This is a genomic window from Halomonas sp. ISL-56 (genome assembly GCF_018612805.1).
Classification (GTDB): domain Bacteria; phylum Pseudomonadota; class Gammaproteobacteria; order Pseudomonadales; family Halomonadaceae; genus Vreelandella.
The window spans coordinates 57,672-105,871 of record NZ_JAGGRO010000021.1 but is presented as its reverse complement, the minus strand read 5'-3'; the positions used below and the strand labels follow the sequence as shown (position 1 = coordinate 105,871).

The following is a 48,200-nucleotide window of genomic DNA, read 5'->3' as shown; positions in this document are numbered from 1 at the left end:
ACTGAGAACGGGGTGACGTCGGTTGTACACAGTAATAGGCTCGAGGCTTGGCGTTGATGTCGAGGGGGCTTAGACCGTGATTATAACCTTAAATGGTTGTGTTGAGCTTACTCGGTAGTTAGAGGATGGCGAGAGGAACTCCCTGAGCATATGGTAAACCCAGAGATACCAGATGAAGCAAGGCAGGCACAGTCAGTCGTTGAGAATGTGCTTGGTGAGGCGGTCGTCGGCATTTATCTCTTCGGCTCTTCTGTCGTTGGTGGTTTAAAGCGCGACAGCGATGTAGATATTTTGGTCGCAGTTGACGATCTGCTTACTTCCTGCCAAAAGAAAGAGCTTGTCGTGCAGCTGATGAACGTATCAGGCGCGATCGGAAATCAACAATCCATCAGGCCGCTAGAGCTGACTGTTGTAACCGTTTCTGATGTTGTTCCCTGGCAGTTCCCGCCACGGGCCGAATTTGTGTACGGGGAGTGGTTGAGAGAGGAGTTCGAGGCCGGAAAAGTCCCAGAATCAGGCCGTGACCCTGATCTTGCCATTGTACTGAAAAAGGTAATTGATAGCAGTCTGCCTCTGTATGGAACTGATGCTGCTAGCCTTTTCCAGCCTGTGCCACTGACTGATATCCGAATGGCAATCCGTGACTCATTGCCCAATCTTCTTGCGGAAACAGCTGGTGACGAACGTAACGTGGTTCTGACCTTGTCTCGGATGTGGCTGACCGCGGCTACTGGTGATATCGCCCCAAAGGATATAGCCGCGCACTGGGCGGAAAAGCAAGTGTCTTCTAATCATGCGGTGTTTTTACAGTACGCTCGTGAAGGCTATCTCGGGAAGGTGGAAGACCGGTGGGAAGAGAACAGGGAGGGCTTCGAAGCGCTTATCTCGTACATGAAAAAAACAATTGAGGCATGCCTCGATGAATAGCAGCAAAAAAAGCCCTAATAATCACAGGCACAATTTTCTCGCTGTGCTAAAAATTTGTCCGTGTTGTGGGCGCTAGCACCTTAGGTTCGACGGCTGTCGTATTAACAAGGCGCTTATAGTACGCGGCCAATGGATGCCAGCCGCTCTTTGACTGTGGCTTCGCCTCCATTACAAGGGCGCTAAACTCAGCGTTATGTGTATCAATTGGAACGGAGGCATCAATGAAGTCCATTACGACCTCGCTAATGTTTGTCGGCGAGCAAGCAGGGAAGGCCGAAGAGGCAATCAGGTTCTATACCTCACTCTTTCCTGGTTCAGATATCCTCGATATTCAGCGCTACCAAGTGGGTGAGAACGAGCCAGAGGGTTCCACCAAGATGGCTCGCTTTACGATAAATGGTACTGAGTTTCTGGCGCTAGATAGCCACCTTGATCACCAATTTACTTTCACACCCTCAATGTCATTGTATGTTGAGTGTGAATCTACAAGCGAAATTGAAAAGGCTTTTCATACCCTAGCTGAGGGTGGCGTTGAGCTAATGCCTTTGGATAACTACGGTTTCAGTAAGCAGTTTGGGTGGTTAAAGGATAGGTATGGCGTTTCTTGGCAGCTCAACCTGTCGAACTAGGGCCTCGATGCATCAATACATAATCAAGCCTAGCCTTCGGCTGTCGGACGTTTGAAAGCTCGCGCCGCTTATTTCAGCGTTAAAAAATCGACGATCGTCTTATGAAAGAGCATGTAATTAAATCTGTCTCAGAAATTCTCCAGCAATGGAATCCACTAGGGGAGAGTGCCTCATCAATGAGTGACCTTGAGGGTTACCGCTACGAGGCTATGGACATTATTTCCACCGCCACAATAGCCAAGAAACCTGTGAGGGAAGCGGTTGCCCTCGTTTTGTCCCAAGCTTTCAAAATTCAGCTGGATTCAGAGGCGCTTACCCACTTCAGCGCGAGTATCGAAAGAGCTATAGCTGAAGGTTAGGTGGTTTCCTAAACTGGACACTGGGACGTAGCACAGGCGAGGGTGGCAACGTGAAAATCGATGAAAACAAAGTCGACGATACTGTTTTGGCTCTTCTCTACCTGACATTGCACGATGGTGCTCTCGCGTGGAAGACTTTTGATTGGGATTCGATGAATAGGCTTCACGAAAAGGGGTTCATTGCTGATCCTGTCAGTAAAACGAAGTCAGTCGTTTTGACAGAGAAGGGGCTTCAGGCATCAGAGCGACTGTTCAATCAGCTTTTCTCCAAGAAGCAGTAAAATCAGGCGTTCAGGCGGATATTGCTAACTGCACACGAGTTAATGCATCACTAGTGGCTGTTATCGGCCCTTTGGGGCTGGCCCATTCCCCCGGGGAGGTAGATGTTAGCCTCGATGCCCCTCGTCATTAATTGCGGCGGTGTTGTCGATTTTGATCAGTGGCGAACGACTACTCTATGCAAAACGCATTATTCCGGTGCTGCAAGCCGGAGCAACGCTGAATTTACGCGAGGTAGTTCGTCATGAGCCAGATTGAATCACCGAGAGTTGTATCCAAAGAGGAGTGGTTTCAGGCACGCAAAGCCCACCTAAAGAACGAGAAGGCGCTCACGCGTATGCGCGACCTGGTCGCCCGTGAGCGGCGCGAGCTGCCATGGGTGAAAGTGGAGAAGGAGTATGTCTTCGACACGCTGGAAGGGAAGAAGACGCTTGCCGAGCTATTTGGCACAAACAGTCAACTGGTCATTCACCATTTCATGTTCGGCCCTGACTGGAATGCAGGTTGCCCGAGCTGCTCGCTGGAGGCGGATCATGCCGAGGGTGCCATCGTCCACCTCGCCAATCACGATGTCAGTTACGTTCGTGTATCCCGCGCGCCGCTGGAAAAGCTGGAAGCTTACCGTAGGCGCATGGGCTGGGCAGCCACCTGGGTGTCCTCCCAGGGCAGCGATTTCAATTTTGACTTTCAGGTCTCTTTCGCTCGAGAGGATCTTGAGGCTGGTCGGCTCTACTACAATTACCAAGCTATCGAGGATCCGAAGTACTTCAGCGAAGAACTGCCCGGGCTTAGCGTTTTCTACAAGGATGAAAGCGGGGCCGTGTTCCACACCTACTCTAGCTACGCCCGTGGCAATGAGGAGGTTATTGGCGCCTTCGTTTATCTCGACATCACGCCAAAGGGCCGCAACGAGAAGGAAATCATGGACTGGGTTCGGCGCCACGATGAGTACGATGCGAGCTTGGCAGGAACGAAGTGTCACCCAGGTTGATTGCATCCCGTCACATGCAATTAGCCTAGCAGTTGACCGCAGTAAAGATGCACAAACAATCATTTTCAGCGGACGTTACACTTGCAGCACACTGTTGCTGTATGCGTTCAGCAGCGAATAAAGCACTTCAACAGAACACCATAGTGCTTCTCGAGGTGGCAGAGCGAGCTTTAGTATTAGCGCGATGATAGAGGTATATACCCATGCAATCAGATGTAGTCAATTTGGCCGAAAAATTCAGGAAATTTTCTGAGTTCTGGTCACCTCGTGTGGTGACAGAAATGAACGATTACCAGTTCAAACTGGCGAAGTTTCAGGGCAATTTTGTGTGGCATGATCATAAAGATACGGACGAGGTGTTTTTGGTAGTCAAAGGAGCAATGGGCATTGAGCTCCGGGAAGGTACTGTTCATCTATCCGAAGGGGAAATGTATGTAGTTCCCAAAGGCGTGGAGCATAGGCCTTTTGCTGAAATTGAATGCCACGTTCTCCTAATCGAGCCCCGAGGCGTGGTCAATACCGGAGACTCAGGTGGCGAGCTTAAGGCGGAGAATGATGTCTGGGTTTAGTTCGCTATCATGGCCATGCACGGTGATGGCGTTTTTCTGCGGCTTTATGCCCACAGCACCACTGTTCCGTTATAGAGGCCAAGGGAGATCGAACACTTGATTACGGGAAGCTGCCATTGCAAATCGATTTGTTTCACCATTGATCGGCCCCGGCTTTCGGTGAGGCGATGCTATTGCGAGACCTGCCGTAAGCTCTCTGGCTCAGACTATTCGTCCGTAGCCCGAGTTGCGCGCGACAAGTTCACCGTTACATCAGGAGCAAAGCAATTAGTTTCCTATGAGTCACGCCCTGGAAAGCAGCGCTTCTATTGTTCTAATTGCTACAGCCCGATTTACGTCACTACCAATAATGAAACAGACTTTCTCCGCGTTAGAACCGGGCTGCTGGATGGAGATCCTCAAGTTGAGGTAACGGGTCATATGTGGGTCTGTGAGAAGCCTTCATGGGTGGTAATTGAGGATGACAAACCAGTTTACATGGGAAACTATGTTGGCCCGCCCGATTCGCTCTAACCAACGGCAGCACGGCGACCGTCATTACGTGCTGGACTGATTGGTGTCGCTTGGTGGTGGGGCTTTGTCATACTTATGGAGCACATAGCGCAGGCATTACGCAGACCGCGTATTCGGCAGTGGTGGGATTGGGTTACCGGCAGTTTGATGATCGATGCTGGTGCTCTCTTGGCGCGCAATAGTCCGAATTAGTATTGCCATATCCGATCATTGGTGTGCGGAAGGGCCCATATTGCTCTGCCTAGAAGGTGAGCTTCATACGGAGCTAGATGATGGGCGTTGCTTTGTTCTTATGCCTGGTTCGAGCTATCAAGTGGTCGACAATGCCGAACTTCATCGTTCGTCGACGGAGCAAGGAGCTAAATTGTTCGTCGTCGATTAGCATCACATAATCACTGTTATACATTGGGAGTAAACGCATGGCCTTCGACTTACCTGCTCCAGAACAGCACGACTCCAAGTCATTGGTTGGCAGTATTGCGGCTCGGCGCAGCGTGAGGGAGTACACGAATGCTCCGTTATCTATCGATTTTTTGTCCCAATTACTTTGGTCGGCCCAGGGCGTAACAGGGCCGAATGAAAAAAGAGCCACGCCATCGGCAGGTGGGTTATATCCACTGCACCTAAAAATTTTAGTGCAGCGAGTATCGGCACTTGAACCCGGTATCTATGAGTATCAGGCTGAGAGTCATTCGTTAAACTTAATGGGTGATCGAATTCCGGAAGGGGCCGTGCAAGCGCTAGGGATTGGCGATCAACCATGGTTGAAAGAAGCGGCTCTCGTCATCGGGGTTACCGCGAAACTTGACGATGCGGTTCGGCACTTTGAATCTCAGCCACCCCAGGGAGAGCGTGGCGCTCGCTATGTCTATATGGAAACGGGGGCTGTAGCTCAAAATGTCCATCTTCAGAGTACTGCTCTCGGAGTTGGTTGTGTTCTAGTAGCAGGGTTCGATGATACAAGGGTGAAGGAAGCATTGAGATTGCCTCCAGACTTGGAACCTACTGCACTGCTGTGCATCGGACAGCGACATGCCCCATAGAGGAGTCGTCTTTCATGTTCTCTGCTGAATTCTTGCTTACCTCATTGGTTGTCGTACTTATCCCAGGCACAGGTGTTATCTTTACCGTTTCCATTGGCTTAATGCATGGGCGCCTGGCAAGTCTCTATGCTGCCATCGGTTGCACACTTGGTATTGTGCCCCACCTGCTGGCCACTGTTCTGGGTCTGGCGGCCATCATGCATACGAGCGCGATAGCATTTCAGGTGCTCAAGTATGCGGGTGTTGTGTATCTTCTTTACCTTGCCGTCGTTACTTGGCGTGATCGAAGCGCTTTCTCTGTTCATGAGGTGAGGCGAAAGGGCGATGCCGTTTCGCTTATGAGTAAGGCGTTCCTGCTGAATATCCTTAACCCCAAGCTGACTATTTTCTTCTTAGCCTTCTTGCCGCAGTTCGTTGCAACTGACACCCAGTCATCATTAGGACAATTGCTCGGACTGAGCGCTATTTTCATGGCGATGACTTTTGTTGTCTTCATCATCTACGGGCAGCTTGCCCATGCATTTAGAGCAACTGTCATTGACTCACCAAAGGTTCAGAATTGGTTGCGCAGAAGCTTCGCGGCAGCATTCGCGGGTCTAGGCGTACAGCTCGCTTTGACTGAGCGGTAAGGTCTGACGATTCATTAAACTTAAACTGATGGCGCAAAGCGGCGTGGTTTAATTCAGCGCTAGTTACAAAGAGAAAAGGTATGGGCGCGACACGAATAATGATCATCGGGGGGCTCGGCGCAGGTAAATCTAGATTGGCGCTTAGACTGTCGAGGATACTTGACATACCTGTTTATTGTGTTGATGAGGCCGTTCATGATGAGAAGGGGAGGCTTCGAGCAAACTCCGAAATCGATCGCACAGTAAGATCCTGGGCGTCAAAACATCAATGGATCATTGAAGGAGGAAACTCTAGAACCTATTCGGATAGAGCGTCTAGAGCTACCGTCCTTGTATTTATGAAGCCACCACGTTGGCTAAGAGTCTATCGAGTGGATATTCGAGATAAACTCAATTTTTCATTACTTTATTGGTCTTTTAAATATGATGCGATGTTTGGAGTTAAAGACGAACAGACTTTAGGTTCAGCAGGAAAAGATGTCTCCACATATACGATTATAAAAAATAAAGACGTGGATGAATTGTTAAAAGAACTATAGCTGAAGGTCAGATGGTTTCCTAAGCTGTACGCTGGGATGAAGTAAAGTTGAAGGTGACACCGTGAAAATCGATGAGAATAAGATCGGCACATTGGGGGAACGAACATGAGAGTAGCATTACGGCATCACAAGCAGTTGCAACATACGCATAAACGCGCCGTTGCACATTGTCGTTATACGGCATGAGTCATGGCCAGCATCGGCATATTCCCCCCGTTAACACCAGAACTAAATGTTCGCTGCATTAAAAAATCGCTGAGCTTTTATACGGAATTGCTTGGCTTTTCGATTTGCTTTGAACGCCCCGAAGACAGCTTTGCAACGATACAGCTAGACGGTGCCGTTCTTATGCTTGAACAGGTAGCTGAATTGGCTAGCGAAAGCGATCCCTGGGTCACCGCAGAGCTTGAATATCCCTTTGGCCGAGGCGTGAATTTTCAAATAATTGTTACTGATCTTGATGGTATATACCGTCATTTAATTAAGCACGATTATCCTATCCAGCTGCCGTTAGAGCAAAAATCCTACCGGGTTGGCGGTAATTTTGTGAGTGTCAGACAATTTATGATCATGGATCCAGATGGTTATTTGCTCAGACTCAGCAGCTTGGCTAATCTAAGCAGTGGTACGCCCGAGGGATAACCATTGCCATTTGCTTCGTGTTAGGGGGGGGGCATATAGAGGACAGGAGCCATCAATGTTTGCGGTAAAAGCAACCCAGCATGTGCTGGCAGTTAACGACCTTGAAAGGACCGAGAGTTACTTTCTCGACAAACTTGGCTTTTCTCTACGTTTCCGTGTGGATGGCTGGTCGTTCCTTAGCCTTGGTAGTTTTCACGTTATGCTGGGCCACTGCCCAGACGAACTTCTCGCCCGTGATACGCACGAGCATTCGTACTTCGCTTATGTAAACTGTGAGGGCATAGACGAGCTTTACTGTGATTATCAGCGGCGGGGTGCCGAGATTTTCCAGGCAATAGCTGATAAGCCATGGGGGCTGCGTGAGTTTGGTGTTGTAGCGCCGGAAGGGCATCGAATTACGTTCGGTCAAGACATCGAACCATCAGCAAGCTCGTAGCCTGTTGCTCAAATTAATTATCGAGAAGAGATTTACCATTGGCTTTATCTACGGCTTCGTTAGCGTTTGGGGAGGTTTGCATGGAACAAGTCGCTTATAGCCAAGAAGTCATTGATCTCTTGGTTGCTTGTGACCTGCCAGTTTCTGATTTGCGGGATAATAGTGACGTTTACTTCTTCGGCTTCCATCATGAAAGCGAGCTTTGGGGTGTCATAGGGGTAGAGGTGTGCGGTGATTACGGGCTTCTTCGCTCGCTTGCAATTTCTGCAGCCCATAGAAGCAATCGTCTTGGACAAAAACTTGTAGCATTTTCTGAAGAGTGGGCAGCGCGCTCTCATTTAAAGGCGCTGTATCTTCTTACCACCACGGCGGATGGTTTCTTTGCGCGGTTGGGCTATGAGGTGCTAGATCGTTCAGACGCTCCAAGAACCATCACTCAGACTCCCCAATTTGCTGGACTATGCCCGGCGTCATCGGTTTGCATGGGTAAAGCGCTAGCCGTTAACTAGGCATTGTGCCAGAAAAACCGATGTCTGCGGCGTTATACAGAAATAGTTTATAAAGGAGAATTTCAATGCTTAAAGGGAGGTCGAAGCAGCTAGGTCGCATATTCTCGGTTATCAGTGCTGCCGGGTTTTCAATCGTATTATTGCTAAACGTCGTTGCCATTTTTATGTTTGGAAAGCCCGAAGCTATTTATTTCTCCCCCGGGTGGTGGTTCCAGTGGTTTCCTGCTTATATCGCATGGTTCCCATTCCTGATTTTGGCTATCGTTTTTCGTACCAATGATAACTGTCGTGTTGATTGAGTTTTGACATCACAAATACTGGCGCGGGGCCGCCCTTTTGTCCATTGCACCTTTAGTTTTATTTCAATGGCGCACAAGCTGCAAGCGCTAGGCGCTGTTGTTGCATAGTGAGGAACAGGCTGGCGTAATGAAGATTGCTTCGTCTCCGCTTGCCTTGGATTAACTAAGGAGGCATTTATGCATACAGCGGAAACACTTTGCTCACAAGATGCAGTAATCGCCGTGGATGTGCAGAACGATTTTTGCCCCGGCGGGGCGCTGGGCATTGAAGGTGGCGATGCGGTGGTGCCTGTGCTCAACGATTGGTTGGCTAAGGCCGCTCGGCAGGGCGTTCTTGTTATTGCTTCCAGGGACTGGCACCCGGTGGCGCACTGCTCCTTTGAGAGCCAAGGTGGCCCCTGGCCAGAGCACTGCCTTCAGGACACCGAAGGTGCCGCCTTTCATCCAGGGCTGCAATTGCCACCGGACACTGTGCGAGTGAGCAAGGGCACAGCATTCGACCGCGATGCTTACTCCGCCTTCGACGGCACTGGCCTTCAGGGCTTTCTTGAGAGTCGAGGGATCAAGCGCGTTTGGATTGGTGGGCTGGCCTGCGATGTCTGCGTTAAGGCTACCGTGCTAGACGCCTGTAAATTCGGCTTTGAAACCCACTTAATCGCCGATGCCACCCGCGCAGTGAACCCGGAGCAATTGAGCGCCGTGATGGACGAAATGCGTGAAGCCGGGGCGATTATCGAAGACAACGCATGAACGATAGGTTGAACGAAGGTGCTCTGTTCAGTCAGCATTTCCAGTATTAGCCGTAGTAAAGGAAGCTTTCATTAGCGAGCGTCAGCTATGCGTCGTAATAGATGGGGGAGTTTATGAGCGATCAGAGCAGAATCCGCGTGGAGTGCGTGGTGGGCGATATTGCCCAACAGTCCGATGTGGATGCAGTGGTTAATGCTGCCAACGCGCAATTGCGAACCGGTGGCGGCGTCGCTGGGGCGCTTCATCGCGCTGCAGGCCCCGGCCTTGCTGAAGAGGGGCGGCCTATGGCACCCATCGCTCCGGGCCAAGCGGTACTCACTGGCGGCCATAATTTGCCCAATCGCTGGGTGATTCACTGCCTGGGCCCGGTATATGGCGTCGATAAGCCGGAGGATCAACTGCTGGCTGGCTGTTATCGCAATGCGCTGAAGTTAGCCGATGAGCACGGCATTGAGCGGCTGGCCTTCCCGGCACTCTCTACTGGTGCTTTCGGTTACCCAGCGGAAGCAGCTGCTCAAGTGTGCGCGGCTACCCTGGAAACCATACTGCCGACCTTGCACAAAGTGACCCTGATCCGTTTTGTACTATTCAACGAAGCGGCTGGGCAGATTCTCCAAGAAGCATTGGCTCAACGCTTAACCATTGACCCTTTAGAATTCTAGCTTCGGTATGTTTTTGGGCGAGATTTGCATAGCAGTACGCAGTGGCCGGATTACTTGTCAGCAGGCGCTTTATTGCCGCTGGTGAGCCTAGACGCTAGTGTCCACATGGAGATAATCGAATGCCGATTGATACATTTTTAGTCGAGTGTTCATGTGGCCAAGTTGCCGTTGAGCTTGTGGGAGCGCCAATTTATTGCACTGTGTGCCATTGTGATGATTGTCAATTTGCGGCAGATGAGCTTGCAAAACTTTTGCCGCCGGAGCCCGTCATGGATCAATTCCTGGGAACCCCCTATGTGCTTCATCGTAATGATCGATACGCTGTAGTGCGCGGTCAGGAGCATCTCCATCCTTATAAATTTCGTGTTAAATCACCAACGAGTCGTATAGTGGCAACGTGCTGCAATTCACCTCTTTTTGTTACGTTCGAAAATTCGCAGCACTGGATCTCGTTGTATCGCCAACGATTTGTAGGCGAAACACCGGCTCTTCAGTCACGTATTGCAACCAAGTTTCTCAAGGATCCCAGTTCTCTTCCAACTGATCCACCTGCCTATAAGTCATTTCCTTTGAAGCTGGTCGTACGCCTAGTTGTCAGTAGGCTTCAGATGATTATTGGCCGGTGATTATTCTACCCGATCAGATACGGGTAGCTTGGGGATCGAATATATGCTGGTGGGCCTCATCGCATGTCAGGTTGGTGTCAAGATTCGGGCCAGCATTAATCATACCAACAAAGCCTGGGAACTAAGCCACGGGGGAAGCCATGCATCAGATTCTTGTTTACGCAGACTCATTAAGCTGGGGAATTATCCCGGATACCCGTAGTCGGTTAGATTTCGAACACCGTTGGCCAGGAGTGTTGGAAAAGGAACTGCTTGAAGCGGGCATTTCTGTAAGGATTATCGAGGATTGCCTGAACGGACGTCGAACCGTGTGGGATGACCCTTACAAACCAGGACGCAACGGATTGGAGGGGTTAGAGCAGTGCATAGAAATCAATTCGCCGTTGTCGCTGGTAGTTATGCTATTAGGCACTAACGACTTTCAATCTATGCATCATTTCAATGCTTGGCAATCAGCGCAGGGGTTAAAGACACTGGTTAGCGCCATTCGACGCGCTCCCATTGAGCCGGGCATGCCAGTGCCTCCGGTCATGCTCGTTGCTCCTCCCGAAATTCAAAAAGCGAAAGGCAATATAGCGCCAAAGTTTGAAGGAGCCGAGGGAAAAGCGGTGGGATTATCTGCAGCCATTGAAGCAGTCGCCGAAGAGTGCGAATGCTACTTTTTCGATGCGGGACTGGTGACACCCACTAGCCGGATTGATGGCGTTCATTTGGACGAAGATCAGCACTATGTCCTTGGTTCGGCTTTGGCCAAAATAATTCATCCGCTGGTGTCGTAATGTTGCGGAATCATCAATCTAGGCATGATGACGGGGTTTCGTTGCCACTGAGCCCTGGCGAGAAAGCTAAGCGTGCTGTTATCTACCCCCCTTGATCCAAAATATACCCGCCCATAGCGGAAAGCCCTCATAGATTAAAAGGGGGCAATAGTGGAAGGGCAATTTTGAGCTATCTTGGCTTTTAAGGGTTAAATATGATTTAAGTGTAATAACAACTGATGGAGACAAGCATGGCATCTACCACACAGCTTCAGGGGGCTTGCCTATGCGGTATAGTCAGCGTCACCGTTACCACCCAAAGCAACCATGTCGGCGTTTGCCACTGTTCGATGTGTAGAAAGTGGGGTGGTGGCCCGTTGTTTGCAGTTGAGTTTGCCGGTGATGTGGACTTTAAAGGCTCAGAGCATATAGCCACCTTCAGTTCTTCTGAGTGGGCTGAGCGTGGTTTCTGCCAGCAGTGTGGCACCCACCTCTTCTATCGCTTAAAGCAGGATGGGCATTACGCGCTTCCCGTTGGGCTTCTTGATGGCGCTGATGATTGGAAAATAACCGAGCAAATCTTTATCGATCAAAAGCCGTGCTTCTATTCACTAGCAGAAAAAACCAAGCAATTGACCGGCGAAGAAGTGTTCGCCCAGTTTGGTGAATAGAGGGGCAGTTTAGGAGGCGTCGGAACGACGCTCAGTGGCATACACCAACCCCGGCACCGCTGCGCGCTGCTCCCGCGGGAGGCGGCGGAACGGCGCCCAGTGGCAACCAACCAACAATGCCCACAAGAACCAAATCCCGGCCCTCTGCGCGCTGATTCCGCGGTGCGCTTCGCTTACCACGTGCTACGAAAATCATCGATCCAGCTTCGTGCGCGCATGCTGTAGCGTGTGATAACGAGATAGTGAGTTCTACGAGTGTTTAGAGGCCCCACGGTTGCACATGAGTTTTATTTTATAACACTCTCATCTCCGTGTGTTTTCCAACTCCTCAATCATCCTGCGTGCCGCATTCGACAGCGTTCGGTTGGTATGAACCAAATACCCCAGCGGGCGGTAAATCGGTGGGGTGTCTACACTAAGCTCGACCAGTTCGCTGTCGATCATCTTTTCTGGCAGCAGGCTCCAGCCCAGCCCCACGCTGCACATCATCTTTAGCGTTTCTAAATAGTTGGTCGCCATGCTAACGGGCAGTTGCAAACCAGCTTCGCTGAAACGCTGCGCAATAAGTGACCCTGTAAAGGTCTTCGCCCCCGGCATCACGCAGTTGTATTCGCATAGGTCGATCAGAGAGAGTTCGCTCTGAGGAGGCTGATGGTTAAGAGGGTGATCGATAGCGCAGGCAAAACATAGCCGGTCGCGCCACAGTTCTACCACCTGTAGTTGTTCATGGGGGTGGGGGGCTAGCGTCACCACGGCCATTTCCAGGGTGCCATCCAACACGCCCTGGTAAGCCTGCTCTGAATCCAGAAAGTGCAGGTCTAGTGTGACCTCCGGGTGGCGCTGGGTGTACTGCTTTAATAGCGGCGGTAAGCGGTGTAGGCCAATATGGTGGCTGGTGGCAAGGGTCAACTTGCCGCCTACCTGGCCGGAAAGGTTGGCCAGCGCTCGGCGGCTGTCCTCAACGGTCAAAAGAATGCGCCGCGCTTGGGGGAGCAGCACGCTACCGGCTTCGGTTAGCGCAATGCGCCGACCAATGCGGTCAAATAGCCGTGTGCCTACTTGAGATTCCAAGGTGGCAATGCGCTTGCTTACCGCTGGCTGGGTAAGGTGCAGCTGTTCAGCCGCCCGTGAGAAACTTTGCGTATCTGCCACGGCCAAAAAGGCTTGTAAGCTTTGGGTATCCACGGGCTGCTCCCTAATTAGCTATTCCAGTTTGGAATCTAAACTATGAATAACATGAATTGCTTTTATGCGCGAGTCGCGTGACACTGACTCCACAAGCAATTTAAGCAGCCCATAGAGGCGGCTATACCGAACTAGCAGGGCACTGCCCAGGAGAGTCACATGTCAGGCCAAACGCTTTACGACAAACTTTGGAATCAACACTTGGTGAAGCAGCGTGACGATGGCACCGCGTTGATATACATCGACCGGCAATTGCTTCACGAAGTGACATCGCCCCAGGCATTTGAAGGGCTGCGTTTAGCCAACCGCAAGCCGTGGCGTTTGGATGCAAATTTGGCCACGCCTGACCATAACGTGCCAACGACCACTAAAGAGCGGGCGGAGGGCAACAGTGGGATTAAAGACCCGGTGTCATTGATTCAGGTGCAAACCCTGGACGACAACTGCCTTGAGTACGGCATCGAAGAGTTCAAAATCAACGATCCTCGTCAGGGTATCGTGCACGTAGTCGGACCCGAGCAAGGCGCAACACTGCCGGGCATGACCGTGGTATGTGGCGACTCTCACACCGCTACCCACGGTGCCTTTGGCGCCTTGGCACATGGTATCGGCACCTCTGAGGTCGAACACGTGATGGCGACCCAGTGCTTGCTGGCGCAAAAAATGAAGAATATGCAGGTGCGCGTGGAAGGCGAGTTGGGCCTGGGCGTGACTGCGAAAGACGTAGTGCTGGCGATTATCGGCAAAATTGGTACCGCTGGCGGCACTGGTTACGCCATTGAGTTTGCCGGTAGTGCTATTGCTTCGCTCTCTATGGAAGGGCGCATGACCGTGTGCAACATGGCCATTGAGGCGGGCGCACGGGTCGGTTTGATCGCCGTGGACGACACCACCATTGATTACTTAGCCAAGCGTCCTTTCGCGCCCACGGCAGAGCAGTGGGAAGCCGCCGTGGCGGACTGGCGCAATCTGGTCTCCGACGCCGATGCAGAGTTCGATAAGGTCGTCACCCTGAAAGCGGAAGAGATCGAGCCGCAGGTGAGTTGGGGTACCAGCCCGGAAATGGTCACCGGTATTTCCGGCCAAGTGCCTGACCCGTTGGCCGCACTGGATGAAACCGTGCAACGTAGCCACACCCGCGCACTGGAGTACATGGGCCTTCAGCCCAACCAGAAAATCACCGATATCAAGCTGGATAAGATCTTTATCGGTTCCTGCACCAACTCGCGTATCGAAGACCTGCGTGAAGCCGCCAAGGTGGCCAAAGGCAAAAAAGTGGCTGACTCCATCAAGCTGGCCATGGTGGTGCCGGGTTCAGGCTTAGTGAAACGCCAGGCGGAAGCGGAAGGTTTGGATAAAATCTTTATCGATGCCGGTTTCGAGTGGCGCGAGCCGGGCTGCTCCATGTGTTTGGCCATGAACGCGGACAAATTGGGTGCTGGTGAACACTGCGCTTCGACCTCTAACCGTAATTTTGAAGGACGCCAGGGCTACGGTGGCCGTACGCACTTGGTCAGCCCTGCCATGGCAGCGGCCGCGGCAATTGCCGGTCACTTTGTCGATGTCCGCAGCTTGCCTGCCAACGACGCTACTCACGCTCAGGAGGCCTAAACCATGAAAAAATTTGAACGCTTTGAAGGCGTGGTGGCGCCCCTTGATCGCGCCAACGTCGATACCGATTTGATTATCCCGAAGCAGTTTTTGAAATCAATCAAGCGCACTGGTTTTGGCGTTAATCTGTTTGACGAACTGCGCTATTTAGATGAGGGGCAGCCAGGGCAAGACTGCTCGCAGCGTCCGCTTAATCCTGATTTCGTCTTGAATCAGCCGCGTTTTAAAGGCGCTGAAGTGCTGCTTGCTCGGCGCAACTTTGGCTGCGGTAGCTCGCGTGAGCACGCACCCTGGGCGCTGGAAGATTTCGGTTTTAAGGTGGTAATTGCGCCCAGCTTTGCGGATATTTTCTACAACAACTCGTTCAAGAACGGTATTTTGCTGATCACCTTCCCAGAAGACGTGGTCGATCGGCTGTTTACCGAAGTAGAGGCCAACGAAGGCTACCAGTTGGATGTGGATCTGGAGAACCAGCGCGTAGTTACCCCTAGCGGCGAGATTTTAGAGTTTGAAGTGGATGAGTTCCGCAAGCACTGCCTGCTGGAAGGGCTGGACGATATTGGCCTGACGCTAAAAGATGAAGACGCTATTCGTGCCTTTGAGCAGAAACATAAAGCTGCGCGCCCCTGGTTGTTCCGGCAGTCTGCCTAAAGAGATTTTAGTTTTTACAGTCAGTTTGATAGCGCATTGCAACCCCATTGCAATGCGCCAAGCGGCCAAAGTCGCTCTATAACACGTTAAGGATTCAGCATGACGCATAAGGTTTTATTGCTGCCGGGTGACGGTATTGGCCCCGAGATTGCCGCTCAAGCGGCACGTTTGTTGAAGGCGTGCCAGGAAGCGGGCTTGGATATTGACGTCGAAGAAGGGCTAGTGGGTGGTTCTGCCTACGATGTTCATGGCGAGCCGCTGCCCGCGGAAACTCTGGAAAAAGCCAAAGCCGCCAGCGCTATTTTGTTGGGTGCGGTGGGTGGCCCCAAGTGGGATAAGATTGAAGACCTCGCCAAGCGCCCGGAAAAAGGCCTGCTGGGGCTGCGCAAAAACCTGGGTCTGTTCGGTAATTTGCGCCCGGCTATGCTCTACCCGCAGTTGGCCAGTGCCTCCAGTCTGAAACCTGAGCTGGTAGCGGGTTTGGATATCATGATCGTCCGCGAACTCACTGGCGGCATCTATTTCGGTCAGCCCCGAGGCATTGAAGAGCGCAACGGCGAGCGGGTGGGTTTTAACACCTATATCTACTCCGAGAGCGAGATTGAGCGCATCGGCCGTGTTGCCTTTGAAATGGCCCAAAAGCGCGGTAAGAAGCTCTGCTCGGTAGATAAAGCCAACGTATTGGAAGTGACCATTTTGTGGCGTGAAGTGATGGAGCGTTTGGCGCCGGAGTACCCGGATGTCGAGCTTTCCCATATGTACGTGGATAACGCCGCCATGCAGCTGGTGCGTGCGCCCAAGCAGTTTGATGTGGTGGTCACTGGCAATATGTTCGGCGATATCCTTTCCGATGCCGCTGCGATGTTGACCGGTTCCATCGGTATGCTGCCTTCTGCATCATTAAACGAGAGCGGGCAGGGCATGTACGAGCCATGCCACGGCAGTGCACCAGATATCGCCGGTCAAAACGTGGCTAACCCGCTGGCGATGATGCTTTCGGTGGCTATGATGCTACGCTACTCGCTGAATGAGAATGCCATGGCAGAGCGTATTGAAGCCGCTGTGGGCAGTGTGCTGGATGACGGCCTGCGCACCGCTGATATTGCATCAGAGGGCATGCAAACCATCGGCACCGATGCCATGGGCGATGCCGTGTTAGCGGCGTTTTCAAAGCAGTGAGAGAAGTCTTCGGGCTACCCCGGCGCCCTTGTTTACTCTTTCGTTATCATGGAGCCGCTCTGGGCGGTTTCAAAATCACCGTAAAGAAGTGTGTATAATACAGGGACTCATTCTTTGCAGGAGGGCTTCATATGTTGAAAGTCGGTTTCGTGGGATGGCGCGGTATGGTGGGCTCAGTGCTCATGCAGCGCATGCAGGAAGATGGTGATTTTAACGGCATTGAGCCGGTATTCTTCACCACCTCCCAGGTTGGTCAGCCCGGTCCCGACATCGGTGTAGACGTGCCTCCGCTGAAAGACGCCTTTGATATCGAAGCGCTCAAAGCGCTGGATGTTGTCGTCACCTGTCAGGGCGGTGATTACACCAAGCCGGTCTATAAGGATCTGCGCAGCGCAGGCTGGAAGGGTTACTGGATCGACGCCGCCAGTACCCTGCGTATGGAAGATGAAGCGACCATCGTGCTGGATCCCGTCAACCGCAAGGTCATTGACGATCAGCTAGCCAAAGGCGCTAAAACCTTTGTAGGCGGCAACTGCACCGTAAGTTTGATGTTGATGGGTCTGGGCGGCTTGTTCGAAGCCGATATGGTCGAATGGATGACTTCCATGACTTATCAAGCGGCTTCTGGCTCCGGTGCCAAGCATATGCGCGAGCTGCTCAACCAAATGGGCCAGCTTCGCGATAGCGTGGGCGAAGAGCTAAAAGACCCGTCCAGCGCGATTCTGGATATCGATCGTAAAGTAACGGCAGCCATGCGCAGCGGTGACTTCCCGACCGATAACTTTGCCGCGCCGCTGGCGGGTAGCTTGCTACCTTGGATCGATACCAAGCTAGATAATGGACAGAGCCGCGAGGAGTGGAAGGGCAGCGTTGAGACCAACAAGATTCTTGGCCTCGACAACAACCCGATCCCCATCGATGGTCTGTGCGTGCGTATCGGCGCTATGCGTTCGCACAGCCAGGCATTCACGATCAAGCTCAAGCACGATGTGCCGCTGGATGAGATCGAAGACCGCATCGCCAAGCACAACGAGTGGGTCAAGTTGATTCCTAACGATAAAGACGCCACCATCGCTGGCCTAACGCCTGCGGCTTCCACAGGTACGCTGCAAGTGCCAGTTGGCCGTCTGCGTAAGCTGCAAATGGGGGGGGAATACCTCTCAGCATTCAGCGTGGGTGACCAGTTGCTGTGGGGCGCCGCAGAGCCGCTGAAGCGGATGCTGAAGATCCTGCGCGAACAGTAATTGTTTGTTGTAGTACGTTATTTAGCACGTCATCTAGTACGCCAGTCGAAAACGGGAAGCTGTTCGCAGCTTCCCGTTTTTTTTCGCCCTTATCTACCACGTTAGTGGGAAAAAACGCGCTATTTCGTTAAGTTATGATAAAACACGCGTAATACAATAATCTGGTATCAATAGTTAAAAGTAACTAAGCGATAGTTAAAATAAGTAGGCGATCGGGGTACATTCATGAAAAAAACACTGACATGGATTGCATGGCTCTCGTTGAGTTCAGTGAGTCCTATTGTGCTAGCCGTTGGCTTAGGGCAGGCGAGTGTCAGCTCGTATCTGAATGCTCCTTTAGATGCCTCGATCCCGCTATTGGAAAGCAGTGATTATGCGCTAGACAATATTCGTGTAGTCATTGCCGACCGCTCTGATTTCGTAACAGCAGGCCTTGAGTGGACGCCGTTAGCTGCCAGTGTTCGTACTCAGGTGGTGGAGCGTCAGGGCCAGCGACAGGTGCGCTTAAGTTCTGATCAAACGATGCAAGAGCCCTGGCTTGATTTGCTGTTAACGGTTGAATATCCAGGCGGGCAACAATTACGCGATATCACACTGCTGTTTGACCCCCAGGGCTATTCTCAACAAGGTCAGTTGCAACAGGGTCAGTTGCCACAGGGCCAGAGGCAAACCGCTAGTGCCTCAGCGGTTGCCACCCCAGTTGCTGAAGCCAGGCCTGCAGCGTCCGCTGGCGTCCACGGCAATGCCAGTAGCACTTATATTGGCAGTGGCGATACGCTATGGAGTGTTGCCGAACGTATTAAGCCTGACAAGACAAGTGTCCAGCAGATGATGGTCGCGCTACTGGAGGCCAACCCAGAGGTCTTTCCTTCAGGCAATATCAACGACATGCGCGCTGGCAGAATGCTAGAAGTGCCTGACGCTCAACGCATACTGGCACGTTCTCATGCCGATGCCGACGCTGCGATTAAAGCCATGAATGAAGCCTGGCAGGCGCGCCGCAATGGATCGTTGCAGGCAGTGCCGCTACCGGCGATTGAAGCCGCACCTGTTGCTGATGCCGCCATAGCGGCCGTACAAACCCTCCAGGCTAATGGTTCTCGTCAACTTGATAGCGCGCTTGCCGCTGGCGGTTTGGAAACGGTCGTGCCAGACGGTTCAGAACCCGGTGAGCCGGAAGCGTTAACTCGTGCAGAGCTGACCGAGCAACTGCGCCTTAGTCAAGCGACGCTTCAGCAGGTGCTTGAAGAGCGTAAGTTGATGCGCTCAGAGCTTGATGAACTGCGTGGTGAAGTCGCCTCGCTGACCCAGGCGATAAGCGAGGCATTGGCGGTTCAAGAGTCGTCGCCAGAGCCACTCGCTGAAACTTTAATTGATACAGGCAGGAGCGTTACTGACAGGAATGAGGCGGATAGCCCGGGCATGGCGGCTTTAATTGAACGTTACCAGTGGCCGCTGGCGTTGGCGACCATTGCACTGCTGGTAGCGCTATTAGTGTGGCTACGTAAGCGCCGGGAACAGACCTGGGATGAGGCCCCGCTTGTTGAGCCAGTGGTGAAGCCAACGGTGTCGCCTAGCGCGGCGCCCAAGGTGACGCCTATGCCGGAGGGTGTGGTTGTCGCGACTCCAAACCAACCCAATAATGATGCAGTGGGCGAGCCCCATAATGACAGCGGCAAATCAGTCGCGTTTGACCACGAACCAGAGCCCAAGACTAAAATCGCTATTCCTGCTACTAATGACGAGCTATCAATAGATACCGACCAATGGCTGGTTGACGATAAAGCGCAGCCGCCAGCGCAAGATGACACGCTTCGCTATCATAAAAGCCAGGCATCCGGGCTGGCAGAGCAGGGGCGTCAGCGGCGGCTTGGGCTGCATGCTGTGGCCACTGATAGTTCTGAAAGCGTTTCATTAGCACCACCGCCGAGTGCCGCGCCTATGAGCCAACTGCTGGCTTCTATCGCTGCGGGTTTACCCGCGTCTGAGCCAGTGGCGGCTGTGCAGCAAACCGGGTCTGCCCCTGAAACAGCCGAGGGTCCAGGCCATCGCTTTATCGATTACCACCCGCCGATCTTAAATAGCCCCTCAAATAGCCCTTCAAATAGCTTTTCAGGCAGACAAGATAACCTGCGCAGCGAAACGCCCATGCAGCCCACGGTAGAGTTCACCAGTGAGCCGCATGCAGAGCCGGTGCCACCTGCTAGTCAGCCGCGTCGGCCAGTTGAAGAGGAGTGGGAAATTGAAGAGGTAGCATTCAAGCCGCGAGGGCTGGATAATAGCGATCCTTCAAAATCTTCAACATGATGTGGCTTGATGACGCTGTTCTATCACTTCGATGAAAAAATTCCGCTTACCGGCCGCTTGGCAATGGGTATCGAGTACGACGGTACCCGTTACTGCGGCTTTCAGCGCTTAAACCACGCCGCATCGGTTCAGGCATCATTAGAAGATGCGCTGTCCAAGGTGGCCAACGAGCCCATCCAGGTAAGTGCCAGTGGCCGCACCGACTCGGGTGTGCACGCGACACGTCAGATTGTGCATTTTGACCCACCGGTTGGGCGCTCCGAAAAAGCCTGGATCTTTGGCGCTAATACCCATTTACCCCGCGATATCGCCGTGCGCTGGGTAAAGCCCGTAGGAGACGACTTCCATTCACGCTTGTGTGCCTTGGGGCGTCGTTATCGCTACGTGCTGCTGAACCAGATTAGTCGCCCGGTATTGGAGCGGGCCAATGTGACCTGGTGTCGCGACCCATTAGACGCCGATGCCATGCACCGAGCCGCCCAGGCGCTGGTAGGGGAGCACGATTTTTCCAGCTTTCGCGCCGCGGGCTGTCAGTCCAAAACCCCCTGGCGGCATATGCACTTTGTTGACGTAAAGCGTTACGGTCAACTGGTGATGATCGATATTCAAGGCAATGCGTTTTTGCACCATATGATTCGTAACATCGCCGGGGCACTGGTAAGTGTCGGACGCGGTGCTCAGGATGAAGCTTATATTGGTGAACTTTTAGCGCTTAAAAACCGTCGCAAAGGTGACGTTACGGCACCCGCCTGCGGGCTGCACTTTGTCGATTCGGTTTACGATGAGCGCTTTGACCTGCCAAAAGAGCCGCTGGGGCCCCATCTGCTCTCGTTTACCGGTGAATGGACGGGAGAGCGTGAGCTTCCTGATACGCCGCGGGTGGCCTATCGGCGCAATCGCTCGCTGCGTAATCCGGCAGCGACTACTGAACAGGAGGCGTCGTCATGAGTGCTACTGAGCTAACCCGTACCCGCATCAAGTTCTGTGGTTTTACGCGAGGTGAGGATATTGACCGCGCCGTGGCGCTGGGCGTGGACGCCTTGGGTTTCGTCATGTGGCCGAAAAGCTCGCGTAGCGTGAGGGTTGAGCAGCTGGCCGCGCTGTCCGCCCGGGTGCCTGCCTTTGTGACTCGCGTGGGGTTGTTCGTGGATCAGCCTGCGGAGTTCATTGAGCAGTGCTTGCCCTATCTGGATATGCTCCAATTTCACGGCAATGAAACGCCGGATGAGTGCCAGCGCTTTGCGCTACCCTGGATGAAAGCGCTGCGTATGCGCGATGAGATTGATCTAGGCCATGAGGCACAACGCTACCATCAGGCCCAGGCGCTATTGTTAGATGCCTATCGACCGGGAACGCCGGGGGGCACCGGGGAGACCTTTGATTGGTCGAGAATCCCCGCAAATCTTGCAAAACCTGTTATCCTCGCCGGTGGGTTGAGTGCTGATAACATTGCTGATGCTGTGCGTCAGGTAGCACCTTATGCAGTCGATGTATCCGGCGGTATTGAAGTTTCCCACGGCTGTAAAGATGCCGACAAGATGGCGTCTTTTGTGCGTTATGTAGCGTTAGCCGACGCTCGTTAAAGTACGCCGCGCAGATACCTGTACTGAATCTGCTGCGTTATTAGTGAGTTCATTTATTGTTTGCCTGTTCTGGCGATCTTGTGAGGTATCTCTGTGACAGTTTCTGCGACGCCTGCTCCGAAGACTAAATTTAGCGATCTGACCCGAATGCCGGATGCCCGTGGTCATTTTGGCCCCTACGGCGGTCGGTTCGTGTCAGAAACTCTCAGCTTTGCGTTGGAAGAGTTGGAGAAAACCTACTTAAGCCTGCGTGACGACCCCGATTTCCAGGCCGAGTTTGATTACGACCTTGCCCATTACGTGGGGCGCCCGTCACCGCTTTATCACGCCAAACGCTGGTCGGCGAGCCTTGGCGGCGCACAGATTTGGTTGAAGCGCGAAGACCTGAATCATACTGGCGCTCACAAGGTCAACAACACCATCGGCCAGGCACTGCTGGCTAAAAAAACCGGCAAGCCGCGCATTATCGCTGAAACCGGGGCGGGCCAGCATGGCGTTGCCTCGGCGACGGTAGCCGCTCGTTTAGGGCTTGAGTGCGACGTTTATATGGGCGCTGAAGACGTCCAGCGTCAAAAGCTCAATGTCTATCGTATGCGCTTGCTGGGCGCGCGAGTGATTCCGGTGGAGTCCGGTACACGCACACTTAAAGACGCCATGAACGAGGCGCTGCGCGACTGGGTCACCAACGTCGATAATACCTTCTATATCATTGGTACCGTGGCGGGCCCGCACCCCTATCCACTGCTGGTGCGCGATTTCAATGCGGTGGTGGGGCGTGAAGCGCGACGTCAGTCGCTGGAGCAGATCGGTCGTCTACCCGATGCGCTGATTGCCTGTGTGGGCGGTGGCTCCAACGCCTTGGGTCTGTTCTACCCGTTTGTGGAAGATGACGACGTGGCCATGTACGGCGTCGAAGCCGGTGGTGATGGCGTGGAAACCGGCCGTCATGCGGCGCCGCTGGCATCCAATGCCCCCCGCGGCGTACTGCACGGTAACCGCACCTACTTAATGTCAGATGAAGCCGGGCAGGTGTCTGATACTCACTCGATTTCGGCTGGTCTGGATTATCCGGGCGTAGGCCCTGAGCATGCGCTGTGGAAGGATGTGGGTCGGGTTTCCTATGTGGCGGCAAACGATAAAGAAGTGCTGGAAGCGTTTCGCGAGCTGACCCATATGGAGGGCATTATGCCTGCCCTTGAGTCAGCTCACGCGCTGGCTCATGCCAAGGTGTTGGCGCCCACCATGCGTCCTGACCAACATATCGTGGTCAACCTCTCCGGGCGTGGCGACAAAGACATCATGACCGTTGCTAAGATTGACGGCATCGAATTTTAAGGGCAGCTTTTTTTAAGGGCGAGCATGAACCGTATTGATCAGCGTTTCAGTGAACTTAAGCAGCAGGGTCGTAAGGCCCTGATCCCCTATATCACCGCCGGGGATCCAGCGCCGCAGTACACCGTAGGGTTTATGCATGCCCTGGTGGAGGCGGGCGCCGATGTCATTGAACTAGGCGTGCCTTTTTCCGATCCCATGGCCGATGGCCCGGTGATTCAAAAAGCCTGTGAGCGTGCCTTAAAGCAGGGTACGCGGCTGGTTGACCTTATGCAGATGGTCAAAGAATTTCGCCAAACCGATACCACCACGCCGGTGGTGCTGATGGGGTACTTGAATCCTATTGAGCGAATTGGCTACGAAAACTTTGCCGATCAAGCCGCCAGTGTGGGCGTAGACGGCGTTCTGATAGTGGATATGCCTCCGGAAGAGGCTGATGAGATTGGACCACTGCTGAAATCACGGGATTTAGCCGCGATTTTTCTCGTTGCGCCTACCACTTCGCATCAGCGTGCCGCTACAATATGCGCCCATGGTGAAGGCTATCTCTATTATGTTTCGCTGAAAGGCGTGACCGGAGCCGCCACCCTCAACGCAGACGATGTAGCCGAGCACTTGGCGCCGCTGCGGGGGATGACCGATTTACCCCTCTGTGTTGGTTTCGGCATTCGCGATGGTGTGACCGCTGCGGAAGTCGCTAAAGTCGCCGATGGTGTGATTGTAGGCAGTGCTTTGGTTAACCGTATTGCCGAAAGCGCCGATGCGCCGGAAACCATTGCGGGTCAGTTGAAAAGTGTACTAGCAGAGATGCGTACGGCGATGGATGCCTAAAGCGAAATGCTTTATCGCCTATACTGAATAGATTAACGACACTCATCAAGCCTGGTTTTTTCCAGGCGTTGACGTATAACGGAAGCCTTTTTGATATGAGCTGGTTAGACAAGATCGTACCCTCCATGGGTCGTATCCAGCGTAAAGACCGTCGCGCTAGCGTGCCCGACGGCCTCTGGCGTAAATGTCCCAAGTGCGAAGCGGTTCTCTACCTCCCTGAGCTAGAGAAACATAACAGTGTCTGTCCCAAGTGCGATCATCACCTGCGCTTGACGGCACGCAAACGCTTGGACTGGTTCTTGGATAAAGAAGGACGCGAAGAAATTGCGGCGGAAATCGAGCCTGTTGATCGATTGAAGTTCCGCGACTCTAAAAAATACAAAGACCGCCTGACCGCGGCGCAAAAAGACACCGGCGAGAAAGATGCGCTGGTTGCTATGCGCGGTGAGTTGGATGGTCTACCGGTGGTCGCCGTTGCCTTTGAGTTCACCTTTATGGGTGGCTCAATGGGGGCGGTCGTCGGCGAGAAATTTATTCGCGCCGCTACCCTGGCCCTGAATGAGAATATCCCGCTGGTGTGTTTTGCCGCCTCCGGTGGTGCACGCATGCAGGAAGCGCTGTTTTCATTGATGCAGATGGCCAAAACGTCGGCCGCGCTCGAAAAGCTCAAGCAAGCGGGGGTGCCGTACATTTCGGTGCTCACGGATCCTGTCTTTGGTGGTGTTTCCGCCTCGCTGGCGATGTTGGGTGATTTGAATATTGCCGAACCCAATGCCTTGATTGGTTTCGCAGGCCCGCGGGTTATCGAGCAAACGGTGCGTGAAACCTTGCCAGAAGGTTTTCAGCGCAGCGAATTTCTGCTTGAGCACGGCACCGTTGATATGATCGTCCATCGCCATGAAATGCGTGCCCGCGTGGGCAGCGTGCTGCGTAAGCTAACGCACCACGAAGCGACGCTGGATACTTCGATAACCCCTGATGATGCTGAAGTGGTTGAGCCGATCGTTGAAGAAGCTAGCTTAGCGGACACTGCTAACGTCACTTTTGACAAGGTCGATGCGACCAAGAAGGACGCCGCTTCCGTTAAGAGTGATGATAATTCACGCAATGCCTGACTCTCTAGAACCACACGCTCTCCAGCCGTCTTCTGTGCCGCTATATTCTTTAAAACAGTGGCTTGAGCATTTGGAAACCCTGCACCCGGTGGGGATCGAGCTGGGCCTAGAGCGGGTCTCACAGGTGGCAAAACGTATGGGGCTGCTTTCATGCCCCATCGCCCCTTGTGTTATTACAGTGGCAGGTACCAATGGCAAGGGCTCAACCCTTGCCATGATTGATAGTATTGCCCGTGCCCATGGTTGGCGCGTGGGTACCTACACTTCCCCCCATTTATTGCGCTACAACGAACGCGTTAAAATCGACGGCCAGGAAGCCGAGGACCAACTGCTTGTGCAGGGGTTTGAGCAGGTGGAGCGCGCGCGTTTGCAGGGCAGTGAAATAAGTCTGACCTATTTTGAAGCTGGCACGCTATGCGCGCTATGGTGCCTGGCGAATGCCAAGCTTGATCTTGCAGTGCTTGAAGTCGGTCTGGGTGGCCGGCTTGACGCGGTCAATATCATTGATGCGGATGTGGCTATCGTCACCACCATTGCTCAGGATCACGCTAACTTCTTGGGCACCGACTTAGCCCAGATAGGGCGTGAAAAAGCCGGTATTTTTCGTCCCAATCGGCCCGCCGTGTTAGGTAGTCAAACGTTGCCGGAAAGCGTTGCTGAGTGTGCCCAGGTGCTTGCCGCGCCCACGTTTAGTTTGGGCCAGCAATTCACCCATCAGGCGATGGCGGGTGAGGCTTGCCAATGGCGCTGGCAGGGGCAGCATGCGGATGGCCAGCGCGTCGTGATTGATGAGCTCGCAGATCCCGGACTGCCTATCGATAACGCCGCTACGGCTTTGCAGGCACTTTTACTTGCCGGGCTTGAGTTAGAAAAATCGCCTGTGCAAGCAGCGCTTGGTTCGGTGCAGTTGGCAGGACGGATGCAATGGATTGGATCCTGGTGCCTGGACGTGGGGCATAATCCTCATGCCGCCGAATATGTCGTTCGCCATTTGCCATCACCGCCGGAAGGTGGTCGTCAATGGGGGCTTATCGGCATGTTGAATGATAAGGATATTGACGGTGTCATAAAAACGTTAGCGTCCCGCATTGGTGATTGGGTATGCGTGTCGCTGAGTGGGGAGCGAGGTTGCCAGGCAAGCGAGTTGTCGCAACGTATTATTGCTCAGGGAGGGCGGGTGCATTTTTGTGCGGATTCGCCGCAAGCAGGCGTCGATTGGCTCGCGCAAATGTTAACGCCCAATGATCGTGTCTTGGCCACCGGGTCGTTCTTTACAGTCGCGGCACTGTTAGCTCGACCACTGCCAACAGGCGCTGCGTCGCTTGATGGAGACGAAAATGAAATACGGTAAAACGGAACGCATTAGCGGCATTGTGATTCTACTCGCGTTACTGGCGATCTTTGTGCCGTGGTTAATGAGTGACCCCGCGCCGAGAGAAGAGCGCCCCCAGCCGAGCTTTGTAATTGAGCAGCCGGTTGAAGTTGAGCGCCGTGACGTTCCTGCACCGGAACGGCCTGCAACCATTGGTGAATTATCGGCCCCACAGGGAGAGGGTGACGAGGGCGATATCCCTATTGACGCCAATCCGCGGTTGCCGGAAACCGATCAAATCGCGGCTTCGTCTTCCCGCCCTGAAGCGGCGGGCTCCAGTGAACCGGATGAAGCCCCAGCCAGCTCCAATAGCGACCCTATTGCGGACTTAATCGCCAGCAATAGCGGCAGTGTTCAAAGCAACGCTGGAGGCACGTCGCAGAGCTCTTCACAAAGCTCGTCACAAAGCTCTTCACAAAGTACGTCGCAAAGCTCGTCATCTAGCGCACCGAGCCCCTCATCCAGCGCTCAGGGAGAGTGGGCCGTTCAGGTTGGCAGTTTTGGTGAGCCCGGTAATGCGCAGCGCCTAAGCGAACAGCTTTCTGGTGAGGGCTTTACTGTTTATCAGCGTCAGCGCGATAACAATATGACCACTGTCTTTGTGGGCCCTTATGCCACCTCGGAAGAGGGCGAGTCCGCCATGTCTTCGATTAAACAGCGGGCCAATGTGCAGGGCCTGCTTGTGCGGGTAAGAGACTAACCCATGGCGTTAACCTGGATTGACGCGTTGTTCTTAGCCGTGCTGGCGCTGTCGATGCTAGCCGGATTCGTCAGAGGATTTGTTCGCGAAGCGTTGGGTTTGGCCGCCTGGGTGGTGGCGTTAATGGTTGCCCGAGTGCTCGCCGAGCCGGTGGCCGAGCTGATGAGCGGGTTTATCGAAAGCTTTGATGCCCGCCTGGTACTCGCTTTTATACTTGTGATCTTTGCCGTTATTTTGCTTTGCGGCATCGTGATTCGCTTAGTGCACGCCGCGATTGAGTGGGTGGGCATGGGGCTTTTGAACCGCGTGGCGGGGGCCGCTTTTGGCGTTGCCCGCGGGGCGGTTATTTTGCTTATTGCCACCGTGCTGATTACCCTTACGCCGCTGGCGGAGCTGCAGGCGTGGCAACAGGCGGAGCTGCGGCCCACCTTTATTCAGTTGCGCGATTGGGCGGTGAGCCAGTTAGACCAGTGGGATCGTGAGCTACCTGAGGCGCCAGCGTCACTGCGCGACATTTCTCTACCCGAACTGCGCATGCCTGGTGCGGCAGAGCGAGAAGTTATCCCGACAGGTGATTGACCTGTTACTGAAGAAGTTGATTCTACGAACGTTCGGGCTTGCATAGTTAGGTGACTTAGGTAAGTGACTTAAACAAGCCATGGCATTAAGCGAGGTAACGTGAATGTGCGGTATAGTGGGCCTTCTGGGCAAGCAGGCGGTAAATCAGGGAATCTACGATGCCCTGACCGTACTTCAGCATCGTGGCCAGGACGCTGCCGGCATGATGACATGGAGCGAGGGACGCTTCCTACTGCGCAAGAGTAACGGCTTGGTGCGTGATGTTTTTCACACCCGCCATATGGCACGCCTAAAAGGTAATCTAGGCATTGGTCACGTGCGTTACCCAACGGCAGGCTCTTCCAGCGAAGCCGAGTCGCAGCCGTTCTATGTGAACTCTCCATACGGCATTGCGCTGGCGCACAACGGCAACCTGACCAACTCTGAGCAGTTGAAGCAGGAGCTGTTCTCCACCGATCTGCGTCATATCAATACCAGCTCCGATTCCGAAGTGCTGCTCAACGTGTTTGCCCACGAGCTGGGCAAGCAGGGCTTGCACCTGGAAGCGGAAGATATCTTTGACGCCGTGCGTCGAGTTCACCGTCGCTGTAAAGGTGGCTATGCCGCGGTGGCAATTATTAACGGCTTCGGTATGGTGGCATTCCGTGATCCTTTCGGTATTCGCCCGGTGGTGTTTGGTACCCGCGAAGAAGAAAACGGCCAAGCGGTAATGATCGCTTCCGAATCCGTTGCCCTGGATGTCGGCGGTTTCGAGCTTGAACGTGATCTATCGCCGGGCGAAGCCATTTTTGTCGATATCGAAGGCAATATTCATACGCAGGTGTGCGCGGATCGTCCGCAGCTGCGCTCGTGTATTTTTGAGCACGTGTATCTAGCGCGTCCGGATTCACTGTTGGACGGCGCCTATGTGTATGGCACCCGGATGCAGATGGGCCGTAAGCTGGGCGACCGCATTCTCAACGAGTGGCCGGATCACGATATTGATGTGGTGATTCCTATCCCCGATACCTCGCGCACCTCCGCCCTTGAAATGGCGCAGCATTTGGGTGTGACTTATCGCGAAGGGTTTATGAAGAACCGCTATATTGGTCGCACCTTTATTATGCCGGGGCAGACCCAGCGTAAAAAATCGGTACGTCAGAAGCTGAATGCCATCGACGTTGAGTTTAAGGGCAAAAACGTCCTGCTCGTAGACGACTCTATTGTGCGCGGCACCACCTGCAAGCAAATTATTCAGATGGCCCGCGATGCCGGGGCGCGCAAGGTCTATTTCGCCTCGGCGGCGCCGCCGGTTCGCTTCCCCAACGTGTACGGCATTGATATGCCCGCGGCCTCTGAGTTGATAGCTCATGGCCGTAGCGAAGCGGAAGTGGGGGATCTGATTGGCGCTGACCGCATCTTCTATCAAAACCTGGACGATCTAAAAGCGGCCTGCCGTGAAGTGAATCCTGAGATGGAAGAGTTTGATTGCTCGGTGTTTGACGGCAACTACGTGACCGGTGATATCGACGACGCCTACCTGGCCGCCCTGGAAGCTAGCCGCAATGATTCTGCCAAGGATCAAAGCGCCGGTGACCATGCCCTGGTCGATATGCACAATCAGGACGATGACCTGGACGATTAGGAGAGACGCCTTATGCATGATGATAATCACCAGGAAAACAGTCACCAGATAGACAGTCATCAGGACGAGTGGTCACTTGAGACGCTGGCGATCCGTGCGGGCCATCAGCGCACCTTTGAGCAGGAGCACTCGGAGCCTATATTTCCGACCTCAAGCTTTGTTTACGCAAGCGCTGCTGAAGCGGCGCGTAAGTTCGGTGGGCAGGAGCCGGGCAACGTTTACTCGCGCTTTACCAACCCTACGGTGCATACCTTTGAGCGCCGCCTGGCGGCTCTTGAGGGTGGCGAGCGCTGTGTGGCCACCAGTTCAGGTATGTCGGCGATCCTTTCCACCGTGCTGGCGCTGCTGTCAGCAGGCGATGAGATTGTTGCTTCCCGGTCGCTGTTTGGCTCGACGGTGAGTCTGTTTGATAAATATTTTGGTAAGTTCGGTATTACCACGCGCTATGTTGAGCTTTCCAACCTCTCTGCCTGGGAGGCTGCCATTACCCCCAAAACGAGACTGCTATTTGCCGAAACGCCCTCAAATCCGCTGTCAGAAATTGCCGATATACCGGCTCTTGCAGCGTTGGCAAAGCGTCACGATGCGCTATTGGCCATCGATAACTGCTTTCTTACCCCGGCACTCCAGCAGCCGCTGGCGTTTGGCGCTGATTTGGTGATTCACTCGGCGACCAAGTATCTGGACGGCCAAGGCCGTGCCGTCGGGGGGGCTGTGGTAGGTAGTCATAAACTGCTTGAGGAAGTTTTCGGTGTGGTGCGTACTTGTGGACCTTGCCTTAGCCCCTTCAACGCGTGGATTTTTACCAAGGGACTGGAAACCCTGTCGCTGCGTATGAATGCCCACTGTGACAACGCCTTGACCCTGGCGCGCTGGCTGGATGCCCACCCGGCGGTTACGCAAGTCTTCTATAGCGGTCTGGAACATCATCCCCAGCACGATTTGGCTAAACAGCAGCAAAAAGGTTTTGGTGCCGTTTTGGGTTTTGAAGTGAAGGGCGGCCAGGAGGGTGCGTGGCAGGTGATCGACGCGACTCGTATGCTCTCTATCACGGGTAACCTAGGTGATGTAAAAACCACCATTACTCATCCTGCGACCACCACCCATGGCCGTTTATCCGATACGCAAAAAGAAGCGGCGGGTATTACGCCAGGGCTAATTCGCGTGGCAGTAGGCCTTGAGAGCCAGCAGGATATCCAGCGCGATCTTGCCCGTGGCCTGGATGTTCTCGCTGGCTAGTTGATAGTGAGCAATCCGGCGCTAACGAAAAACCCACCTTTGATGAAGGTGGGTTTTTCGTATTTCTGAAACTTAATGGATCATATGCTGTGCAAGCAAAGAACCATTCTGTGTTTTAAGAAGCGTTGCGGTGGGGCAGGTCTGACAGCGCAATCTGGTCTTCATTATTGGAAGAGTGATTGATGTGCGAGCTCGGAGCAACAACGCTGTTATTCTCTGCACCGCCGTTAACTAAAGGCAAATCAGCCGGCGTCATGTGCAAAGTGTCAGTGCTGTAATTCGCTGAAGAGCTAGGGTGAACAATCTGGTTAAGTTCGCCAGAGCCCTGTTCAGCTAGAACGGCAGTAGAAGTCAACGTCATGGCAATAGCGGTGATAAGGGTGATCTTTTTCATGATTGGCGCTCTCTAATAGAAAATTTGTGTGCAGCTTTTAAGCTTGTTGCACAATGTCTCTTAGGACATGCGCTAATAGTAAGCGTGCAAACAAAATAATTAAATTGATTAAACTTGCAGGATTTGTTCGATTTTGTAGAATGGTTTTTCGGTAAATTTTTCAGAAAGGTGTTTCGTTAAAAATCGTTAGCTGGTTATTCAATGGTTTTTACGAATGAAATATTCTGCTTTTTTCAGAGGTTTTCAGTAGCCTGTAGCGGTAAGGTTCAAAGCATGGTGCATTGCGCAATCCAAGCTCTGATAAGCGCGTTGGCGAAATTGAAGTACCCATGGATAAGAAGCAGTCATGATAATAAGCAGTCATGATAATAAGCAGTCATAGATAAAATGAGGAATAGCAAAATGTTGCGAAACAGTCGCAGCGGATGGGGATTGATCAGTATTCTATTTCACTGGCTAAGTGCGCTGACCATTATCGGACTGTTTGCATTGGGCTGGTGGATGACCGATCTGGGCTATTATGACCCTTGGTATAATCAGGGGCCCTGGGTACACCGCTCTATTGGTATCTTACTGCTGTTTGCCACACTGGCGCGTTTGGTATGGCGCTTCGTCCAGCCGACACCTCGTGCAGAGGGTAGCCGTTTGGAAACTATTGCGGCTCATCTCGGTCACATTATTCTTTATGTACTTGTATTAGGCGTCATGGTGAGTGGCTACTTGATCTCTACCGCCGATGGGCGTGGTATCAGCGTATTTGGTTGGTTCGAGGTGCCTGCGCTGTTATCTGATCTGCCCAATCAGGCAAGCTTGGCGGGAGACATCCATTGGTACAGTGCTTTGGCGCTAATGATTTTAGCCGGTGGGCATGCGCTCGCAGCGCTTAAGCACCATTGGTTAGACAAGCACACAACGCTGGTGCGTATGTTTAACCCCGCTTATAGCATGCGCTCTGATTCAGAGTCGTAAGATAGATCCGTTTTGACCGCCGTGAAGACGATGTCCGCCTGTCACGGTGTTTATTAAGTAACCCAAGGAGTTGTTATTCATGTTAAAGAAGACTGCATTTGCCACTGCGATTGCCGCCGCGGCGCTGGTACCATTGAGCCAGGCTCAGGCAGCTGATTATCAAATCGATACCGAAGGCCAGCATGCCTTCGTTCAATTTAAAATTTCCCACCTGGGCTTCTCTTACATTCTGGGTAGCTTTGAAGAGTTTGATGGTCAGTTTGCTTACGATCCTGAAAACCTCGATGCCTCCTCTGCCGAAATCGAAGTACAGGTTAATAGCCTGACCAGTAACCACGCCGAGCGTGATCGTCATATCTTAAGCGATGACTTCCTCAACGCCAGCGAGTTTCCGACCGCCACGTTCACCTCAACAGGCTTTGAGTCAACGGGCGACAGTGAAGGTGTGCTGACCGGTGATCTAACCCTGCACGGCGAAACCCAAGAGATTGAAATGCCGGTTACGCTGATGGGTGAAGGCGATGACCCTTGGGGCAACTACCGCGCTGGCTTTGAAGGCAGCACCACGCTGACCCTGGGCGATTACGGCATTGATATGAGCGACTTCCCTGAGTCCATGCATGAGCTTGAGCTATACGTGACGTTTGAAGGCATTCGTCAGTAAAGCGTCGTTTTAATTAAACGCCACCACCCTGGGAGGGGTGGTGGCGTTTTTTGCGTTAAAGGCGAATAAAAGGAGAGTAGGCTTGGCAATTGATATGCAGCAACGCGAGTTGGCGATAACCCTATGGCGCCAAACCTGGCCGATGGCCATTGGGGTGTTGGCGTTATTGGGTTTTCAACTTGTTGATAGTGCGTTTATTGCCCGCTTGGGTACCGCGCCACTCGCCGCGCAGTCGTTCACCTTTCCGCTGTCCTTTCTGATTATTGGCATTCAGGTGGGCATGGGTATCGCCATCGCCGCGCTTATTTCCCGGGCATTAGGCGCAGGAGAAGGGGAGCGTGCAAGGCGTTTAAGCAGTTTGGTGCTAATGGCTGGCGGTGGGGTTATCGGCCTGTTAGCGATCGCTTTGTGGCTATTTCATGTGCCCATTTTTCAACTGCTGGGGGCGGATCAAACCACGCTCTCGTATATCCGCATTTATTGGGGCCCGCAGCTGCTATCAGCTTGGCTGGGGGCACTGCTCTATTTTAGCTATAGCGTCTTTCGCGCCCATGGGGATACCCGTTTACCGGGCAAGATGATGGTGCTGAGTAGCCTCGTTAACCTTGCGCTCGATCCTCTGCTGATTTTTGGAGTAGGCGATTGGCAGGGCTGGGGATTGCCGGGTGCTGCCTGGGCAACCGCGATTGCCTTTTCCGTGGGGCTGTTGGTTACCACGCGCAAATTGCTCAAACGCCAGTGGGCATCGCAACAGGGACTGTGGTTAGAAGCACAACAGTCGTGGCGACCGTTTGCTGGCATTGCGGCTCCCGCTATGGTCAGCCAACTAATGCCACCCTTGGCGGCGATGCTGGCTATTTCTGTGGTGGCGGGCCTGGGTGAAAGTGAAGTAGCGGCCTGGGGCTTGGCGAGCCGTTTGGAAACGCTCTCGCTGATGGTGATTCTGGCCATGACCATGTCGCTGCCACCGTGGTTAGGACGCTGCTACGGCGCCGGTGATTGGGGGCAGATACAGCAGCTGATGCGTTTGGCGGTCAAGGTCGCTCTAGCTTGGCAGCTAGGCCTTGGCGTGGTGCTAGCGTTAGGGGCTCCCTGGCTAGCCATGGCATTAGCGGGTAACCCTGACGTGCAAAGCGAGCTCACGCTGCTGATTCGCTTTTTACTCCCCAGCTACGCAGCGCTGGGTATTTGTATGCTGGTTGTGTCAGCAGGCAACGCATTAGGCTGGCCGCTGAGAGCGATGCTGTTATCCAGCGCCCGGCTGTTTATTTGCTATTTGCCCTGCCTATGGCTGGGCTCGCAGTTATTCGGTTGGTGGGGGCTGGCGGCGGGCGCCGCCGTGGGTAACCTGCTGGCGGGCTTTATGGCGTGGCAAGTTATGCGACGTATTTTGTCCCGCCCGCATCGGCAGGCGGGATTCGTCAATTAACGCAGTCGACCTGCTTCTTGAAAAGAGAAGTAGATAAACAGTAGTGCCATACCCAGGTAGCCCATCACGAACTCAGGGGCGGCATTGAGCGATAGCTCCGGGGCATGCATCAGCCCAACGAAGGAAAAGCCTGCGGCAATGGCCGCGAAGGCAGCCGCGCGCCGGAACTGGTGGTCAATCACCGACACGGTCATAGCACCGAGCAGAATGGCCATAAACATGGCCCCTTGGCCCATCACCACAATGGCGCTGGAAATGTCTGTGACGACCTCGCCCGCCCCGCGGTTAAAGCGCGTCATTACGTAGTTGGCGAAGTAGGGCAGCATGGCCAGCGCCACAGCGGGGTAGTAGCGCGTGTCGTTAGCTTGAAAGGCGGTGGCAATCATCGACATACCGACAAACACCAGGATGGGTGCGACCACCGAAACGGGAATAATCGCGGCCAAGGCGGCGATTAAGCCGAACATGGTCGCCAGCGCATATACCGCGCCGTTGAGCAGGCTGTAGCCGCGGCCTGCGCCCATCCATTTGGCCCCCACGGTGGCAATATAGACCGTGGTCGGGAACACGCCGCCAAATAGGGCACCAATCATAGTTCCTGCGCCATCCACTGCCTGACACTCGCGGACATCGTACTTATCGCCCGCTGCTTCCATCGCCTCCACATTATTCATCGTCTCAATAGCGTTATAGAGCGTGATTGGCAGCACCACGGTAAGTACCGCTAGCATACTGGTGAGCAGTAACCCCAGCCCTTCAAACCAGGCCAGATTGGGAAGCAGCGGATAAAAGCCCAAGTGGGTAAATGCATCGCTGAAGCGCTCGGTACCGGCATCGCCAATCAAATAGGCCATGGCGGTGCCGACGATGATGGCGAAGAGCGAGGTGGGTAGCTTAAACGGCATGCTCACTCTAGCAACCAGACCCACAATAATGATCGCTAACACCAGCAGACCAATAATCGGCATTTCCAGGGTTTTGAACAGCATTTCACCGGCGATAAAGGTCAGGGCGACACCGGCAACGGCGCCCAGCATGGCAGCACGCGGCAGGTGATACTGCACCCAGCGGCCAATCACGCTGATGGCGGCTTCGATGGCGCCGCTGATAAAGCAGGCGGCCACCGCTACTTTCCAGGCCATTTCTGCATCACCTGTGAGCTGTTTGGCGGGTAGCAGTACGCCGAACAAGAACACAAACATGACCGGTGTTGAAATGCCGTAAGAGAGCGCCGTGACATCAGCACGGTTCTCTTTGCGTGCCAGCCTTGCCGCGCTCCACGCGTAGTAGAAGTTACCCACCATTACCGCTACCGCAGCACCCGGAAGCACCTGGCCGTATACAATAGAGGAGGGGAATCCCATGCCCAGCATCGTGATCGCGATAATCACAAAGTTGGCAATGTTGTTTTGAAACAGAGCGAAGAACGCGTCGGTGTCTTCTTTTTTGTACCAGGGGTAGTGGGTGCTGGCAGCCGCCATATTAGGCCTCTTGATTATGGTGTGTTGTATACAAGGCAATACTGAGTGTGCCGAAGAGTTGACTAATCGGTCAAGCGCCCGGTACTCAAAAACGTTCAGCACACAAAAACGCCCAGGAAGGCCTGGGCGTTTGTAGTGCGGTAGTACTTGTTAAGTGCTCGGACGCTACCTAGTCGTTGACAGCGGCGATCGCTTTAGCCAAGTAGGGCAGGTTCTCCTGGGAGAAGCCCGCTACGTTGGCGCGACCCGAGCGCACCATGTAGATGCCAAACTCATCGCGCAGACGATCTACCTGTTCCGGGGTTAAGCCGGTGTAGGAAAACATGCCGCGCTGCTCTGCTACGCAGGCGTATTTCTCATCCAGCCCGTAGGGCTTCAGCGCTTCAACGAAATCGCGACGCAGAGTATTAATACGATCGCGCATTTCGGTGAGCTCTTCACGCCATAGCGCTGTCAGCTCGGCGTCGTGGAGAATCTCGCTGACGATAGCGCTGCCGTGAGCAGGCGGGTTTGAGTAGTTTTCCCGGGCAACAATCGCGACCTGGGAACGAATGTTACCCATCTGCTCGCTGTCTTTTGCGACCATGATCAAACAGCCGGTACGCTCGCAGTAAATACCGAAGTTCTTGGAGCAGGAACTGGTGATGATCGCCTCATCCAGGTTTTCCGCCATTAGACGAACGCCATAAGCGTCCTCATCCAGACCTTCGCCGAAGCCCTGATAAGCAAAGTCGATCAGCGGCAGTAGCTTGCGTTCACGGACAATTTCCAGCACTTCCTGCCACTGGTCGTGGGAAAGATCAAACCCGGTAGGGTTGTGGCAGCAGGCGTGAAGTACCACCACATCGCCTTGAGGAATGCTTTTTAGCGCTGTTCGCATACCGTCAAAATCGAGACGATTGTCAGGATCAACGTAAGGATACTTGTGCAGCTCAATACCCGCCGCGGTGAAAATACCGTGGTGGTTGGGCCACGTTGGGTCGCTTACCCAGATACCTTTGCCCGGCAACTGTGAGGAAATGAAGTCGGCTGCTAGACGCAGGGCGCCTGTACCGCCAGGTGACTGGGTAGCGCTGGCACGATTGGCTTTCAATACAGGTGACTCGGCGCCAAACACCATGGGAAGGACTACTTCACCGTAGCTGGGCGCGCCGTGAGAACCAATATAGGTTTTCGTCGTTTCATTCTTGAGCAGACGAGCTTCTGCTTCCTTAACGGCGCGCATAACCGGCGTATTGCCTTGGGTATCGCGGTAAACACCAACACCTAAGTCCACCTTTTGCGGATTGGTATCTTTTTTGAAAGCTTCGATCAGCCCGAGAATGGCGTCTCCTGGGACTCGCTCAATATGCTCAAACATTTAGTTGGCTACCTCGTCGGTTCTGGCGGCAAGAATGAAATCATTAAGATGCAGGCCTTTTATAGCGTGAGACCACCACGTGACGGTGGCTTTGCCCCACTCAGTCATGATGACGGGGTGATGGCCCGCCTGCTCTGCAATATCGCCAACGCGTTGGGTAAAGGCCAATGCGCTAGCAAAGTCACGGAATTTAAAACGTCGCGACAGCTTCATGATGCCATCGTGCTCGACAATCTGCCACTGGCTGAGGCTTTTTAGCCGCTCTTGGGCTTCATCTTTGCTTAGCGGCTGAGCATTTTTGCGGCAAGGTTCGCAAATAGCGTCGGCTAGCGTGGTCATCGTTTTCCTCCTGCGCTGTGGCATTTACTTTTAGCGTAGATGGCAAACGCAGTCGCGACCAACGTCTTTAGCGCTATATAACGCTTGGTCGGCGCGCTCAATCAAACTGGTGAGGGGTTCTCCACAGCGATACTCGGCAACCCCAATGCTTAGCGTCACCTGGCCCGGCCCCATGCCAAAGTCGCGTACACTGATGGCTTGGCGTAAGCGGTCAGCAAGTGCATGGCATTGCTGCAGCGGTGTGAGCGGCAGCACGACCATAAACTCTTCTCCTCCCAGCCGGGCAATCATGTCTTCACACCGCAGTAGCGACTGGGCGTGAGTTGCCAGCTGTTTAAGAACGTCATCGCCATGCAGATGGCCCCAGCGATCGTTAAGGCGTTTAAAATGATCGATATCGATCATCATGATGGAGAGCGGAGTGCCGTGACGGGTGCTCAACGATGCAACATGGGTTAAGTGCATCATCAGTTTGCGCCGATTGGGCAGTTGGGTCAGAGGGTCTGTGTCGCATAGCTTACGCAGTCGCTGCTCTTCGCCAACCTGATCGCTAATGTCCATCATTATGCCGTTCCACTGAACACCGTCGGCAACGGGCTTTGGCTGGGCGCTAACCGCAATCCAGTGAGGTTTTTGTTTTGGAAATGGTAGCCGAAAGCGCGTAGTGAGAGGCAGCATCCAGCGCGCCGAGCGTTCGATCGCCGACATTATCTTTGGGTGGTCGTTGCCGGTCAGTTGCTCAACCAGCTGGCCAGCATTTTGCGCGAGCAGGTCGCGGTCAATATGTTTAAGAGCCGCGCCGCCGCCCTCTAGATAGGGGAACCGCATATGGCCATTGCGAGCGCGGTGAAACTGAAAGATAACGCCGGGTATGTGAGCAACAAGGTGGTCTGCACTGACTTGCTCGGGTGCGTCTATATCATTCACGGGCATGCGTGAATCTCCAAACATATGCCAATTTGAATTCGATCGTGAAGATTAGCCCTAAATACGTAATCAGGATGTAAGCCATTGCAGACAAAATGGCTATTATCTATATTTTTTTAGAATATATATGTTCTATTTTTATATATATTCGATTGTATTCTAAGCAACAGGCAAGGCGTTATTGGCTTTTAGTGGTAAAATTAATTACTTTTTTGCATATCAAAAACTTTTTTTATTCCTGGGGTGGTTTCTTGGAAGCAGGACGAGAGCAAACGTCTCAGCCATACGGCTTGGTAAGTTTAGTGGGCGCAGGGCCTGGCGATCCGGAGTTGTTAACGCTAAAAGCGTATAAGCGCCTTCAGTCCGCTGAAGTGGTGTTGTATGACCGCTTGGTTAGCGATGAAATCGTCGCCTTTATTCCCACGCAGGCACAGCGCTTTTATGTGGGCAAAGCACGCTCGCTGCACAGCGTTCCCCAAGAGGGCATCAATCAAGCGCTAGTCAAATGGGCTCAGCAAGGTAAGCGCGTTGTGCGCTTGAAAGGCGGCGACCCGTTTATTTTTGGCCGTGGTGGAGAAGAGCTTGAAGCGCTGGTGGCGGCGAAAGTGAGCGTGGAAGTGATTCCTGGTGTAACAGCGGCATCAGGCTGTGCGGCGTATGCCGGTATTCCTTTAACCCATCGCGATCACGCTCAGTCGGTGCGCTTTGTTACCGGCCACTTGCAGCAGGGTGAGTGTGAGCTTGACTGGGATGCGTTAGCACGGCCAGGGCAAACCCTGGTGTTTTATATGGGGTTAGGCAGCGTTAGAGTGATTAGCCAAGCATTGGTTAAGCACGGCTTAGCGCCAGACACGCCGCTGGCATTAATTGAGCAGGGGACAACTCGCCAACAGCTTACCCATGTAGGTACGCTGTCTGCACTGCCCGATACTTTCTTGGCGGGCCACATTAAACCGCCTACGCTGCTAATTGTGGGTAGCGTAGTGTCGCTGCATACCACCCTGGATTGGTTCGATGCGCTTAGTGGAGAGGCTTCGGGCTTTCATGAGGGAAAGCATCCCTCATCAGACTAAAATGATAAATATCTTCGCTTGGTTGGTAACACTGCGGCAACATTTATACACGATTTTGTAAACATACTGGCTAGATACTGCGAGCTGTGTATGCTGAAGGGGGAGATCATTCACGGTTAGCGCATTTTCCACGTACTTGATTATCGTCAGTTCGGATAAACGTTAGCTTGGACAAACGTTAGCTTAGACCATAGAGGAAAGCATAATGTCGGAAGCAAACCACTCGGATCACCAGTCGCCAGCCAACAAGCAACAGCCGGCTAAAAAGTCGGACATGAAAACCCTCTTCCAAGATAACCGGGTAAAAGCCATTGCCGGTATCGCAGCTATTGCGGTTATTTGGGCGATTATGGCGCAATCCAATGCAGGTTCCCGCCAGGATCGCGTGGATAGCTTAGAAGAGCAGCTCGCCAGCGCTGAGCAAGAAAATAACCAAATGAGCCAGCGTGTCAGCGAAATCGAGGAAGCTGAAACCAATTTAGCCGCGCTGCAGGAGGAGATGGCATCTCTAGAAGCGCAGCAGCAAGAGGCCCGCTCGTCACTTGAGAGCGCCGAGGGCAATGTCAGTGATGTAGAGTCTCGTTTAGCAGAGCTTGAGTCTGAGCGAGATGCGTTGGAAGAAGAAATTGCCACTCTTAATGAACAGGTAGCTACCGCTGAGAGCGAGATGGGCTCACTGCGTGAGGAACGCGACGAGATCACCAGTACTCGTGATGAGGCGGAGAGCGCCCTCCAGCAAGTTGAAGAGGCACGTACGAGCGCTGAAGAAGCCCGTCAGGAGGCTGAGGCCGCCCGTCAGGAAGCTGAGCAGCAGCGTCAGCAAGCGGTTGAAGAGCTGGGTGCCACTCAAGAAGAGTTATCTTCGCTTGAAGAACAGATTAGCCAAGCTAACGAACAGCTAAGCGGCTTAGAGGAGGAGATTTCTACTGCCCAAAGCGAGCTAGATGAGCTCAAAAGTGAACGCGACTCACTCACCAGCGAGCGCGATGAACTGCAAAATGATGTTGATTCGCTGACGGCGCTTCGCGAAGAGGAAGAGCAGAGCTTGAACCAAGTGCGCAGTGAGTTGGATGACGTCATGGTTGCTCTGGATATGGGGCGTGAAGAAGTGGCTAGCGTTGAGAGCGATATCGAGGTGCGGGAAAGCCAACTGGAGCGTTTAGAGAGTCAGCTAAGTGAATGGCGCAATGAATTATCGACTCTCGACAGTCGCTTGGCCGATGCAGAGCAGTCTGCGGCTGAGGCCACTTCGTCTTCACAGGACAGCGCTGCACAGACTAACTCTTCACAGACTAACTCTTTACAGAACAGTGGCGCTGAAGAGTCAGCAACAGAAGAGAGTTCGTCAAATCAAGGCTCTTCAAGTGAAGGCTCTTCGAGTGAGGGCTCTTCGAGTGAGGGCTCTTCGAGTGAGGGCTCTTCGAGTGAGAGCGCCAATGACAGCGATGGCGGCGAAGAGTCGCAGCAAAACGCGGGCTAACTAGTAGGCTAGAGGACGATGAGGTAAGGCACCTTTCGCGTTAGCAAAATGAGGGCGGATGACGGGGAACCGGCATCCGCCCTCTTGTTGTTGGTTTATGATTGGGGCTACGAGGCGTATCATTCACTCAAATCTTAATGCAGTTGTTAACAGCATAAAACGAGGAGTGCCATTGAATGGATGGGGTTAAGCATATTATTGCAGTGGCATCGGGCAAAGGGGGCGTGGGGAAATCCACTGTCACCGTGAACTTGGCGTTAGCGTTGGCGGCACAGGGCTATCGCGTGGGTGTCCTAGATGCTGATATCTATGGGCCCAGCCAGGCGCAAATGCTCGGTGTTAAAGAGGGCGTGCGCCCTCAGGCGGCAGGCAATGACAAATTCCTTCCGCTCCAGGCCCATGGCATTCAGGCCATGTCGATGGCGTTTATGGTTAATACCCGTGAGCCAATGGTATGGCGTGGGCCGATGGTGGTAGGCGCATTCCAGCAGATGCTGACGCAGACTCAATGGGATAATCTCGATTTTCTATTGATCGACATGCCCCCAGGTACTGGCGATATCCAGCTGACCTTGGCCCAGAAAGTGCCGGTGGCAGGCGCGGTGATTGTGACTACCCCACAGGACATTGCACTGTTAGATGCCCGTAAAGGAATCGAAATGTTCCGTAAGGTTAACGTGCCAGTGCTTGGCGTTGTTGAAAATATGAGCCTTTACCATTGCGAAAATTGCGGTCATGAGGCGGCGATTTTCGGTACTGGCGGTGGCGATAGCATCGCTCAGGAGTACGATACGCAAGTGCTTGGACGACTACCGCTGACGCTTTCCATCCGAGAGCTGACTGATTCGGGACGCCCAAGCGTCGTTTCTGAGCCTGAGGGGGCGGTAAGTCAGACTTTTGCGGCTATCGCTAAAAAAGTCGCTGAAGCGGTTAGCGCGAATCAAGGCGACGGCCCAACTATTTCTTTTAGTGAGTGATAACGAAATAAATGAGTATCAAATCTGATAATTGGATTCGTCGCATGGCCAAAAGCGACGCGATGATCGAGCCCTTTGAAGCCGAGCAAGTGCGCTATGTAAATGAGCAGCGCGTGATTTCTTACGGTACCTCAAGCTACGGCTATGACGTGCGCTGCTCAGATGAATTCAAAGTCTTTACCAATATTCACTCCGCTATTGTTGATCCCAAAGCGTTTGATGCGAAAAGCTTTGTCGATATTAAAGGCGACGTATGCATTATTCCGCCTAACTCGTTTGCCCTGGCGCGCACGGTGGAGTACTTCCGTATTCCCCGTAACGTGCTGACTATCTGCTTGGGTAAATCCACTTACGCGCGCTGTGGCATTATTGTTAACGTGACACCGCTGGAGCCCGAGTGGGAAGGCCACGTGACCTTGGAATTCTCTAATACCACCAATCTGCCGGCGAAAATCTATGCCCATGAGGGTGTGGCGCAGATGCTGTTCCTAGAGTCCGATGAAGTGTGCGAAACGTCGTATAAAGACCGCGGCGGGAAGTATATGGGTCAGCGTGGCGTTACTCTGCCGCGTACCTAGCCCTAGGTAATGCATTGCTACAAAAAGCTCCTTACGGGAAAACCGTAAGGCGCTTTTTTAATGCTTACTACGAAGATGATGTGCTAGTCCGGCGACTCTTCGTCGAGCTCCTCATCAAGCTCTTCTGCAGCGTCGGCGTGGGCAAGCCGCATACCGTGTTCTGGCAGCAGATGACCATCCATTTTGGCGCCTTCGGCGCTGAACTGTAGCCTGCCTTCCAAAAACCACTGCACCGCAATCGGGTAGATCAGATGCTCCCGGGCGCGAACCTTCTCTTGCAGTGTTTCAGCGCTATCATCAGCGCTGACCAGCAGCTCCGCCTGCAGTACCACCGGGCCACCGTCCAGCTCTTCAGTGACGAAGTGAACGCTACAGCCATGGCTGGCAACACCGTCTGCCAAGGCGCGGGCGTGGGTGTTGAGCCCTTGGTAAGCTGGCAGCAGCGAAGGGTGGATGTTCAGCATCCGTCCCAGAAAGCGCTGCACAAAACGAGGTGTCAAAATGCGCATAAAGCCGGCGAGGACGATCAGATCTGGCTCGTGGCGCTCAATGACCTTGATTAAGGCGCCGTCATAAGCTTCGCGACTATCGTATTCCCGGTGGGGTAGGGCAACCGCTTCAATGCCTGCTTCATGGGCACGCTTCAAGCCATAGGCGTCAGTGATATTGGAAATGACCGCGACAATCTCACCACCGCCTAATCGGTCATGGGACTGAGCATCAATCAGCGCCTGCAGATTGCTACCACTGCCTGAAATAAGCACTACAATACGTCGCGCACCGAGGGGCTCCGGCGTTACATCTTTAATAGTATCGCTCTGGTAGTCCGTATTGGTCATGCCGAGAGGTTCTCCAGAATAACGGCGTCCCCTTGGCGTTTAACGATCTGACCTAGACGATAAACGGATTCGCCTTCGGCTTCCAGATGCGCCACAGCCTGCTCTGCTTGATGTTGCGGCACTACAACGACCATGCCAATACCGCAATTAAGTACGCGGTGCATTTCGGTTTCATTCACGTTGCCGTGAGCCTGCAGCCAGTCAAACACAGCGGGGCGCTGCCAGCTGGCAATATCGATATGCGCAGCGAGGTTGTCGGGCAGCACGCGAGGAATGTTTTCAAGCAAGCCGCCGCCAGTAATGTGCGATAACGCGTGTACAGCAATATCGCTGCCGCGCATTAAGGAGAGCAGTGATTTTACATAGATGCGGGTAGGTGCCATCAGCGCATCGCCGAGGGTTTTGCCGTCGATGTCGGTCTCTAGCGAAGCATTGCTGACCTCGAGTATTTTACGAATCAGCGAGTAGCCATTGGAGTGTGGTCCAGATGACGCCAGCCCTAAGATTACATCACCTTCGGCCACTTTACTGCCATCTAAAATATCGGCTTTTTCAACCACGCCCACGCAAAAGCCCGCTAAATCGTAGTCACTGCCTTCGTACATGCCCGGCATTTCGGCAGTTTCGCCGCCTACGAGAGCGCAGCCAGCCAGTTCGCAACCAGCGCCAATGCCGGTAACAACGTCAGCAGCAATATCCACATCTAGCTTACCCGTGGCATAGTAGTCGAGAAATAGTAGCGGTTCGGCGCCAGCCACGATGAGATCGTTGACACACATAGCGACCAAGTCAATACCGATGGTGTCGTGCTTGCCAAGATCCATCGCCAGGCGCAGCTTGGTGCCGACGCCATCGGTGCCTGAGACAAGTACGGGCTGCCGGTAGCCCGCTGGTATTTCGCATAGCGCGCCAAAACCGCCAAGGCCGCCCATTACTTCTGGGCGAGTAGTGCGTTTGGCAACATGTTTAATGCGGTCAACTAAGGCGTTACCGGCATCAATATCGACGCCGGCGTCCTTATAGCTGAGAGAAGGAGTAGCCGAAGAAGAGGAAGTCTCGGTCATGACAGATCCTGTGAAGCAAATAGCGGTGCTGGTAGTGCTGGCGACGAGGCCAGTGCTAGACGATAACTGGAGCGGATTGTAACACTCAGCGGCGCAGGCCGCACCGCTGTCGCACATGATGAAAAGCTTACGAGCGAGTTTCGCCAATATGCGGCATAGTAGTGATGAGTAAAAATAGTAGTAATGAGTAAAAACAGTAGTGGTAAGTAAAAATAGTAACGATAAGTGAAACTGGTCAGATTCAATCCACGTTTGAGAGGAAACTATGCGGAATTCTTGGTGGGGTGTCCTATTTTTGGTGGTGATAGGCGGCTTGATCTATTTGTTAGACGCGGTGCTGATGCCTTTTATTGCTGGGATGATACTCGCTTACTTAGCTGATCCGCTGGCTAACCGTTTCCAACGCTGGGGCATGAATCGGCCGTTCGCGGTAAGTAGCGTGTTTTTAGTACTGTTGATCGTGCTTGTGGTGAGTTTGTTGATACTAATACCGCTTCTTGTTCAACAGCTTAAGCAGCTGGGCGAGGCAATCCCCGGTATCTTCAATTGGGTAGAAAATACCCTCGCTCCCCAGGTACAAGAGTGGACGGGTTATGACCTCACCGCAGAGTTAACCAATGCCCGGGAGACGCTGGTCGAAAACTGGCGCGATGCAGGTGGCTACCTAGCCCAGGCGCTTGGTCAAATAGGCCGTTCTGGCATGGCCTTTGCGTCTTGGATCACCTATGTAGCACTGATTCCTGTGGTTACCTTCTATTTGCTGTTGGATTGGAACCGGCTGCTGACCAATATCGCTAATCTCATACCACGCCAGTGGGCGGACGACACCTTCCGGCTAGCGCGTCGCTGTGATGAGGTGCTGTCGTCTTTTTTACGTGGACAACTGCTGGTGATGCTCTGTCTAGGGATTATTTATGCAGTGGGCTTAACGCTGATGGGGCTTAATTTTGGCCTGTTGATTGGCTTTGTGTCTGGGTTAGTAAGCATCGTGCCGTTCTTGGGCTTTATTGTCGGCTTGGTGATAGCGCTTGTTGTTGCACTGTTCCAATACGCTACCTGGTGGGCAGTACTCGGGGTCATCTTGGTATTTAGCATTGGTCAAATGGCCGAGAGCGTGATTCTACAGCCTAAATTATTGGGCGATAAAATTGGCCTGCACCCGGTCGCGGTTATATTTGCCGTACTGGCGGGCGGCAATCTGTTTGGGTTAACCGGTGTGCTGCTGGCACTTCCGGTTGCTGCGGTTATCCTGGTGCTACTCAAGGAAGTTAAAGTTCGCTATCAGGACAGCGAGCTTTACGATGATCATAATGCTGATAATCATACAATAATCGAGGTCAGTTCTTCGCACCATGATGAGCTGGGACGTCGTGATGAACGGGAGTCACCATGAGCCGAATGCCGGCACAGCTTCCCTTGGGAATTGGTCTGCGTGATGACGCGACCTTCGACAACTACTATGTGGCGCGATCAAATAAACCGCTGGTAGAGCACCTTACCCAGCAGCTTACTTCAGAGGGAGAACAGTTTCTCTTTTTGTGGGGTTCGCCAGGGGTGGGGCGAAGCCACCTGCTTCAGGCGGCGTGCCATGCAGCGTCAGATGCCGATAAGCGCGCGCTTTACTTGCCGCTGAATGACTTGGGCCACTTTCCACCATTAATGCTGGAAGACATTGAGCGCTTGGATCTTGTCGCCATTGATGACCTGGAGTGCGTGATGGGGCGCAAGCGCTGGGAGGAAGCGCTGTTTCATGCTTTTAACCGGCTAAGAGACGCGGGGAAAAAATTAGTCATCGCCGCCAGTGCCTCTCCGCGACAGCTAAACGTGGTGCTACCTGATTTGGCTTCGCGCCTGGCCTGGGGAGTCACTTTTCATGTTCATCCCTTAGAGGATGATGACGAACGTTTGGCAGCGCTAAAGCTGCGCGCCAGCGTGAGAGGTATGCAATTGCCTGATGACGTTGGGCGCTATATTTTGCACCGTGGTCCTCGCGAGTTAGGTGAGCTTTGCCGCGCCGTGGAAACCCTGGATAAAGCATCGCTATCAGCCAAACGTAAATTGACGATTCCGTTTGTGAAATCCGCCCTCGGTTGGTAAAGCCGCTGGTAAAATAGGCTAAAGATAGTAACTAAAACGCCCCTGTCAGCGAGAGCCGACAGGGGCGTTTATACGACTTGCTTACCAGCTTATTGATTCAATAAGCGATTAAGCGGTTTTGCTCAACTTGCTAGCAGCGGTTTGCGCCTGCTTAACGTTGTCTTCGGTAATTTTCTGGCTTTTCTGGATGAAGTCTTGCTGTAGGGATACGACTTTATCGGTATCGCCCTTAACACGCTCAGCCAGCTCTTTAGCCACTTTTTGCTGACCTTCCATATAGCTGCGCAGACCTTCTGCGTCTTTCACGTCCATCATTTGACGCATTTGCGCAATGCCGGTATCAACGTAGGCTTTGCTGGCGTCCATTTGAGCGTTAAGCATTTTTTCGCTGTAATCGATGCTCAGCGCCATGTAAGCGCGTACTGGCGCCATAAACATGTTGTCAAATTGCTGAGTCATTTCGTTAGTATTTAATGTACGCATCGTCATACCCTCCAGGGTTTGGTCTTGCCAAAAGCAGCTATCCAGAGGTTGGCGCTGCCTATTGAGTGGTTAGCTTTTTAAGCTATCTTGCGTTGCAGCATAGCAACTGTTTTTGTGCAGTGCAACATTTGGTTTTTGGCATTTAATGCCCGTGGGGTAAGCATATGTTTACCCGTATGGTCTAAACAGCTAGCTTGAAGGTAGAGAAGGTGGCTTTAAACAGCGAACGATAGACCGGTTACGGGCTCAGATAAGCATCACTGTTAATCTCACTGTTGGGAGAAAGAGCAATGGCAACACGGAAGGAACGCGACAGCATGGGCGAATTGGAAGTGTCATCTGAGGCCCTTTATGGTGCGCAGACTCAGCGGGCAATCAATAACTTTCCTGTCTCTCATTCGCCCATGCCCCCGGCCTTTATTCACGCCGTCGCGCGTATCAAGCTAGCGGCAGCCCGCGCTAATCAAACCCTGGGAGGGCTTGATAGCGCGCGTGGGGAGGCAATTCAAAAAGCGGCGCGCGAAGTGTTAACGGGTAAGCATGATCAGCACTTTCCCATCGACGTGTTTCAAACCGGTTCAGGCACCTCCACCAATATGAACGTCAATGAAGTGTTGGCGACCTTGGCAAGCCGAGAGGGGGTTGAGGTAACCCCGAACGATCACGTCAATATGGGGCAGTCCAGCAATGACGTAATTCCTACGGCGATTCACCTGTCGGCTGCCATCGCGGTGCACGAATCGCTGCGCCCAGCCCTGGTTCACCTGCGCGATACCATCGACCAGCGCGCCAGTGAGTTGAGCCATGTGGTGAAAACTGGACGTACCCATCTCATGGACGCCATGCCGCTGCGTATGGATCAAGAGCTGGGCGCTTGGTCGAGTCAATTGAGTCAGGCCATTGAGCGCTTTGATAGCGCCATGAAGAGGCTGTGTCGGTTAGCCCAGGGCGGCACCGCCGTGGGTACCGGCATTAACGCACCTATCGGCTTTGCTGAGCAGATAGCGCAAGAGCTGAGCGAGCAGACGGGGTTGATGTTCACGCCTAATGACAGCTTCTTTGCCAGCCTCTCTTCCCAGGATGCAGCGGTAGAGCTTTCCGGGCAATTGAAAGGCTTGGCTTGCGTGATTATGAAAATTGCCAACGACTTGCGCTGGATGAATTCAGGGCCGCTGGCTGGGCTAGCGGAGATTGAACTCGAGGCGCTTCAGCCCGGCAGTTCGATTATGCCGGGGAAAGTTAACCCCGTTATTCCTGAGTCGGCTGCTCAAGCTGCTGCTCAAGTCATCGGTCTGGATGCTGCGATTACCGTCGCGGGGCAAAGTGGCAATTTCCAATTAAATGTAATGTTGCCGCTGATAGCTTCCAATCTGCTTACCTCCATTAGCTTGATGAGTAATACCGCACGGCTGCTGGCTGACCGTGCGATTGCCACCTTTAAGGTTCGTGAAGATAACCTAAAAGAACCGTTGGCGAGGAATCCTATCTTGGTGACCGCGCTAAATGGTGCCATTGGCTACAACGCCGCCGCGGCTATTGCCAAAGAGGCTTATCAAGCGGGGCGGCCGATTATTGATGTGGCGGAAGAGAAAACTGACCTTGACCGGGAGACGCTAGAGCGGCTGCTGGATCCGGCCGCGTTAACTCAGGGAGGCATCCCGGA

At 53.3% G+C, this 48,200-nt stretch carries 53 protein-coding genes (1 of these 53 only partly in view); 44 read left to right on the top strand and 9 right to left on the bottom strand.

Going from position 1 to position 48,200, the window contains the following annotated elements; all coding sequences use genetic code 11:
* Window positions 1–150 precede the first annotated feature (150 nt).
* The 19 genes from J7J49_RS18495 (at window position 151) to J7J49_RS18405 (ending at window position 11,831) form a co-directional block, all read left to right on the top strand.
* Entirely contained in the window at window positions 151–927 is a 777-nt protein-coding gene (locus J7J49_RS18495) for an aminoglycoside adenylyltransferase family protein (protein WP_215094728.1), read from the top strand.
* 221 nt (window positions 928–1,148) lie between these two features.
* Window positions 1,149–1,556, top strand: coding sequence for a VOC family protein (locus tag J7J49_RS18490; protein ID WP_215094726.1), 408 nt, complete (start codon window positions 1,149–1,151; stop codon window positions 1,554–1,556).
* Window positions 1,557–1,657: 101 nt separating this feature from the next.
* Window positions 1,658–1,915, top strand: a complete 258-nt coding sequence (locus J7J49_RS18485; protein ID WP_215094724.1) for a hypothetical protein — start codon at window positions 1,658–1,660, stop codon at window positions 1,913–1,915.
* Between the two features lie 50 nt (window positions 1,916–1,965).
* Window positions 1,966–2,196, top strand: coding sequence for a DUF6429 family protein (locus J7J49_RS18480; protein ID WP_215094722.1), 231 nt, complete (start codon window positions 1,966–1,968; stop codon window positions 2,194–2,196).
* 242 nt (window positions 2,197–2,438) lie between these two features.
* The gene (locus J7J49_RS18475; RefSeq protein WP_215094720.1) at window positions 2,439–3,185 is read left to right on the top strand and encodes a DUF899 domain-containing protein; all 747 of its coding nucleotides are present in this window, start codon (window positions 2,439–2,441) and stop codon (window positions 3,183–3,185) included.
* A 203-nt stretch (window positions 3,186–3,388) separates the two neighbouring features.
* A complete protein-coding gene (locus J7J49_RS18470) occupies window positions 3,389–3,754 on the top strand; it encodes a cupin domain-containing protein (RefSeq protein WP_215094718.1) in 366 nt (121 codons plus the stop codon).
* Window positions 3,755–3,850: 96 nt separating this feature from the next.
* On the top strand, window positions 3,851–4,267 hold the full coding sequence (locus J7J49_RS22830) for a GFA family protein (RefSeq protein WP_215094716.1): 417 nt from the start codon (window positions 3,851–3,853) through the stop codon (window positions 4,265–4,267).
* Between the two features lie 154 nt (window positions 4,268–4,421).
* The gene (locus J7J49_RS18460) at window positions 4,422–4,649 is read left to right on the top strand and encodes a DHCW motif cupin fold protein (protein WP_215094714.1); all 228 of its coding nucleotides are present in this window, start codon (window positions 4,422–4,424) and stop codon (window positions 4,647–4,649) included.
* A 37-nt stretch (window positions 4,650–4,686) separates the two neighbouring features.
* The gene (locus J7J49_RS18455) at window positions 4,687–5,310 is read left to right on the top strand and encodes a SagB/ThcOx family dehydrogenase (protein WP_215094713.1); all 624 of its coding nucleotides are present in this window, start codon (window positions 4,687–4,689) and stop codon (window positions 5,308–5,310) included.
* Between the two features lie 14 nt (window positions 5,311–5,324).
* The gene (locus J7J49_RS18450) at window positions 5,325–5,939 is read left to right on the top strand and encodes a LysE family translocator (RefSeq protein ID WP_215094711.1); all 615 of its coding nucleotides are present in this window, start codon (window positions 5,325–5,327) and stop codon (window positions 5,937–5,939) included.
* A gap of 80 nt (window positions 5,940–6,019) precedes the next feature.
* On the top strand, window positions 6,020–6,478 hold the full coding sequence (locus J7J49_RS18445; protein ID WP_215094709.1) for a P-loop NTPase family protein: 459 nt from the start codon (window positions 6,020–6,022) through the stop codon (window positions 6,476–6,478).
* Between the two features lie 189 nt (window positions 6,479–6,667).
* Window positions 6,668–7,120 carry a bleomycin resistance protein gene (locus J7J49_RS18440; RefSeq protein WP_215094707.1) on the top strand — a complete coding sequence of 151 codons (453 nt, stop codon included), beginning with the start codon at window positions 6,668–6,670 and terminating at the stop codon, window positions 7,118–7,120.
* Between the two features lie 55 nt (window positions 7,121–7,175).
* On the top strand, window positions 7,176–7,556 hold the full coding sequence (locus J7J49_RS18435) for a VOC family protein (RefSeq protein ID WP_215094706.1): 381 nt from the start codon (window positions 7,176–7,178) through the stop codon (window positions 7,554–7,556).
* Between the two features lie 80 nt (window positions 7,557–7,636).
* Window positions 7,637–8,065, top strand: a complete 429-nt coding sequence (arsN2, locus tag J7J49_RS18430; protein ID WP_215094704.1) for an arsenic resistance N-acetyltransferase ArsN2 — start codon at window positions 7,637–7,639, stop codon at window positions 8,063–8,065.
* Between the two features lie 476 nt (window positions 8,066–8,541).
* Complete coding sequence (locus tag J7J49_RS18425; RefSeq protein ID WP_064233486.1) at window positions 8,542–9,114, top strand: nicotinamidase; 573 nt, start codon at window positions 8,542–8,544, stop codon at window positions 9,112–9,114.
* A gap of 113 nt (window positions 9,115–9,227) precedes the next feature.
* Window positions 9,228–9,776, top strand: coding sequence for a macro domain-containing protein (locus tag J7J49_RS18420; RefSeq protein WP_064233487.1), 549 nt, complete (start codon window positions 9,228–9,230; stop codon window positions 9,774–9,776).
* Between the two features lie 119 nt (window positions 9,777–9,895).
* Window positions 9,896–10,402: a GFA family protein gene (locus tag J7J49_RS18415; protein ID WP_215094702.1), complete on the top strand. Its 507-nt coding sequence runs from the start codon at window positions 9,896–9,898 to the stop codon at window positions 10,400–10,402.
* A 140-nt stretch (window positions 10,403–10,542) separates the two neighbouring features.
* The gene (locus J7J49_RS18410) at window positions 10,543–11,181 is read left to right on the top strand and encodes an SGNH/GDSL hydrolase family protein (protein WP_215094700.1); all 639 of its coding nucleotides are present in this window, start codon (window positions 10,543–10,545) and stop codon (window positions 11,179–11,181) included.
* A gap of 230 nt (window positions 11,182–11,411) precedes the next feature.
* A complete protein-coding gene (locus tag J7J49_RS18405; RefSeq protein WP_215094698.1) occupies window positions 11,412–11,831 on the top strand; it encodes a GFA family protein in 420 nt (139 codons plus the stop codon).
* Between the two features lie 303 nt (window positions 11,832–12,134).
* Here the strand turns inward: J7J49_RS18405 and J7J49_RS18400 are convergent, their stop codons facing one another.
* Window positions 12,135–13,016 carry a LysR family transcriptional regulator gene (locus J7J49_RS18400; RefSeq protein ID WP_215094696.1) on the bottom strand — a complete coding sequence of 294 codons (882 nt, stop codon included), beginning with the start codon at window positions 13,014–13,016 and terminating at the stop codon, window positions 12,135–12,137.
* Window positions 13,017–13,175: 159 nt separating this feature from the next.
* On the opposite strand from J7J49_RS18400, the gene leuC reads away from it, so the two are divergent.
* The 15 genes from leuC (at window position 13,176) to J7J49_RS18325 (ending at window position 30,383) form a co-directional block, all read left to right on the top strand.
* Complete coding sequence (gene leuC, locus J7J49_RS18395) at window positions 13,176–14,627, top strand: 3-isopropylmalate dehydratase large subunit (protein ID WP_215094694.1); 1,452 nt, start codon at window positions 13,176–13,178, stop codon at window positions 14,625–14,627.
* Window positions 14,628–14,630: 3 nt separating this feature from the next.
* Complete coding sequence (leuD, locus tag J7J49_RS18390) at window positions 14,631–15,278, top strand: 3-isopropylmalate dehydratase small subunit (protein ID WP_215094692.1); 648 nt, start codon at window positions 14,631–14,633, stop codon at window positions 15,276–15,278.
* A 99-nt stretch (window positions 15,279–15,377) separates the two neighbouring features.
* Window positions 15,378–16,457, top strand: a complete 1,080-nt coding sequence (leuB, locus tag J7J49_RS18385; protein ID WP_215094690.1) for a 3-isopropylmalate dehydrogenase — start codon at window positions 15,378–15,380, stop codon at window positions 16,455–16,457.
* A gap of 131 nt (window positions 16,458–16,588) precedes the next feature.
* A complete protein-coding gene (asd, locus tag J7J49_RS18380) occupies window positions 16,589–17,701 on the top strand; it encodes an aspartate-semialdehyde dehydrogenase (RefSeq protein ID WP_064233494.1) in 1,113 nt (370 codons plus the stop codon).
* Between the two features lie 225 nt (window positions 17,702–17,926).
* Window positions 17,927–20,008: a type IV pilus assembly protein FimV gene (locus J7J49_RS18375; RefSeq protein ID WP_215094688.1), complete on the top strand. Its 2,082-nt coding sequence runs from the start codon at window positions 17,927–17,929 to the stop codon at window positions 20,006–20,008.
* A 9-nt stretch (window positions 20,009–20,017) separates the two neighbouring features.
* Window positions 20,018–20,956, top strand: a complete 939-nt coding sequence (gene truA / locus J7J49_RS18370) for a tRNA pseudouridine(38-40) synthase TruA (protein ID WP_215094686.1) — start codon at window positions 20,018–20,020, stop codon at window positions 20,954–20,956.
* The gene (locus J7J49_RS18365; protein WP_215094684.1) at window positions 20,953–21,591 is read left to right on the top strand and encodes a phosphoribosylanthranilate isomerase; all 639 of its coding nucleotides are present in this window, start codon (window positions 20,953–20,955) and stop codon (window positions 21,589–21,591) included. Before truA ends, J7J49_RS18365 begins: the two co-directional genes overlap by 4 nt.
* A 147-nt stretch (window positions 21,592–21,738) precedes the next feature.
* Window positions 21,739–22,926 carry a tryptophan synthase subunit beta gene (gene trpB, locus J7J49_RS18360; RefSeq protein WP_171051224.1) on the top strand — a complete coding sequence of 396 codons (1,188 nt, stop codon included), beginning with the start codon at window positions 21,739–21,741 and terminating at the stop codon, window positions 22,924–22,926.
* A gap of 24 nt (window positions 22,927–22,950) precedes the next feature.
* Entirely contained in the window at window positions 22,951–23,754 is an 804-nt protein-coding gene (gene trpA, locus J7J49_RS18355; RefSeq protein WP_215094682.1) for a tryptophan synthase subunit alpha, read from the top strand.
* 95 nt (window positions 23,755–23,849) lie between these two features.
* Window positions 23,850–24,869, top strand: a complete 1,020-nt coding sequence (accD, locus tag J7J49_RS18350) for an acetyl-CoA carboxylase, carboxyltransferase subunit beta (RefSeq protein ID WP_215094680.1) — start codon at window positions 23,850–23,852, stop codon at window positions 24,867–24,869.
* On the top strand, window positions 24,862–26,220 hold the full coding sequence (folC, locus tag J7J49_RS18345; RefSeq protein WP_215094678.1) for a bifunctional tetrahydrofolate synthase/dihydrofolate synthase: 1,359 nt from the start codon (window positions 24,862–24,864) through the stop codon (window positions 26,218–26,220). The genes accD and folC overlap by 8 nt, the downstream gene beginning before the upstream one ends.
* Window positions 26,207–26,941 (top strand): SPOR domain-containing protein, encoded by a 735-nt coding sequence (locus tag J7J49_RS18340; RefSeq protein WP_215094676.1) that lies wholly within the window; start codon window positions 26,207–26,209, stop codon window positions 26,939–26,941. The genes folC and J7J49_RS18340 overlap by 14 nt, the downstream gene beginning before the upstream one ends.
* 3 nt (window positions 26,942–26,944) lie before the next feature.
* Window positions 26,945–27,520, top strand: coding sequence for a CvpA family protein (locus tag J7J49_RS18335; protein WP_064233502.1), 576 nt, complete (start codon window positions 26,945–26,947; stop codon window positions 27,518–27,520).
* A gap of 103 nt (window positions 27,521–27,623) precedes the next feature.
* Window positions 27,624–29,144 carry an amidophosphoribosyltransferase gene (gene purF / locus J7J49_RS18330; protein WP_215094674.1) on the top strand — a complete coding sequence of 507 codons (1,521 nt, stop codon included), beginning with the start codon at window positions 27,624–27,626 and terminating at the stop codon, window positions 29,142–29,144.
* A 12-nt stretch (window positions 29,145–29,156) separates the two neighbouring features.
* On the top strand, window positions 29,157–30,383 hold the full coding sequence (locus J7J49_RS18325; RefSeq protein WP_215094673.1) for an O-succinylhomoserine sulfhydrylase: 1,227 nt from the start codon (window positions 29,157–29,159) through the stop codon (window positions 30,381–30,383).
* 115 nt (window positions 30,384–30,498) lie between these two features.
* Here the strand turns inward: J7J49_RS18325 and J7J49_RS18320 are convergent, their stop codons facing one another.
* Window positions 30,499–30,777, bottom strand: a complete 279-nt coding sequence (locus tag J7J49_RS18320) for a hypothetical protein (protein WP_064233505.1) — start codon at window positions 30,775–30,777, stop codon at window positions 30,499–30,501.
* 402 nt (window positions 30,778–31,179) lie between these two features.
* Between J7J49_RS18320 and J7J49_RS18315 the strand changes: the two genes are divergently transcribed.
* From J7J49_RS18315 to J7J49_RS18305, 3 genes are all read left to right on the top strand, one after another.
* A complete protein-coding gene (locus J7J49_RS18315; RefSeq protein WP_064233506.1) occupies window positions 31,180–31,746 on the top strand; it encodes a cytochrome b in 567 nt (188 codons plus the stop codon).
* 79 nt (window positions 31,747–31,825) lie between these two features.
* Entirely contained in the window at window positions 31,826–32,410 is a 585-nt protein-coding gene (locus J7J49_RS18310) for a YceI family protein (RefSeq protein WP_215094671.1), read from the top strand.
* A 94-nt stretch (window positions 32,411–32,504) separates the two neighbouring features.
* Window positions 32,505–33,839 carry an MATE family efflux transporter gene (locus J7J49_RS18305; protein ID WP_215094738.1) on the top strand — a complete coding sequence of 445 codons (1,335 nt, stop codon included), beginning with the start codon at window positions 32,505–32,507 and terminating at the stop codon, window positions 33,837–33,839.
* Here the strand turns inward: J7J49_RS18305 and J7J49_RS18300 are convergent.
* The 4 genes from J7J49_RS18300 to J7J49_RS18285 form a co-directional block, all read right to left on the bottom strand.
* Complete coding sequence (locus J7J49_RS18300) at window positions 33,836–35,320, bottom strand: NCS2 family permease (protein WP_215094669.1); 1,485 nt, start codon at window positions 35,318–35,320, stop codon at window positions 33,836–33,838. The two genes, J7J49_RS18305 and J7J49_RS18300, sit on opposite strands and share 4 nt — an antisense overlap.
* 169 nt (window positions 35,321–35,489) lie before the next feature.
* Window positions 35,490–36,680 (bottom strand): amino acid aminotransferase, encoded by a 1,191-nt coding sequence (locus J7J49_RS18295; protein ID WP_215094667.1) that lies wholly within the window; start codon window positions 36,678–36,680, stop codon window positions 35,490–35,492.
* Entirely contained in the window at window positions 36,681–37,019 is a 339-nt protein-coding gene (locus J7J49_RS18290; RefSeq protein ID WP_215094666.1) for a 4a-hydroxytetrahydrobiopterin dehydratase, read from the bottom strand.
* 30 nt (window positions 37,020–37,049) lie between these two features.
* Window positions 37,050–37,952, bottom strand: coding sequence for a GGDEF domain-containing protein (locus J7J49_RS18285; protein WP_215094664.1), 903 nt, complete (start codon window positions 37,950–37,952; stop codon window positions 37,050–37,052).
* 245 nt (window positions 37,953–38,197) lie between these two features.
* Here J7J49_RS18285 and cobA point away from each other — a divergent pair, with 245 nt between their 5' ends.
* From cobA to dcd, 4 genes are all read left to right on the top strand, one after another.
* Window positions 38,198–39,019, top strand: a complete 822-nt coding sequence (cobA, locus tag J7J49_RS18280) for a uroporphyrinogen-III C-methyltransferase (protein WP_215094662.1) — start codon at window positions 38,198–38,200, stop codon at window positions 39,017–39,019.
* 205 nt (window positions 39,020–39,224) lie between these two features.
* Entirely contained in the window at window positions 39,225–40,499 is a 1,275-nt protein-coding gene (locus J7J49_RS18275) for a coiled-coil domain-containing protein (RefSeq protein ID WP_215094660.1), read from the top strand.
* Window positions 40,500–40,675: 176 nt separating this feature from the next.
* Window positions 40,676–41,476: an iron-sulfur cluster carrier protein ApbC gene (gene apbC / locus J7J49_RS18270; RefSeq protein WP_064233513.1), complete on the top strand. Its 801-nt coding sequence runs from the start codon at window positions 40,676–40,678 to the stop codon at window positions 41,474–41,476.
* An 11-nt stretch (window positions 41,477–41,487) separates the two neighbouring features.
* Window positions 41,488–42,054, top strand: coding sequence for a dCTP deaminase (gene dcd, locus J7J49_RS18265; RefSeq protein WP_040481325.1), 567 nt, complete (start codon window positions 41,488–41,490; stop codon window positions 42,052–42,054).
* A gap of 83 nt (window positions 42,055–42,137) precedes the next feature.
* Here dcd and purN read toward each other — a convergent pair whose 3' ends face one another.
* A complete protein-coding gene (gene purN / locus J7J49_RS18260; RefSeq protein WP_215094658.1) occupies window positions 42,138–42,893 on the bottom strand; it encodes a phosphoribosylglycinamide formyltransferase in 756 nt (251 codons plus the stop codon).
* Window positions 42,890–43,957 (bottom strand): phosphoribosylformylglycinamidine cyclo-ligase, encoded by a 1,068-nt coding sequence (purM, locus tag J7J49_RS18255; RefSeq protein ID WP_064233515.1) that lies wholly within the window; start codon window positions 43,955–43,957, stop codon window positions 42,890–42,892. Before purM ends, purN begins: the two co-directional genes overlap by 4 nt.
* A 265-nt stretch (window positions 43,958–44,222) precedes the next feature.
* Here purM and J7J49_RS18250 point away from each other — a divergent pair, with 265 nt between their 5' ends.
* Window positions 44,223–45,350 (top strand): AI-2E family transporter, encoded by a 1,128-nt coding sequence (locus J7J49_RS18250; RefSeq protein WP_215094656.1) that lies wholly within the window; start codon window positions 44,223–44,225, stop codon window positions 45,348–45,350.
* Window positions 45,347–46,054 (top strand): DnaA regulatory inactivator Hda, encoded by a 708-nt coding sequence (gene hda, locus J7J49_RS18245; RefSeq protein ID WP_064233517.1) that lies wholly within the window; start codon window positions 45,347–45,349, stop codon window positions 46,052–46,054. The genes J7J49_RS18250 and hda overlap by 4 nt, the downstream gene beginning before the upstream one ends.
* A 108-nt stretch (window positions 46,055–46,162) precedes the next feature.
* Here hda and J7J49_RS18240 read toward each other — a convergent pair whose 3' ends face one another.
* On the bottom strand, window positions 46,163–46,537 hold the full coding sequence (locus J7J49_RS18240; RefSeq protein ID WP_064233518.1) for a phasin family protein: 375 nt from the start codon (window positions 46,535–46,537) through the stop codon (window positions 46,163–46,165).
* 290 nt (window positions 46,538–46,827) lie between these two features.
* On the opposite strand from J7J49_RS18240, the gene J7J49_RS18235 reads away from it, so the two are divergent.
* Window positions 46,828–48,200 carry the 5' portion of a class II fumarate hydratase gene (locus tag J7J49_RS18235; protein WP_215094653.1) on the top strand. 4 nt of this gene lie beyond the right edge of the window, so the window shows 1,373 of its 1,377 coding nt (coding positions 1–1,373); its start codon is at window positions 46,828–46,830; the stop codon falls past the right edge of the window.

Coding starts and splice junctions, on each gene's coding strand:
- J7J49_RS18495 (WP_215094728.1), top strand. CDS start 151: ATGGTAAACCCAGAGATACCAGATGAAGCAAGGCAGGCACAGTCAGTC.
- J7J49_RS18240 (WP_064233518.1), bottom strand. CDS start 46,537: ATGCGTACATTAAATACTAACGAAATGACTCAGCAATTTGACAACATG.
- J7J49_RS18460 (WP_215094714.1), top strand. CDS start 4,422: ATGCTGGTGCTCTCTTGGCGCGCAATAGTCCGAATTAGTATTGCCATA.
- J7J49_RS18275 (WP_215094660.1), top strand. CDS start 39,225: ATGTCGGAAGCAAACCACTCGGATCACCAGTCGCCAGCCAACAAGCAA.
- arsN2 (WP_215094704.1), top strand. CDS start 7,637: ATGGAACAAGTCGCTTATAGCCAAGAAGTCATTGATCTCTTGGTTGCT.
- purN (WP_215094658.1), bottom strand. CDS start 42,893: ATGACCAATACGGACTACCAGAGCGATACTATTAAAGATGTAACGCCG.
- leuD (WP_215094692.1), top strand. CDS start 14,631: ATGAAAAAATTTGAACGCTTTGAAGGCGTGGTGGCGCCCCTTGATCGC.
- trpA (WP_215094682.1), top strand. CDS start 22,951: ATGAACCGTATTGATCAGCGTTTCAGTGAACTTAAGCAGCAGGGTCGT.
- J7J49_RS18335 (WP_064233502.1), top strand. CDS start 26,945: ATGGCGTTAACCTGGATTGACGCGTTGTTCTTAGCCGTGCTGGCGCTG.
- J7J49_RS18300 (WP_215094669.1), bottom strand. CDS start 35,320: ATGGCGGCTGCCAGCACCCACTACCCCTGGTACAAAAAAGAAGACACC.
- J7J49_RS18455 (WP_215094713.1), top strand. CDS start 4,687: ATGGCCTTCGACTTACCTGCTCCAGAACAGCACGACTCCAAGTCATTG.
- J7J49_RS18290 (WP_215094666.1), bottom strand. CDS start 37,019: ATGACCACGCTAGCCGACGCTATTTGCGAACCTTGCCGCAAAAATGCT.
- J7J49_RS18490 (WP_215094726.1), top strand. CDS start 1,149: ATGAAGTCCATTACGACCTCGCTAATGTTTGTCGGCGAGCAAGCAGGG.
- asd (WP_064233494.1), top strand. CDS start 16,589: ATGTTGAAAGTCGGTTTCGTGGGATGGCGCGGTATGGTGGGCTCAGTG.
- J7J49_RS18310 (WP_215094671.1), top strand. CDS start 31,826: ATGTTAAAGAAGACTGCATTTGCCACTGCGATTGCCGCCGCGGCGCTG.
- J7J49_RS18440 (WP_215094707.1), top strand. CDS start 6,668: ATGGCCAGCATCGGCATATTCCCCCCGTTAACACCAGAACTAAATGTT.
- apbC (WP_064233513.1), top strand. CDS start 40,676: ATGGATGGGGTTAAGCATATTATTGCAGTGGCATCGGGCAAAGGGGGC.
- truA (WP_215094686.1), top strand. CDS start 20,018: ATGACGCTGTTCTATCACTTCGATGAAAAAATTCCGCTTACCGGCCGC.
- J7J49_RS18435 (WP_215094706.1), top strand. CDS start 7,176: ATGTTTGCGGTAAAAGCAACCCAGCATGTGCTGGCAGTTAACGACCTT.
- purM (WP_064233515.1), bottom strand. CDS start 43,957: ATGACCGAGACTTCCTCTTCTTCGGCTACTCCTTCTCTCAGCTATAAG.
- J7J49_RS18445 (WP_215094709.1), top strand. CDS start 6,020: ATGGGCGCGACACGAATAATGATCATCGGGGGGCTCGGCGCAGGTAAA.
- folC (WP_215094678.1), top strand. CDS start 24,862: ATGCCTGACTCTCTAGAACCACACGCTCTCCAGCCGTCTTCTGTGCCG.
- trpB (WP_171051224.1), top strand. CDS start 21,739: ATGCCGGATGCCCGTGGTCATTTTGGCCCCTACGGCGGTCGGTTCGTG.
- J7J49_RS18285 (WP_215094664.1), bottom strand. CDS start 37,952: ATGCCCGTGAATGATATAGACGCACCCGAGCAAGTCAGTGCAGACCAC.
- J7J49_RS18405 (WP_215094698.1), top strand. CDS start 11,412: ATGGCATCTACCACACAGCTTCAGGGGGCTTGCCTATGCGGTATAGTC.
- purF (WP_215094674.1), top strand. CDS start 27,624: ATGTGCGGTATAGTGGGCCTTCTGGGCAAGCAGGCGGTAAATCAGGGA.
- J7J49_RS18475 (WP_215094720.1), top strand. CDS start 2,439: ATGAGCCAGATTGAATCACCGAGAGTTGTATCCAAAGAGGAGTGGTTT.
- leuB (WP_215094690.1), top strand. CDS start 15,378: ATGACGCATAAGGTTTTATTGCTGCCGGGTGACGGTATTGGCCCCGAG.
- J7J49_RS18415 (WP_215094702.1), top strand. CDS start 9,896: ATGCCGATTGATACATTTTTAGTCGAGTGTTCATGTGGCCAAGTTGCC.
- J7J49_RS18340 (WP_215094676.1), top strand. CDS start 26,207: ATGAAATACGGTAAAACGGAACGCATTAGCGGCATTGTGATTCTACTC.
- J7J49_RS18365 (WP_215094684.1), top strand. CDS start 20,953: ATGAGTGCTACTGAGCTAACCCGTACCCGCATCAAGTTCTGTGGTTTT.
- hda (WP_064233517.1), top strand. CDS start 45,347: ATGAGCCGAATGCCGGCACAGCTTCCCTTGGGAATTGGTCTGCGTGAT.
- J7J49_RS18250 (WP_215094656.1), top strand. CDS start 44,223: ATGCGGAATTCTTGGTGGGGTGTCCTATTTTTGGTGGTGATAGGCGGC.
- J7J49_RS18470 (WP_215094718.1), top strand. CDS start 3,389: ATGCAATCAGATGTAGTCAATTTGGCCGAAAAATTCAGGAAATTTTCT.
- J7J49_RS18420 (WP_064233487.1), top strand. CDS start 9,228: ATGAGCGATCAGAGCAGAATCCGCGTGGAGTGCGTGGTGGGCGATATT.
- J7J49_RS18320 (WP_064233505.1), bottom strand. CDS start 30,777: ATGAAAAAGATCACCCTTATCACCGCTATTGCCATGACGTTGACTTCT.
- J7J49_RS18450 (WP_215094711.1), top strand. CDS start 5,325: ATGTTCTCTGCTGAATTCTTGCTTACCTCATTGGTTGTCGTACTTATC.
- J7J49_RS18425 (WP_064233486.1), top strand. CDS start 8,542: ATGCATACAGCGGAAACACTTTGCTCACAAGATGCAGTAATCGCCGTG.
- J7J49_RS18485 (WP_215094724.1), top strand. CDS start 1,658: ATGAAAGAGCATGTAATTAAATCTGTCTCAGAAATTCTCCAGCAATGG.
- J7J49_RS18375 (WP_215094688.1), top strand. CDS start 17,927: ATGAAAAAAACACTGACATGGATTGCATGGCTCTCGTTGAGTTCAGTG.
- J7J49_RS18325 (WP_215094673.1), top strand. CDS start 29,157: ATGCATGATGATAATCACCAGGAAAACAGTCACCAGATAGACAGTCAT.
- J7J49_RS18305 (WP_215094738.1), top strand. CDS start 32,505: ATGCAGCAACGCGAGTTGGCGATAACCCTATGGCGCCAAACCTGGCCG.
- J7J49_RS18295 (WP_215094667.1), bottom strand. CDS start 36,680: ATGTTTGAGCATATTGAGCGAGTCCCAGGAGACGCCATTCTCGGGCTG.
- J7J49_RS18410 (WP_215094700.1), top strand. CDS start 10,543: ATGCATCAGATTCTTGTTTACGCAGACTCATTAAGCTGGGGAATTATC.
- J7J49_RS18315 (WP_064233506.1), top strand. CDS start 31,180: ATGTTGCGAAACAGTCGCAGCGGATGGGGATTGATCAGTATTCTATTT.
- accD (WP_215094680.1), top strand. CDS start 23,850: ATGAGCTGGTTAGACAAGATCGTACCCTCCATGGGTCGTATCCAGCGT.
- dcd (WP_040481325.1), top strand. CDS start 41,488: ATGAGTATCAAATCTGATAATTGGATTCGTCGCATGGCCAAAAGCGAC.
- leuC (WP_215094694.1), top strand. CDS start 13,176: ATGTCAGGCCAAACGCTTTACGACAAACTTTGGAATCAACACTTGGTG.